This is a genomic window from Methylobacterium sp. Ger2507, from assembly GCF_055231875.1.
In genome coordinates this window covers 397,847-452,352 of sequence record NZ_JBUYVC010000001.1, presented here as the reverse complement: position 1 = coordinate 452,352, position 54,506 = coordinate 397,847, and the positions used below count along the sequence as shown (strand labels likewise).

The window sequence follows — 54,506 nt, the reverse complement described above, 5'->3', positions numbered from 1 at the left end:
GCGGCCAGCATGAAGCGGTGCGAGTTCAGCGCGACCCCGTTCAGGGCCAGCATGGAAAGCGGGTCGCCGCGCAGGGCGTAGGAAATCCGGCGCAGGGCCTCCTTGTAGGGCGTCATCGCGTCGAGACGGCGCATCAGCACATCGAACAGGCGTTCGCGGGTCGGTTCGTCGGCGAGATCGGTCGTGTCGCCCTCCAGCACCTTGCGATCGATGATGCGGGACAGGCCTCCGAGTACCGCGCCCTTAGAGGGGAACAGATCGCGGAACTCGGCCAGGCTCAGGCCGGCCTCCCGGGCGATGTCGCCGACCTCGATGTCGTTCCAGGGCTGCTCGGCCGCGAGCCGCATCAGCGCCTCGACGGCGGCCTCGCGCGGTGGACGCTTCGGCTCGGCTGGCGCCGCCGCGTCGGTGGACCGGGTCTCGGTCTCGGGCATCTCGGTCTCGGGCATCTCGGTATCGGGCATCTCGGTATCGGGCTTGGGAGAGCCGGGGCGTTTAGCCATGGTCGTACGATCCTCGTCCAATCAGACCCTGATGTAGGGTGGCGGAGCCGGATCGTCAGGTCCGTCTCAGCCAGCGAGGGCACCGGCGCGGCGCCGCGCCGCGTCCACTGCCTCGCGCATCAGGTCCGGCAGGCCACCGGGACGCATCAGCACGGCCAACGCCTCGGCGGTGGTCCCGCCCGGCGAGGTCACGTCCTGGCGCAGGGCGCCGGCCTCGCGGGGATTGGACTCGAGCAGAGCCCCGGCCCCCGAGACGGTGGACCGGGCGAGCCGCGCGGCCATGTCGGCCGGCAGGCCGGCGGCCACGCCCGCCTGCGCCATGACCTCGGCCAGGAGGAAGACGTAGGCAGGTCCGGAGCCCGACACGGCTGTCAACGCGTCGATGAGGGCCTCGTCGTCGAGCCATTCCACCAGACCGACGCTGGCGAGAAGTGCCTGCGCCTGCGCCCGCTGCTGCGCGCTGACGGCGGTGCTGGCCACGGCGCCGGTCGCGCCTCGGCCGATGCTGGCCGGCAGGTTCGGCATCGCCCGTACAATGGCGCGGGCGCCGGGCAGGCGGTCGCGCAGGTTGGTAAGGGTCTTACCCGCCAGGATCGACACCACCAGGGTGTCCGGCCCGATCAGCGGCGCGAGACCGGCGGCTGCGCCCTCCAGGCCCTGCGGCTTCATGGCGAGCACCAGCGCCTCGGAGACCGGCGGCTCGGCCGGATTCAGACCCAGCCCCCGCGCGGCGCAGAGCACTCGAATCTCCGGCGGGGCCTGCGGATCGATGATCGTGGTTCGACGCGGGTCGAGGCCGCCCGCGAGCCAGCCGGCCAGCATGGCGCCCCCCATCTTCCCGGCCCCCACGAGGGTGAGCGACCGGGGCAGTGCGGCGTCAGGCGCAGCGGTGTCGGGACGGGAATTTGCGCTCACGCCTCGCCTTCGGTCTCGAACAGCACCGCATCGAGGGCCTCGCGGGCCGACTTGCCGGCCCAGAGCACGAACTGGAAGGCTTGGTAGTAGCGCTCACAGGCGTCGACAGCGGATTTCAGCATCATGGTGCACTGACCCTGCGTGGGGGCGGCGCCCCCGGTGAGGAGCAGCGAGTGGCGGAACATCACCACGTTGTCCGTCGACCACAGGTCGAAATGCCCGACCCACAATTGCTCGTTGACCAGGGAGACCAGGGTCAGGATTTCGGTGCGGCGGCGCTCCGGGACCTTCAGGTCGAAGGCGGAGGCGACGTGCAGCGCCTCCACGTCTTCGATCCAGGTGAACGCCACATGGTAGTCGGCCCAGCGCCCGGCGACGGAAACAGACATCTCGTCGGTCTCGGCCCGGTCGAAGATCCAGTCGCGCAGCGACGCGAGGCGCTCGACGATGTCGAGGGGATGCTCGTGCCGATCGTGATCTTCGATGTGGAGTTGGGTCATGGCGGTCCAATATGTCGATCTGGGCGAAGATCGGCGAAGTCGTTGTGAAACTCACGCCAGAGGCCGGCACCGCCCGGAGCCCGATTTGCACCTGACACACCCGGTCGGGGTGCGGCAGGCGCGGATTCTGTTCGGTTCAGGGTGGTTCGGGTCGGGAGCGAATCAGGTCATGACCCACTATAGACCGGGCTGGACTCGCGTTTCAAAGCGGCCCGGGAAGCCGGTGAACAGGAAAGCGACCGTCCACCGTTCCTTCCTGTGTACAAGCGTGACGGCGACCGAAGGGGCGCGAATCAACCTGGAATCAGATGGCCTCGCTGGCTCCGGCCACCGGCTCGGCGCCGACCTTTGCCTCGAGGGCGGTAATCCGGGCGGCCAGGGCGTCGTTCTGGCTGCGCAGTGCCGAGACGAGGTCGCGCAGGACGTCGAGTTCCTCTCGCGACGCGATGTCCATGTCGCGGATCAGGCGCTCGACCTGGGCCTTGAACACCGTCTCCGCCTCGCGGCGCACGCCCTGGGCGGCTCCGGCGGCGTCGGTCATCAGGCGGGCGAAATCGTCGAACAGCCGGTTCGAGCCTTGCATCGTCGTCTCCCGAAGCTTTGAGGTCACCATCCGTCCGTGACGGCCACGAGACCGGCGCCTGTGGGCACCGACATAAGAATCGGCGGGTCTCCCGGCAATGAGTTTCCCGGCACTGCCGGTTCGGGCCCCGACGAGGCCCGACGCCCGGTTTGGGCGGCCGGGCGCTCCGAAACAGCCATTTACAAATCCCCGCCGCGCCGGGCCTTCGGGGGCGGTGCGCGGCGGTGCATACTCGCGAGCCGACAAATCCGCCCGGGTGCGGAGACCGCCGCGACGCTCGGGACCCTGACGCCGATGACCACGACCCAGCCGCATATCCTCCTCGTGGAGGATGACCGCGAGATCAGCGCCCTGGTGGCGCGCTACCTGCGGGCCAACGAGTGCCGGGTCAGTCTCGCGGGCGACGGGGCCGCCATGGACAAGGTGCTGGCCGATGCCCGCGTCGACCTCGTCGTGCTCGACCTGATGCTCCCCGGCGAGGACGGCCTGAGCCTGTGCCGCCGCCTGCGGGCCGCCTCCCGCATTCCGATCCTGATGCTCACCGCCAAGGCCGAGGAGATCGATCGGATCATCGGGCTCGAGATCGGCGCCGACGACTATCTCGGCAAGCCGTTCAATCCGCGCGAACTCCTGGCGCGCATCCGCGCCATCCTGCGGCGCGGCTCCGCGGCGGAGGCGGAAACCGAGGAGGGCGTGCGGCGCCTGCACTTCCTCGGCTGGACCCTCGACATCTCCCTGCGCCAACTCCTCAGCCCCGAGGAGGCCCGCATCGCCATCACGGGCGCGGAGTTCGACCTGCTTCACGCCCTCTGTCTGCGCCCCGGCAGGGTGCTGTCCCGCGACCAGCTTCTCGACCTGACGCAGGGTCGCGCGGCCGGCCCCTTCGAGCGCAGCATCGACGTCCTGATCAGCCGCATCCGTCAGAAGATCGAGCCGGATCCGCGCAACCCGGAGATCATCCGCACCATCCGCTCCGGCGGCTACCTCTTCACGCCCGAGGTGACGCGCACATGAGGGCGCCCTGGACCCGCCTGCGCACTCTGGTGCCGTCGAGCGTCGCCGGACAGATCGCCCTGCTCATCGTCGCCGCCGTGGTTCTGGCGCACGCGATGGCGACGCTGGCGTTCTTCACCCTGCGCGAGCCCTGGCGGCCCGACGATCATCCCGGCGTGGCCGCAACCCGCCTCGCGACGGTCGCCCGTCTCCTCGACGGCGCCGCCCCTGCCGACCGCCCGGCGCTGCTGGCCAACGCGGCCCGGATGTTGCCGACCCTCCGTATCGAGCCCTGGGATGGCACCGGCCCGGAGACCGGTCGTTCCGAAGCGACGGGCGGCGACCGTCTTGGTGACCGTCTTGGCGACCGTCTTGGTGACCGGCCTGGCGACCGCCTTGGCGACCATTCCATGGTCCAGCGCCTGCGCGACGGCTTCGGCCGCCCCCTCGGCATCACCGACCTGTGGGCTGATCGGCGTCCGGCCGATGCGCCGGCGGGCGTCCGCGTCGGCCTCGTCACGCCCGCCGGTGCCCGCCTCTCCGCCCTGGTGCCGGACGACGACCGGCCGCCGATGCGGCAGGGGGCCATCATCTTCACCTTCGTGTTCCTGGCCGTCGCCGTCTCGCTGATCTCGCTGTGGGCGACGCGGGCACTCACGGCTCCCCTGGCCCGCCTCGCCGAGGCGGCGGACGCCTTCGGCACCCGCATGAACCTTGTGGACCTGCCCGAGAACGGCCCGCGCGAGGTCGTCACGCTGTCCCGCGCCCTCGATCGGATGCGGGCTCGCGTGCGACGCCTCGTCGACGACCGGACCCAGATGCTCGCTGCCATCAGCCACGATCTCCGCACGCCGATCACCCGCCTGCGCCTGCGTGCCGAGTTCATCGAGGACGACCACGCCCGGAGCATGACCCTGCGCGACCTCGACCAGATGAATGGGCTGGTGGAGGCGGCCCTCTCCTTCGTGCGCGACGGACAGAGCCCCGGCGGAGGGGCGCGCATCCTGGTCGACCTCGCCTCCATCGTGCAGACCGTCGCCGACGAGTTCGCGGATATCGGCGCCGATGTCCGGGTCGACGAGACCCGTCACGTGCTGGTCCAGGGGCGCCCGGACGAGCTTCAGCGCGCGATCGTGAACCTCGTGGACAACGCGGTGAAGTATGGCGGCGCGGCGCGGCTCACGGTGACGCAGACCGAGCGGGGCATCGCCGTCGACATCAGCGACGACGGTCCGGGCATCCCGGAATCCGAGCGGGACGCCATGCTCCAGCCCTTCGTCCGCGGCGACCGGGCCCGCAACCTCGACACCGCCAGCGGCTTCGGCCTCGGGCTGTCGATCGTTCTCGCCATCGTGGATTCGCACGAAGGGCGCTTCACCCTGCGCAACCGGACCCCGCGCGGCCTGACCGCCCGGATCGAGCTGCCGCGCGCCGCCGCGGCCTCCCCTTCGAACTCCCCGGCAGAGGCCGCCCACCGCGCCGCCGCCGAATGAGTACCGCCCGCCGGCCGTGAGGGCGCGAAAAAGGCCCGAACCACGCGGGCCGGGCCTTCGAACGGGACTCGTCGGAAAGTCGGGCGCTCGCGCGCCCGATCATGCCAAGTCGTCAGGCGATCAGCAGCGCGGGCCGCCGGAGGTCTGGCCGTATTGCTGGACCGGAAAGTTCTGCTGGTTGGCGTTGCCTTCGGCGGCCGAGCTCTCGGCGCAGCGGCCGGTCGCCGGGACATCGTAGGAGCGGATGGAGCCCGTCGTGATGTCGTCGTAGCGCGACGCGGGCACCTCGCCATAGGCCGGGGCGGCGCGGTCGAACGCGAAGCTTCCGGTCGCCGGAGCCGCGATGGCAAGAACCGAAGCGACAACGAGGGCGGAAAGACGGGTTTTCATCTGGCCAGATCACTCCTACGTGAGACGAAGACTTTCGTTGTTCTCGTCTCGACTGCGATGAGAGTGATATAGGGATCGTCTTGGCAGGTTGACGTGTCGCTTCGCACCTGGCGTCCGGCGGGGGTCGCACGGTCCATCTCGGCGCGCGAGCGGGTTCGTGCAGGCGCCCTCAGAACTCCATGTCGAGTTCCTCGATCTCGTCGGGCTCGCGCGCCGCCGCCTCGGCCCATTCCTCCATCAGGGGCCACATGAGGATGGTGTCGCGATAGGCGGCGGTCCGGCCCGAGAGGGGGACATCGTAAGTGCGGAAGCGCGTGCAGACGGGGGCGAACATCGCGTCGGCGAGGCTGGGGGTCGCACCGAACAGGAACGGGCCCTCGTAGCGGTCGAGGCACTCGTCCACGATGGTGATGACGCGCTCGATATCGCCCCGGGCGCCATTGAAGATCCTGAAGTTGGGATGGCGGCCCTTCAGGTTCATCGGAAGCGCCGAGCGCAGGTTGATGAAGCCGCCATGCATCTCGCCCGAGATCGAGCGGCAATGGGCACGCGCCACGTCGTTCCTTGGCAGGAACCCGGCCTCGGGCCGGATCTCGTTGAGATACTGCGCGATCGCGAGGGTATCCCAGACGATGATTTCGCCATGGACGAGGCGGGGAACCAGGAAGGAGGGCGACAGGTGCAGAAGCTCGGCGCGGGTCGAGGCGTCGTTTCCGGAAAGCAACTCCGTCTCGAAGTCGATCCCGGCCATCCGGCAGACCAACCAGCCGCGCAGCGACCACGACGAATAATTCCGGCTCGAAATGGTCAGCGTGGCCGCAGGCATCGTCGTGTCCCCCCTGATGTTTCCTCGCCGACACGTGATCCAAGACTCGTGCCGCCGCGATCCACCGACAGGCACGATGGTTCCGGTCGTGCCGCGGCGTCGCTGGCCGTCAGCGGAGCCTTTTCCCAACGTGTAGGTTGTCCTTTCACAGTCACGACCGGCGGCGACCTCATGTTCACCTGTTATTCCGAAGCGACGCGCGACACTTCTCCGGTGATGCATACGCACAACAACCGCAGGATATCACACGTTAAGGCCGTTGCGTCCGGGGCCGGGGTGCCGCAGCCTAGCGCCCCATCGTCGGCGGCTCTTCCGCCGCGCCCGCTTGCCGCGGACGTTCTGCGATTCGACCGTTCGCGTAGGAGTTCGGGCTGCATGCTGTATCGTGCCTTTGATGCCCAGTCGGATCTGGCTGAGCAGACGCGCGCCTGGGGACGTCTCGTCCACGACGCCGTCTCGCCCTGGACCGCCGCCGGCTACAAGGAGCCGCTGACCTGGTGGTCGGCCGGTGCCCGGATGATGATGCGGGCCGGCCTCACCTTCGCGCGACCCGCCTACGGGATCGACAGCGTGACAGTAGGCAACCGCGAGGTGCCGGTGACCGAAGAGGTCGCGTTCGCCACCCCGTTCGGAACCCTGCTGCGCTTCAAGAAGGACGTGGAAACCGAGCAGCCGCGCGTGCTCGTGGTGGCGCCCCTGTCCGGGCATTTCGCGACGCTGCTGCGCGGTACGGTCCGCACCCTGCTGCCCGATCACGACGTCTACATCACCGACTGGCACAACGCCCGCGACGTGCCGCTCTCCGCCGGTGCCTTCGGGTTCGACGATTACGTCGACCATCTGGTGCAGTTCCTCGGGGCGATTGGTGAGGGGGCCCACCTCGTCGCCGTGTGCCAGCCGGCGGTGCAGGCGCTGGCCGCCGCTGCGGTGATGGCCCACACGAAGGACGTGGCGCAGCCGCGCAGCATGACGCTGATGGCCGGCCCAGTCGATTGTCGGATCTCGCCGACCTCGGTAAACCACCTCGCGACCTCGAAGCCGATCGCGTGGTTCGAGAAGAACCTCATCGCCACGGTTCCCGATCGTCACAAGGGCGCCGGACGGCGGGTCTATCCCGGCTTCATGCAGGTCTCGGCCTTCGTGTCCATGAACGCCAAGCGCCACATGCAGGGGCACGCGGACCTGTTCTGGCACCTCGCCAACGGGGAAACCGAAAAGGCGCGCCAGATCGAGGGCTTCTACGACGAATATTTCGCCGTGCTCGATCTCGCGGCCGAGTTCTACATCGAGACGGTCAAGACCGTGTTCCAGGATTATACCCTGGCCAAGAACGAGCTGACCTATCGGGGCAATCCGATCGACATGGGCGCCATCCGCAGAACCGCGCTGATGACGGTCGAGGGCGAGCGCGACGACATCTGCGCAGTGGGCCAGACCATGGCGGCGCACGACCTGTGCACCAGCCTGCCGCACCACATGAAGAGCCACCATCTCCAGGCCGGCGTCGGGCATTACGGTGTTTTCTCGGGCCGCAAGTGGGAGAGCCAGACCTACCCGCTGGTGCGCAACTTCATCCAGTCGCACAACTAACTGAGCCCAAGGCATCCCGGATCGCGCCGGAATCTGTCCGGCAGACGTGCTGGCTCGCGGTTTCCGTCATGCGCGCCGGACCGCGGCCGTATCGCACGGGATGAGCCGATCGACCGACCTGTCCCGGGGCGTTTCATCGATTCTTCTCCGTGATCGGAGGTTAGTGCCGGCACATCGCCCGAACACAATGTATCGGAAGACGATGGCAAGTTTCCTCCCTTATCAGCGGAACTCTGGTCGTCGCATCGGTGGGACCGGGTTCCGGATGAGACGCGCCCATGCTGACACGAATGCTGACGTTTGTTCTGCTGGCCTCGTTCACCCTGCCGGCAGAGGCCAAGACTTACGCGCTTCCTGCCAAAAGCCCGGCCATAACGCTGACGATTCCTGATAATTGGAACGTCACTGCAGAGCAAAACGAGATCAATTCTGTCGCCTCGGACGGCTACCTGGTCGTCAACGTGGCTTATGGCGACCGATCGGATCTTGAAAACCTGATCAAGGAAACCAGGGCCTACCTGAAGAAGGGCAAGGTCGACCTGAGCGTCAAGCCGGTTGCGGTCACCCTGGATGTCGGCGGCACCCCGGCCCAGGTCCAGCGCTACACCACCACCGCCGGTTCCGAGAAAACCATCGTGGATTTCGTCACCGTCGAAGCGAGCCGCGACCGCGTCGTGCTGATCACCATCTGGGGCACAAAGGACGAGCGGACGGCGAATGAGGCCACTCTGCCGGCGGTCATGAACAGCATCAAGCTCCCGGCCGATTCCGGTTCAGCCCCGTCGAGCTTCTGGTCGGGCGGCGCCGCGCCGATGGCCGAGGCCCCGAGGACGGTGGACCATTCAACGAATACTGCGAGTGAGGTTTTGTGCGGCGTGCCGAAGGCCCCGACACCCCTGCGCGTGCCCCGGAACCTGTTCGTCACCGAGACTGCGCCGGGCTTCGGATCGTACACCTCTCTGACCTCGAACACGTTCCGGAAGGACGAGCGGATCTTCACCTATCTCGAGGCCACCGGCGCGACGTTGGTACCCGTCGAGGGGGACAAGCGGCGCTTCGGCTACATCGTTGACGTAGATGTCCGGAACCCGGAGGGCGATATCCTCTGGGGCAAGAAGGGCGCCATCGACAAGGATCTGGTGGTCGACGCGCGTGACCTCCTCAACGGCCAACCGAAGTTCTTCATCAACTACGATCTGGCGATCTCGGGTCTTCCGCCGGGCGCCTACATCCTCGGCTTCAGCGCCCGAGACAAGCGTTCCGACCGTTCCGTGTCCACCGAGCAGAGTTTCGTCGTGACACCTTAAGCCGGCCGAACGGGGAAGCCGGCGGTGGGCGATCCCGTTCAGGCAAGTGCGAGCACTTGGAGGCTCGCCGGAGGGTCAGGCGGCGGCCAGCGCCATGGACATCGATTCCTTCTTCATCAGCTCGCGGTAGAACCCGTCGAGATGAGTCAGCTTGTCCGGCGAGCCGTCCTGGATGATGCGGCCACCCTCGAGCACCACGATCCGGTCGAAGTCCTTCAGGGTCGAGAGCCGGTGCGCGATGGCGATCACGGTGCGGCCGTGCATCAGGTTGGCGAGGGCGTGGCGGATCGCTTCCTCGGACTCGGCGTCGAGGGCCGAAGTCGCCTCGTCGAGGAGCAGGATCGGCGAGTCCTTGAGGATGGCGCGTGCGATGGCGATGCGCTGGCGCTGGCCGCCGGAGAGCTTCACGCCGCGGTCGCCCACGATGGTGTCGAACCCTTCGGGCAGGGCCTCGATGAAGTCGGTGCAATGGGCCGCGGCAGCGGCCTTCCACACATCCTCGTCGGAGGCGTCAGGCCGGCCGTAGCGGATGTTCTCGCGCAGGGTCCGGTGGAACATCGACACGTCCTGCGGCACCACCGTGATGGCCTCGCGCAAGGATTCCTGGGTCACCCGCTGGATGTCCTGGCCGTTGATCAGGATGCGGCCGCCCTGCGCGTCGTAGAAGCGCTGCAGGAGGGAGAACAGGGTCGACTTTCCGCCGCCGGACTTGCCCACCAGGCCGACCCGCTGACCGGGTTGGATGACGAGGTCGAAGTCGGTGAAGACGCCGCGGCCGTCCGGATACGAGAAGGCGACGTGGTCGAACGTGATCTCGGCCCCATGGGTGCCGGAGAGCGGCTCCGCCTCCGGATGGTCGATCAGGTCGTGCGGCTGCAGCAGGGTGTGAAGCGCCTCCGACAGGCGCGCGGTGTGCTGGGTCGCGTCGACCAGGGCCACAGCGAGATCGCGGGTGGCGGCCAGGATGCGGATGCCCAGGGTGCAGACGAGGACGACCTGACCGTTGGTGGCCTGGCCGGCTTCCCACATGTTGATGGCCCAGTAGAGCAGGCCGAGCACCGCCAGCACCGTGAGGATCGCGTGCACGATCCGCAGCTTCTCCAGGTAGAGCAGCGAGGAGCGGCGCGAACGCATCTCCTGCCCGATGGTGCCGTCGAAGCGGGTGTATTCGCGCTTGAAGGCCGAGAAGGCCCGCACCAGAGGCATGTTGCCGACGAGATCGACCATCTCGCCGTCGACCGAGGCTGCCTTCGCGGCGAAGTCGTGGTGGAGCGGCTTGCCGGCTGCCGCCATCTTGAACATCAGCACCACCACGGCGGCGAAGATGCCGGCGAGCACCAGGGCCATCGTGAGGTTGACGGTGCCGATGTAGAGGATCGAGCCGAAGGCCGCGACGCAGGGCGGCATCACGTTGAACACGAACATGTTCTCGACCGTGAAGATCGCGTTCGAGGTCGCGGTGATGCGCGAGGCCAGGGTGCCGGGCTGGCGGTCGGCGAAGAAGGACGGCGAGTGCCCGGTCATGTGCCGGAAGAGGTCGCGGCGGATGTCGCCCGTCACGCCCACGAAGGTGAACGAGCCGACGAGGCTGGCCACGCGCCACAGCATGTTGTCGGCGGCGATGAAGGCGATCAGGACGCCCAGCGCGCCCCAGATCAGGCCGGAGGAGGGGCCTTTGCTCAGCGCGTCGACCACGCCCTTCAGCGCATAATCCGTGCTCACCGAGAAACCCACGGCGCCGAGGACGGCGCACAGGATCACGATATGCGGCAGGGCGCGTCGGCGCAGATAGCGACCGACGAAGGCGAAGGGCCGATCGGCATAAACGCAGAGGTCTTCCATCAGGGTGACCATCCCGGTGTCGAAGGTTCACCCGGCAGTGGCGTGAACCTGTTTCTATGAAGGCGTCCTTACGGACCCTGGTTTCCCGCGCATGTCGCACACGGGATCTTGAGTCCCCCTGGGTCGCAACGCAAAGCGAACCCAAGCGTTGCGGTGTCGGGCGTAGGTTCGCGCGTTATAGCGCGCGAACCTGAATGTTGCTTGAGCGGCAAGCGAAGTCCCGATCAAGCAAATTCCCATGCGCGGGTTTTCTGGCAAGCGAATTCGATGCCGTCCGCTTCGAGGAACGCGGCTTTCGGGCGTTTCCCTTAGGGTTCGGGCGCGTGTCTGGTCTCCGGCATGATCAGGGCGACGAGCGCGAAAGCGGCGAATCCCACGATCGCCAGCCCCAGGAAGGCCGTATGGCTGCCGAGCCGGTCCGCCATGATGCCGGCCAGTGAGGTCGACAAGGCCGCTCCGATCCCCATCGCCGTCCCGACCGCCCCAAGGGCGAGGTTGAAGTGTCCGGTCTTCCGGGTCGCGTCCGAGACCACCAGCGGTACCATCACGCCGAACACGGCGGCCGAGACGCCATCGAAGACCTGGATCGCCACCAACAGTTCGGGACTGTCGACGTAGGCGAAGAGCAGGCCCCGGATCGGCAGCGCTGCGAAGCCGATGAGCAGCAGGGGGCGACGGCCCCAGCGCTCTGCCGCGCGCCCGACGGCCGGGGCCGACAGGGCGAGAACCACCTGGGGCACGACGATACAGGCCGCGATCAGCGCGGTGGCGGTCTCGCTGGCCCGCAGGGTCAGCATGCTGCCTACCAGCGGCAGCATCGCCGCGTTGGCCAGGAAGAACAGGGTCATGCAGGCGCCGAAGCACAGCAGAGCGCGGTTGGTGAGCAGGGGGCGCAGGCCCGCGTCGCGCCGGGGCGCCGGGGTGCTCTCGGTCGCCCTCGTGCGCGGCGGCGGCTCGATCTCGTCGGCGCGAATCCGCGAGAGCGCGATCAGGGTCGGCACCATCAGGGCGGCGGTCAGATAGAAGACCGCGTCATTCGAGAAATAGTAGCCGCAGGCGCCCATGCCGGCGGCCGCCACCGCATTGCCGAGGGCCGAGAAGCTGGCATTCCGCCCCAGCCGCTCGCCCGCGCGGGCATGGCCGACAAGGCCGATGCTGATGGCCGCGATGGCCGGGGTGAGGATGCAACTCGCGGCCGAATGGGCCGCCATCGCCAGCAGCACCACGAGGAAGTTCGGCCACATGGCGAGCGCGAAAGCGCTCAGCGCGATGGCGACCACCGAGAAGCCGGCGGCGAAACGGCGGGAGCGCACGGCGTCGACGAAGGCCCCGCCCGGCACTTGGCCGAGGAGGCTGACAAGGCTGCCGACCGTGAGGGCGAAGCCGATATCCGACTGGGTCCATTTCGCCTGGGTGAAGTACACCGCCAGGAACGGTCCGAAGCCGGTCTGCAGGTTCGCTACGAAGAACGCGAACCCGTCGAGGCCACGCGTGCTCGTGCGCGAGATCACCTTCATGTCGGCCGGGGCCTCCGCTGCCGTCGACGTCGGACCGTCGTCCGTAAGGGCGTCGCGACGGGGGAGGGGGCGCGGCCGGAAGTCCGGACGCGACACCTCACGCGGCTTGAGCGCCCGGCGATCCTTCGGAAGCGGTACCGTCATCGATCCGGTGACTTCTCGGCCGGCTTATCCGGCGCCTTCTCGGGCGCGGGGGTCGGGACAGGTACGGGCACTGGCGCCACGACGGGTGGCGAAGCCGCTGGCGCCGCGACAGGTGCTGCAGCAGCGGGCGGCGTGGGCGGACCCTGAACGGCGTTGGCTGCGGGTTCACCCTCCGGCGGGGTGGCGGGGCTGGCCGGGCCGAGCACGACGATCGGCTCGCCGGGCTTGTATTCGGGCGAGACGCGCACCTGGTTGCGGCTCAGTTGAAGCACCGGCCGGCTGGCCTTGCCGTCGGCGGTAAAGCGCATCGCACGCCAGTCCACCGCGATCTTGCGGGAGCCGACCCCGAGGAAGCCGCCGAAATCGATGATCGCCGCGCGGGGACGTCCATCCTTGTCGAGGATGATGTCGATGATCCGGCCCATATCCTCGCCGGTGGAACTGCGCACGGCCTTCCCGAGAATGCCCTCGTAATCCTGGGTGTCGAGCACGGTCGCGGGCGTGCCGGTGACCGGCGGAGTCGGTCCCGTCGTGGCCGCGGGGGGCGACGCGGGCGTTGGTACGACGGCAGGTGGTGCCGCGACGGGGGGCGACGCGGGCGGCGGAGAGGAGGCGGGCGGCGCTGCCACGGGCGCTGCGGCCGGCGGTGGTGCCGGCGCGACGGGCGCTGGTGATCCGGTCGTGCCGGTCGTCCCGTCGCCGGAATTCGACACGGGCTCCTTGACCGGCGGTGGCGCCGGGGTTTCGGCGGCCGCGGAGGCGGCCAACAGGGTGATCGTCGCGGTGGCGATCATCCGGACAGTTCTGAACACGCGCGTTCCCCGGTTTGTGCGTCTCGCCGGCCTGACACAATGGCAGCTTGAGCGGCGGGTTCCGCCCGATGGCGGCTCCGGTCTCATTGCGCGTGGACCAAGGCGAAGTTGTGGATGGACGTTTGGCATGGATGGGTGGGCGGGAGCGGCCCTCGATCGCTCGTCGCCAACCGGGATTGGCTGCGGGCAGTCGGGAGGGTAGGGCGCAAGAACCGGACCGGTCCGTGGCGACCCCGTTCCTGCAAGCGCACTCTCGCACCGGGGGAAGCGTGGCCGCAATGCCCCGGGCGACATCCCGCCCGCCCGTGTCTTTCAAGTTGGCCTCCCGCAGGTTGGCCTCCTGCAGGTTCTCGTTTCAGAAATTCTCGTTTCAGAAATTCGCACCTCTCACATTCGCGTCGTGCAGGATTCGCGTCGTGCAGGATTCGCGTCTTGCAAGATCAGCCCGCGGGCCCGAGCGGTTGTCGCGGCGTCACCCGGCGGCGCCGTCTGGTTTTCGACAAGACCGCGTCGTAGAGAGGCCATCAGCTCAAGTGGGTGGCCCGAGGTGGTCGCCGGTGTTTCGAGGACCTGCAGCCGATGTCCCTTCCGTCCAAAGCCTGCGCCGTCGCGCTCGTTGCCGCTGCGCTCGCCGGGTGCCAAGCCCTCGGCGGAGGCGGCGGGGTGATGCCCGAGACGGAGGTCGGGCCGCCCCCCTCCATGCGCGGCACCGTGCCCGGTCCTCAGCGTGGCCGCGCCGCCCAGATCGACCCGGACGACGCCGCGCCCCAGACCTCGCCGACGCGCCGCCTCAACATCCCGAACGCCTCCGGCGCCCAGACCCGTTCGGCGGCGAACGAGGAGCGTCGCGTCCGCCGGGAGGACATCGAAGGCGAGACCAACAGCCGGTCGAGCTCGGGTGGCCTGGCGCCGCAACTGAGCCAGGGCGGCGGCGTCGGCCTCGGCGGCAAGTTCTGACCGGGCGGCTCGTCCGCCAGAAGGGGCTCGCCGGCGCCGCCCGTGACGGACGGGGGCTGCCGGTGTCCCCGAGATGCAGGGCTCCCGTGTCGGGTCGGGCGGTTCCGCCGGGCCGCGTGCGGCGCTAGATCGTCGGGACGGTGGAGGTCGCGTCCACCGGGAGCCTTCCCGCGTGTCCCCGAATTCCACCTCCCCTGCCGATCCCGCCACCGCTGCCGGACCACGCCGGCGGATGCGGGCGGTCGCGTTCCTGCGGGGACGCGGAACGCTGACCAATCCGGGGCTCGACCTCACGCGCCTGCCCATCGGCCTCGATCCCCGCGGCCTGAGCCTTCTCGACGGGATCCGGGCGGCCCTGGCCTTCGGCCTCGTCATCCTGCTGCACGAGTGGGTGGCGTGGCCGCCGCTGCTGACCGTGGCACTCGCCGCCAACCTCGCCTGCTTCGCCGATGCGGGCGGTCCGATGCGCTCCCGCCTCCTCGTGCTCACGTTGTTCTCGCTGCTCGGTGGAGTGATCTGGGGGCTGTTCGGTCTGATGCAGCCGTTGGGGCCGGGGCCGGTGGTGCCGCTCGCCGGCATCGTCATCTTTGCCTGCACCTATGCGCGGGTCTGGGGCGTGCAGGCGCAGTCCGCCGGCAACGTCCTGGTCCTGGTGCTGTGCTTCGCTCTCGATCGGCCCCTCAGCCCGGACCAAGCCCTGGTGGCGGGACTCGTCTTCAGCGCCGGCGGCCTGTGGGCGACGCTCCTGGCGCTTCTCCTGTGGCGGCTCCATCCCTACCGCCCGACCCACCGCGCCGTGGCCGAGGTCTGGCGCCGTCTGACCCGCCTCTGCGACGACCTGGAGGACCTTGCCTCGCCGGCCAGCCCCGAAACGCCCGGCACGCGGGCGATGCCGCAGGACGGCCATCGCCAGACGTCCAACATCAAAACTTCCGACATCCAGACTTCCGACATCCAGACTTCCGATATTCAAACTTCCGATCCCCACGCCTCGGACCTCCAGATCTCCGACCCCCAGATCATCGATCACCAGGCTTTCGACCGGCATGCGCGCGCCCATCGCCGGGGCGTACGCGAGGCCATCGAGCAGGCCCGCACGGTGATCGTCGATCTTGCCCGTAGTCGAGAGCGAATTTCGGATCGGACGGCCCAGGCCCTGATCCGCCTCGAAGCGGCCGAGCAGATCTTCGCGGCCCTGATCGCCGTGTCCGACCTCATCGAGAGCGAGCCCGATCCGCGCCGGCGGCGCATGGTGCGCCGGTTCCTGCGGCGCCTGCGCCCCCTCCTGGGCGTCATCGCCCGCGCCATCCGCGACGACAGCGTGGTCGATCTCGCCCGCCTGGAGCGCGCGATGGATCGCAGTACGCGGCGCCTCGCGCATGATCGCAGCCTGCACGAACTGGCCACGCGCATCCTCGATCGTGTCCGGATCGGAGCCAAGCTCTCGACGCCGGACGGCTATCGCCCCGGCGGCGCCCTGCTGGGCCGTGCCAGCCTGCCCCTGGGGACCCGCTTGCGCGAGCCCCTCGCCACCAACTTCACGCTGGCCTCGGCCAACCTGCGGCACGCCGTGCGGGCCACCGTGGTGGCGGCGCCGGCCCTGTGGGCCACGCTGGTCTGGTCGGGACCGTTCGCGCACTGGCTCACCATCACGGTGGTGCTGACCATGCAGCCCTTCTACGCCGCAACCTGGCAGCGTGCGCTGGAGCGCATCGGCGGCACCGTGCTCGGCGGCCTGATCGGCGCCGCCCTCGCGGGTGTCGCCACCACGCCGCTGGCGCTCGCCGCCCTGGTATTTCCTTTGAGCATCGTCGGCTTTGCCGCGCGCCAAGTGAGCTACGGCGTGTTCATCGCCTGTCTGACGCCGCTGGTGGTTCTCCTCGTCGAAGTGATCGAGCCGGGGCACGGCTCGTGGGAGGTGGTCGGCATGCGCGCCCTGCTCACCCTGCTCGGCGGTGCCATAGCGGTGGCGAGCGCCCTGGTGCTGTGGCCGATCTGGGAACCCGACCAAGTTCGCCTCGAATTGCGAAAGGCGGTTCGGGCCCACGCCGCCTTCGCCCGCGCGGTACTCTGCGCGGGCCCAGAGGCGGAAGCGTCCGGCCTGCGCGCCCAGGCCTCCCGTGGCGCGGGCCTCGCTCTCAACGATCTGGAGGCGGCCCTGGCGCGCGCCCTGCAGCAGCCCCGGGCGGGACGCCACCCGCAGGTGGAATCCGCCATGGTCGCCGACGCCACCCTGCGGCGGATCTCGGCTCGCCTGACCGCCCTGCGCTATGCCGTCGAAACGGCGGAGCCCGAAGCCCTGGCCGCCTGGAGCGGCTGGGTCACCGTCGCCCTGTCGAGCCTCGGTGGAGACGGGGCGATGCCACCGATGCCGACGGCTCCGCGCAGCGATGGACTGAGCCGACTCGTCGCCCAGGTCGAACTCCTGGCCGAAACCCTGAACCCCTCCACCAGGCGGGGGGCCGAGACTCCAACTCCGCAGATCCTGCCGGGACATTGACGCGGCGCTCGCTCGATCCCGGGAAGTTGTCGGGTCGGCCGTGGCGACCCGGACCCGAGCGGTACCCGGAACCGCATGTCGGCACCGGCTGAGCCGGGCTCGGCCTCTGTGGCTCGGCCTCATCGGCGCTGCGATTCGCAGCCGGACGTCCGGCCGTGCGGATCCCTGATAGGACTGTCACCGATCGGGCACACTCGACGCGCCGGAAAGCGATACTGGGTCCGCCGTACCGGTAAAAATGAACCGGGATCACAGGACGCCGGCACACTTAATGCAAAATTAACCATTTCCTTAAAGAAACATTGTTAACGCAAAACGGCGGGCGGCAGCGAATAGATCCCACTAGAGGATCTTCTGCGAAAGTATCATCAAGCAAAACCAGGATGCCGAGAGCGAACAACGAAGTCGCTCCGCATCCAAGGTGATCGTCCGCCGGATTTGCCCAACAATTCGTTTTCGGCGGGGCGCTGAAATGTATATCGTTGTGGATGAGAGACAGGCCGTTGCCGCCGAGTACGTGGCAGGTTTCGGTGCGCAGGCGGTTCCGGCCCGTAGCAGCAACGCCGACGAGTTTCTCGTCTGGCTTGCGGGCAATCCGACCGACAGCCTGAAGGGGATCGTGCTCGGCGAATGCTCCGATCGGGCCAGCCGGACCGCCGCGATCCGCAGCCTCTCCCAGGCGCCCATCATCGCCCTCAACGAGACCCGCTCCCTGGAGCAGACCCTCGATCTCTTCACCGCCGGCATCGACGACGTCGTGCGCCGCCCGGTCCATGTCCGCGAAATCCTAGCCCGGGTCGAGGCGATCCGCCGGCGCGGCATCCGGGGCGAGATCCAGGCCCCCCCTGCCCAGGACCGCAGCGGCCGCCTCAAGGTGTTCGCCGACGGACGTGATCCTGAGATCGACGGCGCCAGCCTGATCCTGCCGCGCCGCGAGCGCCACATCCTGGAATATTTCGCCAGCCATCGCGGCCGCCAACTCAGCCGGACGCAGATTTTCAACGCCGTCTATGCCGACCACGGCAGTGACGTCGAGGAGAGCGTGGTCGAGGGCCACATCAGCAAGCTGCGCAAGAAGCTGCGGATGCGCCTCGGCTACGATCCGATCGAGGCCAAGCGGCTCGCCGGGTACACCTTCATCGGCTGATCCGGACGGCCGGTCCGAGGCCGACGCCGGAGACGCCGTTCTGAAACCAGAAAGGCCACGCCCCCTCGCGGAGGCGTGGCCTTTCTGCGTTGGAGCGCCCCCGGAACCTCCCCGGGGGCGCTGTCGACCTTACCGGAAGAGCGAGAGGATGCCCTGGCTGGAGGAGTTGGCGATGCTGAGGGACTGCACCGCCAGCTGCTGCTGGGTCTGCAGGGCCTTGAGCTTGGTCGACTCTTCCTCGATGTCGGCATCGACCAGGATGCCGATGGTGCGATCGTTGGCCTTCATCAGGGTGTCGACGAAGGTCTTCTGGCCGTCGATCTGGGTCTTGTTGGCGCCGAGCTTGGTGCCCGAATCCGTGACCTTGGCGATGGCCTTGTCGATCTGCGTGATGATCGCGCTGAGGGCGGTATCGCCCGAGGTGCCGACCATCTGCGAGATGTCGACGTTGGAGACCGACACGCTGGTGGCGTTGTCGATCGAGTCGAGGATGCCGCGCGCCACCGTGGTGCCGGCATCGGTGCCGTAGCCGACCCGCACGAGGGAGGCCGAGACCAGATCCGTACCCGTGGTCGTGCCCGCGGTGAGGCCGAAGCCTGCCACATCGGCGCCGCCCAACGTGATGGTATTGGCGGTGCCGGCGCTGTTGAGGCTTCCCTTTTCGGGGGTCGCGACCGTGAACTTGGTCGCGGCGAACGTCACAGTGGCCTTGCTGCCCTGATCGGCCAGTTGCTTGTTGATCATCGCGGCAACGTCGGCGCCGTTGACGGCGGTGTTGGCGCCCGAGGTCGCCGCAGCGCCGAGAGCGGTGAAGCTCGCGGCGTTCAGGGTAACGGTCTTGGCCCCGTAGCCGTCATTGATGGTGAGCACCTTCGTGTTCGTGCCGCTCAGGTCGAAAGCGGTGTAGGCGCCGCCGGTCACGCTGGGAGCCGCGAGGTCCGTCGCGGCCGCGAGACCGTAGCCGACGTCCACCAGAGCCTTGCCGCCGGTGACGGTGCCGGCCTCGATGGTCATCTTCGTGGCACCGCCGGTCGCGGTAGAGGTGAAGGTCAGGCGGCCCTGCGTATCGAGGTCAGCCTTGACCTTGCCGGCGAGATTAGCCGAAGCGGCGATCTGGTTATTGAGCGCGCTGAGGAATTCCTCCGTGGTGACTTTCGTCAGGTCCGCCGCTGCCGAAGCGAGGGTCTCCTTGTTGAGCTTGATCGTATCGTTCACGCCGCCGATGGTGATCTTGATCGCAGACTCGGCGGTGCCGCTGAAGTCGGCGGTCCCGCCCCGCACGAAGGCCGCGGTACCGGTCAGCGAGTTCGCCGCGGACACGACGGCCTTCGTCGCCGTGGTGGTCACGCTGGTGCTGTTGGCGTCGAACAGCTTGATGTTGTTGACGTCGACGTTGACCTTCGAGAAGTTGATCGCGCCGCTCGGATCGCGCGAGAAGCCCGCGACGACGTTCTGGATCGGCTGATAGGCGGTGTTCGAGGTGGCCGAGTTGACCGAGAGCCAGTTCTGGCCGCTCGAGTTCGACGAGTCGGCCGTGGCCTTCATCTTGTTCTGGATCGCGGTGATCTCGGTCTGGACCTTGGAGCGGTCGACGCCGGGCTGCAGCGCGGTCTGCAGCTTGGCGCGCATGTTCTGCAGGTCGGTGATGATGCTGTTGAGGCCGTTATAGGCGGTGTCGACGGCCGACGAGCCGAGGCCGAGCGAGTCCTTCACGGCGGAGAGCGAGGCGTTGTCGGTGCGCACCGTGGTGGCGATCGACCAGTAGGCGGCGTTGTCGGAGGCGTTCGAGACCCGCTGGCCGGTCGAGACCCGGTTGCTCGTCATGTCGAGCTGGGTGTTGATGCTCTTGAGGGTCGTCAGCGCCGTCATTGCGGCGTTGTTGGTCAGCAGGCTGGTCATTGCGAGGATGTCCGGTTGACAGGAATTGCAAGGAATTCGTGTGTGTGGCCGCGCAGCAGGCCGCCAGGGCGGATAGGCTTCATCGAGTAAAGCCAGGCTACTGCTGTCTACATCCCGGATTCTCACCGGAGCGGTGGGGCGACATCATGTCTATAGGTCCACGAAACCTATCCACCGCGTTCGCATCGAGGAAGCTTTGTTCCCTCTTGGGACAGTCGCTTGCCGATAAAGCCAATATGCCCGCTCCGGATTAGCAGGAGCTTAAGGCGACCGGTCCCGGCCTGTGCCCGGATGCGCCGGGCCGGTATGCCTGGGGACAACCCGGCGCCTAACCCTCGGCCAGGAAAGTCACGCCGGCGAAATCCGCCCGCTGCCAGCGCAACTGGACTGCGACGGTGCGCAGCGCGTCGCCCGCGATCACCAGGTCGAACCGCTCGGGCAGGGAGGTCGGGCGCGGTAGGCGCAGACAGGCACCGGTCGGCGACAGGTCGCGGATGATGCAGGCCAGGAGCCGCTCCGGCCCCAGGACGATGCGCCCCTGCTGCAGGACGCGGTGGCGCTTCGGCGATGGCCCACGCGCGGGCCGGTCCCCGCGAGAGACCGCCTCCTGCCAATCCGCCATCGAGGGTCCGCTCCCTTTATCAAGTGTCGCCGGGCATAGCCTCAGGCATCCGGTCTGTCGATGTCGGGGCATTAACCGGATCGTAACTATGATTTGAGAGTGTTTTGTCTCAATCGCCGGTCTTCTCATGCGGTGGTCATGACTGCGTCACTCAAACGTCGTTCGGCATCCCCGCTTCCCCAGCGTCCGGGCTATCGCCGCCCGTCCGCCGGAGCGGAGATCCGGCGCCGGTCCCGCGCCGCCGCGATCGAGCGGGCCGCGGTCGCGGTCTGCCTCGGGCTGGCCGTCGTCTCGGGAAGCTTCGCGGCCTATGCCATCACCGGCGCCTCGAACATCTACTCGGTGCAGCCGTTCCTCCCGGCGGGCGGTGGCGGCTTCCTCTTCAAGCGGGGCGCCGCCCCGGTGCGCGAGGCCGCCCTCGACCTCGATCCGACCACCACGGGTGCGTTGCCCGATCCCGTCCCGCTGCCCGCGGCACCGGAGCGGGCGGAATCATCGCCGAGCGCGCGCGGCGGATACGTCCTGCGCCGGGTCGCCGACGGGGCCGCTCTGGTCGAGGGTCCCGAGGGCCTGCGGCAGGTGGTGCCCGGGGCGGTCCTGCCGGGCGCCGGCCGCATCCTGTCCATCCGCGCCACCGGCGCCGGCTGGGTCGTGATCACCTCGGAGACGATCATCGGGCCGACACCGCTGTGAGGCACCGCCGATCCGGATTTCGTCGCCGCGTCGTGGAGGCACCAGCCTGCCGCAAGGAACCCGGTCCAGAGCGATCCGGCCCACAGCGGGGAGAGTCCGCCCGGATCTCCCTCGGCCCAGACACCGCCGGCCCCACCAGCGATCGCGCCCCGTCATGACCAGCACCTTCACCAGCTATTCGCTGCTCGCGCGTGACCTCGACGCGACCCTGGCGCGCAAGGCCAAGCAGCCCGACGTCGCCCGGGAGACGGCCTACTACAAGGCCAAGATCGCCGACGTGAAATCCATCGACGACTTTCTCGGCGACCGGCGCCTCTATGCCTACGCGATGAAGGCCTACGGCCTCGAAGACATGACCTACGCGAAGGCCTTCATGCGCAAGGTCCTGACCGAGGGCGTCACCGATCGCACGGCCTTCGCCAATCGCCTCGCCGACGACCGCTACGTCGCCTTCGCCAAGGCTTTCGACTTCAAGACCTACGGCGCCTTCACGACGACGCTCGCCGCCGCGACCACGGACACCACCGCCGCCTATCTGCGCCAGAGCCTCGAAACCGACGCGGGCAGCGAGGACGCCGGCGTCCGCCTCGCGCTCTACTTCGCCCGCATCGCCCCGACGGTGTCTTCGGGCTACGGCGTGCTCGGCGATCCGGCCCTGTCGCAGGTGGTCAAGACGGTGCTGGGCCTACCGGACGCATCGTCGTCCGAAGCCATCGCCCGGCAGGCCGCGATCATTGAGAAGCGGGTCGACCTCACCAGCTTCAAGGACCCGGTCACGCTGCAGCGCTTCGTGCAGCGCTTCACCGCGATCTGGGATGCGCAGAACAACGCCACCTCGGCCCCGATCCTCAATCTGTTCGCCGATTCGAGCGCGCAAGGCCTCGACGCGAGCCTGCTCCTCAGCCTGCAACGCATCCGCCTCGGGAGCTGACGCGCCATGCAGAACGCACTCTACGTGGCGCTCTCGGCCCAGGTCGCCCTGGACAAGCGCCTGAACGCCGTCGCCAACAACGTCGCCAACCTCTCCACCAGCGGCTACCGGGCGGAGGACACCAAGTTCACCGCCCTCCTGGCCCAGGCGAGCAAGGGCGCGGTGGCCTTCGCGTCGTCGGGCGACACCTATATCTCCCAGCGCGCCGGGCCGACGATCAAGACCGACAGTCCCCTCGACGTCGCGGTGCAGGGCGAGGCCTGGTTCGCGGTGCGCGGCGCCAACGGCACCGTCTACACCCGCGACGGCCGCATGACGATGGACCCGCTGGGCCAGCTGCGCAGCCTCACCGGGCAGCCGATGCTCGATCCGGGCGGTGCCCCGATCCTGCTCGATCCCCAGGCCGGCCCGCCCACGATCGGGCGCGACGGCAGCGTGTCCCAGGGCATCAATCAGGTCGGCGCCCTCGGGCTCTTCACCCTCGACCCGAAGGGCACCCTCACCCGCGCCGAGCCGAACGGCGTCACCTCCAACCTGCCGGCCCGTCCGGTCCAGGATTTCACCCGGATCGGCATGGTGCAGGGCTACGTTGAGGGCGCCAATGTCAATCCGGTCCTGGAGATGACGAAGCTCATCACCATCCAGCGCGCCTTCGAGAGCGCCGCGAACCTGTCGAGCGAGACCGAGACCACCTTTTCGGGGGCGATCCGCTCCTTGAGCCCGCAGGGCTGAGCCGATGACCGATGTCCTCGACCGCCTCGGCGCGGCCCTGGCGACAGGCCGCGAGGCCCTGCCGCTCGTGCGCGTCGGCGGCCCGATCCAGGAGGTCACCGCCAGCGCCGCCCGCGTCGCCGGCGTCGCGCCGTTCATGACCCTCGGCGACCGCATGGGCTTCTTGGCCAACGGACGCGAACAGATCGGCGAGGTCGTGCGCGTCGATGCGGCCGGGGTCACCGTGAAGCCGTTCGACAGCCGGATCGAGGCCGGGATCGGCACCTTGGCCTATCGCCTCGGCGACCCGACCCTGCGGCCCGATCCGGGCTGGAAGGGGCGGGTGATCGACGCCCTCGGGCGCCCCATCGACGGGCTCGGCGATCTCGTGCCGGGCGCCCGCGCCGTGCCGCTGGAGGCTGCCCCGCCACCCGCCATGGAACGGGCGCGGGTCACGACACCCCTGCGCACCGGCGTCCGCGCCATCGACCTGTTCACCCCCCTCTGCCTCGGCCAGCGCATCGGCATCTTCGCGGGCTCCGGCGTCGGCAAATCGACCCTGCTGGCGATGCTGGCCGGCGCCACGGGCTTCGACAGCGTCGTCGTCGCCCTGGTGGGCGAACGCGGTCGCGAGGTGCGGGAGTTCCTGGAGGGCGCGATGGCACCGAACCGGGCCCGGGCCGTCATCGTGGTCTCCACCGGCGACGAGAGCCCGATGATGCGGCGTCAGGCACCCAAGATGGCCATGGCCATCGCCGAATCCTTCCGTGATGCCGGCGAATCCGTCCTGCTCATCGTCGATTCGGTCACCCGCTACGCCCATGCGGCCCGCGACGTGGCGCTGGCGGCCGGCGAGCCGGCGGTGGCGCGCGGCTATCCGCCGAGCGTGTTCTCCGACCTGCCGCGTCTCCTGGAGCGCGCCGGTCCCGGCCTCGACGGTGCCGGCAGCATCACCGGCGTGTTCTCGGTCCTGGTCGACGGCGACGACCACAACGATCCGGTCGCCGATTCCATCCGCGGCACCCTCGACGGTCACGTGGTGCTGGACCGGGCCATCGCCGAGCAGGGCCGCTACCCGGCGATGCATCTCCTCGGCTCGATTTCGCGCCTCGCATCCGAGGTCTGGACGCCCGAGCAGCGCGAACTGGTGCGCCGCCTCAAGGCCATGATGGCGCGGTTCGAAGAGACCCGCGACCTGCGCCTGATGGGTGGCTACCGCGCCGGCGAGGATGCCGAGCTCGACCAGGCCATCCTCCTGGTCCCCCGCATCTACGAAGCGTTGCGCCAGGAGCCCGGCATGGCGGCGAGCCAGGACGCGTTCCTGGAACTCGCCCAATCCCTGCGGACGTGAGGCGGATCATGATTTCCGGTCCGAATTCAACCCCGCGCGCGCCCGGCGCCGCAGGGTCCAGCCCCGCGCAAGCCTGTCTTCCTTTAGTGCCCGCCAGCCGTCGCGCCGTGCCGCGATCCCCATCCTTGAGGTGACGTCATGAGTCTCATCAGCGTTTTGCGCACCGGCGTCTCCGGCATGAACGCCCAGTCGAATCGCATTTCCACGGTCGCCGAGAACGTCCAGAATTCGAGCACCACCGGCTACAAGCGCTCGGCCGCCGAGTTCTCGTCCCTGCTGATCGAGGGCGCCTCGACGGCGAACTACACCTCCGGCGCGGTCGAGACCACGATCCGCCGCTCGATCGGCGCCGAAGGCCCGATCGCCTTCACGAGTTCGAAGACCGACCTCGCCATCGGGGGCAAGGGTTTCTTCGTGGTCCAGGACGAGAGCCAGTCGCCCTACCTGACCCGGGCCGGCAACTTCGTGGTCGACGGTCCGAGCGGCAACCTCGTCAATTCGGGGGGTTTCACCCTGCTGGGCTATCCCATCGTCGAGGGCAAGGAACTGAGCCCGGCCCTCAACAGCACCGATGGCCTGGTCCCGGTCAACATGGCGAGCCTCGGCCTGCGGGCGGCGCCCTCCGACGGGGCCGCCATCACCGGCAATCTCTCGGCCGATACGCCGGACAAGACCGGGGTCGTGTCGAAGGACAACTATTCCAAGAAGACGTCGCTCGTCACCTACGACAACCTCGGCAAGAGCGTGACCCTCGACGTTTACCTCAAGAAGTCGCCTGCGAGCGCGGCGGTTGCCGCTGACCCGACCGCCGTGCCGCCGGTCGCCGCTGCGCCGGCCGTTCCGGCTGACACCTGGACTGCCGTCGTCTACGGGCCGGACAACCTCCCCCTCGTCCCGCCGGCCGCCTTCACCTTTGGACCCAACGGCAAGCTGAGCAGCCCTGTCGAGCTCGATGTGCCGGTCCCGGGCGGCAAGACCGTCACCCTCGACCTGAGCAGCACGACGCAGCTCGCCGGAGCCTACGACCTCAAGGGTACCGCCAACGGCCGGGCGCCCTCCGCCGTGACCGGGACCGAGTTCGGCTCGGACGGTGTCGTCTACGCGACCTATGCCGACGGCACCCGGGTCGGGGCCTTCAAGATCCCGCTCGCCGATGTGAAGAGCCCCGACAACCTGAATCCCCGCGCCGGCAACGTCTTCCAGACCACCCTCGAATCCGGCGACATCCAGATCGGCTTCGCCGGTCTCGGCGGCCTCGGCACCGTCAAGGCGAGCGCACTGGAGCAATCCAACGTCGACGTCAGCACCGAGCTGACCACGATGATCGAGTCGCAGACGGTCTACACCGCCAATTCCAAGGTGTTCATGACCGGCAACGAGCTGCTCGAGACCCTGATGAACCTCAAGCGCTGACGGAATGCCGCGCCGCGCCGGCGCGGTTGCTCACGTCCCCACCGCCGCGCCCTCCCGGTGCGGCGGCCGATACCCTCCACGACCCGCCCGCTTGCCAGGAAACACCCGATGGGCCTCGCCCTCGCCCTCAATTCAGCTCGAACCTCGCTGGTCGCGACCTCGACGCAGATCGCGGTCGCCGCGCGCAACACCGCGGGGGCGAGCGACCCGTTCTACACCCGCAAGATCGCCAATCTGGTGGCGGCCGGCGGGGGCAGCGCAGTCTCCATCCAGCGCGCCACCGATTCCGCCCTGTTCGATCGCAAGCTCGCCGGAACCTCTTCGGTCGCGGCGAGCGAGGCGGTCCTCGACGGTTTGACCACCCTGCAGAGTTCCGTCGGCGACACCGACGACGGTCTCTCGCCCGCCGCGCGCCTCGGCGCGCTCAACGCGGCACTTCAGGCCGCCGCCAACAAGCCGGACGATGCGGCGCTCGCCCGCAACGCGGTCGACCGGGCGCGCGATCTCGCCACGAGCCTCAACACCGGTTCCGCTGCCGTCCAGACCGTGCAGGGGCAGGCCGATGCGGGGATGGCCGACTCGGTCTCGCGCATCAACGATCTGCTGACCCAGTTCGAGGCGGCCAACCGCATCGTCACCCGGGGGACGGCCAACGGGACCGACGTCACCGACGCCCTCGACGACCGTGACCGCATCCTGGCCGGCCTGTCGCAGGAGATCGGGATCTCCACCGTCGTGCGGGCGGGCAACGACGTCGCGATCTACACCGACAGCGGCGTTCCCCTGTTCGAGCGCAGTGCACGCCGCGTCTCGTTCGTGCCCACCGCTCCCTTCTCGGCCGGCTCCACGGGCTCCCCCGTCATGGTCGACGGCGTGCCGGTGACGGGCGCCAATTCGCCGATGCCGTTGCGTTCGGGCCGCCTCGCCGGGCTCGCCGAACTGCGTGATGGCGTCGCCACCCGCTACCAGACCCAGCTCGACGGCATAGCCGACGCACTGGTCGACGCCTTCGCCGAGACCGGGACCTTCGCGGTCGGACAGTCGACTGGTCAGGTCAGCGGCACCAGCGCGCTCGCCGACACGGGCGCGTTCCGGCCCGGTGCGGCGCCGGGACTTGCCGGTACGGCCGATTTCAGCGGCGCCAACGAGGTCGCGTTCGCGCTCCGCCTCGCCGATGGCTCCGCGGCGAACATCGTGATCAACAAGGCCTCGATCGGCTCCGCCGCCGCGGACCCGGCCCGCGTGACCCCGGCCGAATTTCTCGCCGCGATCAACGGCCAGATCGCGGCCGACAGCGCGAACACGCCGCTCGCCGGCAAGGTCAGCGCCTCCCTCGACGGCTTCGGACGCCTGACCTTCATCACCACGGCGACCTCGGGCGCCGCCGCGCAGCTCACCGTCGCGAATATCGACGCGAGCCCTGGCCGGTCACTGGTCGATGTCGGCTTCGGCATCGTCGCGGGTGCGCCGCCGCGGGAAGCGGGCCTGTTCACCGGCGGGGCCGGTCCAGGCCAGCCGGGCGGCGCCGCCAGCATCCGGATCAACGCCGCCGTCGACCCGCAGCCGGGTGGCGACGTCACCCGTCTGCGGGATGGCGGCATCGCCGGCGCGGCGTACCGGTCGAGCCCGGCGCCCGCCACCGATACGGCCTATCCCGACCGCCTGCGCGCCCTGGCCGCCCTCGTCGGGGCCGACCGCACGTTCGATCCGGCCACCGACCTGAACAGCCGCGCCAGCCTGCAGGACTTCGCCAATGCCTCGGTCGGCTGGCTTGCGAGCCAGCGCCAGGCCGCGACCTCCGAGTCGAACTACCAGTCGACCCTGCTGGCCCGGGCCTCGGATGCCTACTCGAACGCCACCGGCGTCAATGCCGACGACGAGACGGCGATGACCCTCGACCTCGAACGGTCCTACACGGCCTCGGCCAAGCTGCTGACGCTGGTGAACGACCTCCTGAAAACCCTGATGGATGCGGTGCGATAGACCCGATGCGGACCAACGCCCTCTCCACCCTGAGCTTCTGGAACACGCCGCGCATCGGGGTCGCCCGCATGCAGGCCGACATGGCGAAGGCCAACCAGGAAATGGTCACCGGCCGTTTCGCCGATGTCGGCCTCGCCCTCGGCAGCCGGACCGGCCTCGCCGTCGGCCTGCGCCAGACCTCGGCCGAACTCACCGCCCTGCGCGAGGGCAACGCCGCCGCGACCCTGCGCCTGGGGACGACCCAAGCCGTTCTGAAGCAGATGCAGGGCGGGGCCGACGCCACCCTGACGGCGCTGATCGGCACGCCCCAGGTCCAGCGCGTCTCGGTGCTGAAGGACATGGCGGCCAACCAGCTCGTCTCCCTGACGGCGCTCCTCAACACCGCCGCGGGCGGCCAGTTCGTCTTCGGCGGTACGCGGGCCGGCGAAGCACCGGTGACGGCCTATGCCACCACGCCGGCTTCCCCGGCGAAATCCGCCGTCGATGCCGCCTTCCGGGCGGCGTTCGGCATCGGTCAGGACGACCCGAGCGCCGCCGCGATCACCCCGGCCGCCATGGCGAGCTTCCTCGACGGGCCGGTCTTCCGCGACCTGTTCGACGCCGCGGGCTGGAGCGCCACCTGGTCCAAGGCGGGCACCGCGCCCCTGACCAGCCGGATCTCCCTCAGCGAGACCACGCAGACCTCGGTCAGCGCCAACGCGCCGGCTCTGCGCAAGCTCGCGATGGCCTACGTCATGGCCTCCAGTCTCGGCGCTGAGAATCTCTCGGCGGAGGCACAGGGCGTCCTGACCGAGCGGGTCGCGGGGCTCCTCGGCGAAGCCAGCCGGGGGCTCGTGACGCTGCAGGCCGATCTCGGCCGGTCGCAGGGGGCGATCACCGAGGCCAACACCCGCCTCGACGCCCAGAAAACCCTGCTGCAGTCCCAGATCGGGCAGATGGAGGGGGTCGACCAGGCCGAGGCCAAGACCCGGGTCGATCGCCTCTCGACCCAGGTGCAGATCTCCTACGCCCTGACCGCGCAGCTGCGGCAGCTCAACCTCGTCAACTATCTCTGAACGCCTCGACGCTAGGGCGACAGTCCGGCGGGGGGGAGCGCCCTCCGCCCGGGTTGTCCCACCCCACACGATGCACCGGCCCGGACCAGCGCCACGGCGCGGCGGGCCGCGGACCCACGGGACAGGATCGACATGTACCAGTTTTCCTATGCCGAGATCATGGAGGAAGCCCCCGCGATCGCCCGCGAGCGGGAGCGCGCCGCCTTCGATCGGGCGATCGACCTCCTGCGCATCGCCGACCGGCCCGACGCGCAGCAGACCGACCGCGCCTCGGCCGCCGGCTTCCTGCAGAGCCTGTGGGGCGTGCTGATCGAGGACTTGTCCAGCGAGGATAACGGCCTGGCGCCGGACCTGCGCGCCGATCTCGTCTCGATCGGCCTGTGGAGCATGCACGAGGCCAACGCGGTGATCGCCGCGCCCGAGCGGACCCTGTCGTCGCTGATCGCGGTCAACACCGCGATCCGGGACGGCCTGCGGTGAGCCGGGCCATGCGCCTGTCCCTGCGCGCCGGCGAGCGCGTCTACGTGAACGGTGCAGTGCTGCGCGTCGACCGGAAGGTCTCCCTGGAGCTTCTGAACGACGCCACCTTCCTGCTCGAGACCCACGTGCTCCAGGCCGAGGCCGCCACCACGCCCCTGCGCCAGCTCTACTTCGCGGTCCAGACGATCCTGATGGAGCCGGCCAACGCGGATGACGCCCGCACCCTGTGCCGCAGCCTGCAGGCCGGCATTCTCGCCACCGTCACCGATCCGGATATCGCGGAGGGCGTCGTCGGCGCCGGCCAGCTGGTCGAGACCGGCCGGTTGATCGAGGCGCTGAAGCTGATCCGCGGCCTCTACCCGGCGGAGGCCGCCCTGATGGCGCCAGCGCCGCAGGCGGGCGCGGTCATCCCGGAGCTGACGATCTCGTCCATCGAATCCCCCGTCCATCCGGCCTGATCCGGCCATCACACCAGGAGGCCCGCCGATGAGCGTCGCCAGCGTCACCAGCCCGGCCACATCTCAGACGGCCACCACCGCCGCCGCCGCCAAGTCGGCGACGGGCATCGCCGCCTCGATGAACGCCGACACCTTCCTCACCCTGCTGATGACGCAGCTGAAGAACCAGGACCCGACCAAGCCGATGGATTCCACGGCCTATGTCAGCGAACTGGCCACCTTCTCGCAGGTGGAGCAGGCGACGAAGACCAACACCAAGCTCGATTCGCTGCTTTCCTCCAGCTTCCTGTCGCAGGCCGACCAGATCATCGGCCGCACCATCACCTCCGCCGACGGAAGCGCCAGCGGCGAAGTCCAGTCGGTGAAGATCACCAGCGAGGGCGCGCTCGCCCGCCTCACCAACGGCCAGGACGTGCTGCTCACCGAAGGCATCTCGCTGTCGCGCTGACGGCGTTCGGGTTAGAGACGGCCCGACGTAGCAACTCTCAGGACAAGGCCGCTCACCGGATGAACGAGGTCGACGCCCTCGAACTCGTGCGCGCCGCGATCTGGACCGTGATCGTCGCGGCCGGCCCGGCGATCGGCGCCGCGATGCTGATCGGCATCCTGGTGGCGCTGCTGCAGGCACTGACGCAGATCCAGGAGGTGACGCTCACCTTCGTGCCCAAGATCGTGGTGATCCTGCTGGTGCTTCTCGTCACCAGCTCGTTCATCGGCGCGCAGATCTACACCTTCGCCGAAGCCACCTACGGGCGCATCGTCACGGGGTTCTAGGCGAAGGCCGCGAGCCCGATCCCGGCCTCGTCCAGGCGAGCCCGGACCGCCCGCGCCATCGTCACCGCATGCGGGCTGTCGCCGTGGACGCAGACGGAGTCGATCCGCGTCGGCAGCAGCGTGCCGTCGGCCGTGAGGAGGCCGCCCGCCTGGACCATCGCCAGCACCCTCTCGGCCGCCACGGCCGCCTCCGCGATCAGGGCGCCGGGCCGGTCGCGCGGGATCAGTTGGCCGTCCTCGGTATAGCCGCGGTCGGCGAAGATTTCGGCATGCACCGAGAGGCCCGCCGCCTCGCCGGCCGCGACCTGGGCGGTGCGGGCGATGGCCAGGAGCCCGAGGGCAGGATCGACGGCCCGGACCGCGCGCGCGATGGCGTCGGCCACATCCCGCTCCGCCGCCGCCCGGTTGGCCAGCGCTCCGTGCGCCTTGACGTAGGTCAGGCGATGCCCGGCCAGGGCCGCCAGCGCCTGGGCTGCGCCGATCTGGTAGGCGACCTGCCGCTCGATCTCGGACGCGCTGAACGGCATCGGCCGCCGCCCGAAGCCGGCGAGATCGGGAAAGCCTGGATGTGCGCCCACGGCGACGCCGCGCGCCCGCGCCCCGGCGAAGGTCTCGGCCATGATCCCGGGGTCGCCCGCGTGGAACCCGCAGGCGACATTGGCCGAGGTGACGAGGTCGAGCATGGCCGCGTCGTCGCCGCAGCGATAGGCTCCAAAACCCTCTCCGAGATCGGCGTTCAAATCGATGGTCGGCATCCGGCGTCTCCTCGGCGGGGGCGATCCTAGCCCACCACGCCATCGATGAGGTTGGTGCCGAGCAGAAATTCCGAGGGGAACTCGGTGCGCACCAGGGGCGTGCGCACGATGGCCGGCTCCAGCGCCGCGCGCTCGGCCCGCCGCGCCGCCACCGCCTCGGATACGCCGACGGCGGCAAAGCGCAGGCGCGTGCCCGCCTGCGCCTGGGCGAGGCGACCGAGATCGGCGCCGATCACCGTGGCGATCTTCGGATAGCCCCCCGTGGGCTGGCGGTCGGCCATCAGCACCAGCGGCGCGCCCGAGCCCGGCACCTGGATGGCCCCCATGGCGATCCCGTCGGAGACGATGTCGTGGGTCCGGGCCGGAAGGGCGGGGCCTTCGAGAAAGCACGCCATGCGGTCGCCGCGCGGGCCGATCCGCCAGGGCCCGGCCAGGAAGGCCGCGAGGGTGGTGGCCTCAAAATGGTCGTCCTGCGGCCCAAGGATGACGCGGATCACCTTAGGGGGCCGGTCCAGCCAGGGGACCGCGAGAAGTGCCGGCTCGCCGATCCCCGCACGCGGATGCGTCACCCCCAAGGTGTCGCCGGCCTGGAGCGCTCGGCCGTGCAGGCCGCCGAGGCCCGACCGGGTGTGGGTCGCGGTCGAGCCCAGAACCGGCGCCACGGCGATGTCGCCCGCCACCGCGAGGCTGCTCCAGGCCCCGGCTCGCCCCGCCCGCAGGGTCAGGCGCGCCTCCGGCCGCAGGGTCAGGGCAACGGAACCGGGGAGGGGGCGTCCGTCGAGGTCGATGCGCAGGTCGCCCCCCGCCAGGGCGATGTCGACCGGCCCTCCCTCGACCGTGAGCGACAGCCCGCCCAGCGAGACCTCGATGGCGGTGGCGCCGAGGGGATTGTCGAGGGCGCGGTTGGCCGTGGCGTGGGCGAGCGGGTCCATCGGTCCGGCCGGCGTGATGCCGTAGCGCAGGGCGCCGTGGCGTCCGGCATCCTGGAGCGTGACCCCCGCGCCCGCGCCGAGGATGCACAGCCTGGCTTCCGCCATCATCCGTCCGCCCGCGCGATGATCTCGCCCCGGGCCGCCCGCGCGTCGAGGGCCGCGAAGGTGGCGACGTCGATCGCCTCGAAGCGCAGGGTGTCGCCGGGCTCGACCAGGAAGCTCCGTGGGCGGGCCTCGGAGAAGAGACGTTCGGGGGTGCGGCCGAGGACGTACCAGCCCGTAGGCATCGGGAGGGTCGCCACCGCCGCGAGGCCGCCGCCGATCAGGATCGCGCTGGCGGGATGGGGTGGACGCGGATGGCTTCGGCGCGGGATCGCCAGGGCCTCCGGCAGGCCGCCGAGATAGGCGAAGCCGGGCGCGAAGCCGTACATGTAAACCCGGTACCTGCCCCCGGTGTGCAGGTCGGCCACCTCGGCCGCCGGCCGCCCGACCCAGTCCGCGACCGCCTCGATATCCTCCGCGAGGGCCGGGTCGTAGCAGCAGGGCAGCGTCCAACCGCGGCCGATGCGCGGCGCCGCGCCGGCCGGTTCGAGCAACGTCGTCACCCGCGCCAGGAGGGTGTCGCGGTCGAGCACCAACGGATCGTAGTGGATCATCAGCGAGCGATAGGTCGGCACCGTCTCGCGCAGTCCGGGGATCGAATCCGCGTTCCGGGCCGCCTCCAGCGCCGCGTCCAGGGCGAGCACCCGGGCATTCAGCTCCGGGTCGACCCGCGCTCCGAACTCGACCACCAGGGCCGTCTCGCCGGCATCGCGGAACCGGACGGGGTCTGCTCCTGCTTCGGCCTGCGACACGGCGTGATCCCGATCCGCTTCAGGGGAGAATCCTGGTGTCTACGCCGGGTTTCACCGGCCCGATTTCTTCTGGCGCTGATAGGTCCGGATCGCCTGGGCGCAATCCGGCGAGAGCTTGCGGATGTTCTCTCGGAAACAGGCCTCGACCTCCGGTCCGCCGGGCGGATGCATACTGCAATGCTCGAGGTAGTCTCCCGTGCAGGAGAGCTTCAGCAACTCGCGGATCGGCGTCGCTTGGGCAAGGGCGCCGCTCGGCAAGAGGACGGCGCCGCTCGGCAAGAGGACGGCGCTGCTCGGCAAGAGGATGGCGCCGAGCAGAAGGAGCGTGGAGCTGATCTTGGGCATGGGTCGATGGAAACTTTCGAAGACGCGACGCGGATGTTGCTGGCCTGGGTTGAAGTCCCGAGCCTCAGCAACGCCCGCGCCGTCTTTAGCACGAGGTTGTCTTCGGAACGGAATCGTCGGCCTCCAGGCTGTCCTCGACCACATGCGTCTCCCCGTCGGGACCATGCGGTCGATCGATGGGTCGGACGCTTGCACGGAGGGGTGTCCGATCCGACCGCGTTCGCCTTCCCCAGGACGATCCGCCCTCGCCCCGTCCTTTCTGAGGGAAGCCGCAGATCCCGTTCCTGACGGTGGCAGCCCTGATGCGATCCTCGCGCAAGCTTGCGCAGCGAAAAGCCCGTATCGGTTCACGGGGGTTGAGTATCCGCCATGGCGGCAAGCGCCACGATTGCAGGAGAGCGCCGGTCCCAGCGGGACATCGGCTTCGCGGCGGGCATCGTCGCCATCCTGGCGATCCTGTTCCTGCCGGTGCCGGCGATCCTGCTCGATGTCGGGCTCGCCTTCTCGATCGCCCTGTCGGTGCTGATCCTGATGGTGGCGCTGTGGATCAAGAAGCCGCTCGAGTTCTCGGCCTTTCCGACCGTCCTTCTCATTGCCACCCTGCTGCGGCTGGCGCTCGGCATCGCCACCACCCGGCTGATCCTGGCCAACGGCCAGCACGGCGTGGCGGCGGCCGGTCACGTCATCCAGGGCTTCTCACAGTTCGTGATGAGCGGCGACTTCGTTATCGGCATCGTGGTCTTCCTGATCCTGATCACGGTGAACTTCCTCGTCATCACCAAGGGCGCGACCCGCATCGCGGAAGTCGGCGCGCGCTTCACGCTCGACGCGATCCCCGGCAAGCAGATGGCGATCGACGCCGATCTCAATGCCGGGCTCATCGACGACAAGGAAGCCCAGCACCGCCGCCGCGAACTGGAGGAGGAGAGCGCCTTCTTCGGCTCCATGGACGGCGCCTCGAAGTTCGTGCGCGGCGAGGCCATCGCCTCCCTCATCACCATCGCCGTCAACGTCTTCGGCGGCATCATCATCGGCACCACCCGTCACGGCATGCCGCTGGGCCAGGCGGCCGACGTCTTCACCAAGCTCTCGGTCGGCGACGGCCTCGTCTCGCAGATCCCGGCCCTGATCGTTTCGCTGGCCGCCGGCCTGCTGGTCTCCAAGGGCGGCACGCGCGGCACGGCCGAGCAGGCGGTGCTCGGCCAGCTCGGCGCCTATCCCCGCGCCCTGTGGGTCGCCTCGGCGCTGATGTCGATGTTCGCCCTGGTGCCGGGCCTGCCGTTCCTGCCCTTCATGGTCCTGTCCGGGCTGATGGCCTTCACCGCCTACGCCATTCCGCGCCGGCTCGCCGCCCAGCAGGCTCTGGTCGATGCCAAGACCGCCGATGAAGAGGAGAAGAAGCAGATCGCGGTCCGCGAATCCGTCAAGGAATCGCTGAAGACCCCGGAGATCGAGCTGTGCCTCGGACGCCAGATCTCGGCTCAGATTCAGGGCGGGCAATCCGAGCTGTCGCACCGGGTCGCCAAGATGCGCCGCAAGTTCGCACGCCAGTACGGCTTCGTGGTGCCGGACATCAAGCTGACCGACAGCCTCGCTGTGCCGCCGAAATCCTACCAGATCCTGATCCACGGCACCGTGGTGGCGACCCAGGAGCTGCGGCCCGGTGAACTGCTCGTGGTGGTGGGCGACGGGCCGGTGCCGGACGTGCCGAGCGACGAGGTACGGGAACCCGCCTTCGGCATGAAGGCGCGCTGGGTGCTCGACGCCTATGCGGGCGAGGTCCGGCGCGGCGGCTTCGAACCCATCGACGGTTCGTCCGTGCTGCTGACCCATCTGTCCGAAGTCATCCGCAACAACCTGCCGACGCTGCTGTCCTACAAGGACATGCGCAACCTGCTCGACCGCCTCGACCCCGAGTACAAGCGCCTGCTCGACGAGATCTGCCCGTCGCAGATCTCCTATTCGGGCCTGCAGGCGGTGCTCAAGTTGCTGCTCTCCGAGCGGGTGTCGATCCGCAACCTGCACCTCATCCTGGAGGCGGTGGCCGAGATCACGCCCCATGCCCGCCGGGCCGAGCAGATCGCCGAGCATGTCCGCATGCGTATCGCCCAGCAGATCTGCGGCGACCTGGCCGAGAACGGCGTTCTGGCGGTGCTGCGCCTGGGGAGCGCCTGGGACCTTTCCTTCCACCAGAGCCTGAAGCGCGACGGGAAGGGCGAGGTCATCGAGTTCGACATCGACCCGCGCTTGGTGGAGCAGTTCGGCACCGAGGCCTCCGAAGCCATCCGCAAGCAGATGCGCGAGACCCGCAACTTCGCTCTCGTCACCGCGCCGGACGCCCGCCCCTACGTGCGCATGATCATCGAGCGGCTCTATCCGACGCTGGCCGTGCTCTCGCACCTGGAGATCGCCCGCGGCGTCGAGATCCGCTCCCTCGGGACGATCTCGTGACGGTGCTGTCGGCCGCGAGTCTGTTCGCGCCCGAGAGTTTCCTGGGCGTGTTCCTGATCTTCTGCCGCGTCGGCGCCTGCCTCCTGGTCGTCCCGGGCTTCTCCAGCCCCCGCGTTCCGGCGCAGGTCCGCCTCCTGATCTCGCTCGCGGTCTCGCTCGCCCTGACTCCGCTGCTGCTGCCGCTGTTCCAGGGCAAGCTCTCCGCGCAGGATCCCGGCGCGACCTTCGGCTGGATCGTCACCGAGAGCCTGACCGGCCTCGTCCTCGGCTTCCTCGGTCGGATCTACTACGTGGTCCTCGAGACCGTGGTGAACGCCGCCGCCACCATGGTGGGCTTCGGCGGCATGCCGGGCTCCGTTGCCGAGGGCATGGACCCGGTGCCGGCCGTCGAGGCGATGATCATGATGGCGGCGGCCGCCCTGCTGTTCGCCGCCGACCTGCATTGGGAGCTGTTTCGCGGCCTGATCGATTCCTACGGCCGTATCCCGCCCGGCGAGGGTATCGGCTCGCAGGTCGCCCTGGTGCGCATCGTCGATCAGGTGACCACGGCCTTCGTCCTCGGCCTGCGCATCACCGCGCCGTTCCTCGTCTACGCGGTGGCGGTGAATCTCGCGGCCGGATTCATCAACAAGCTCGTGCCGCAGATCCCGGTCTACTTCATCGCCACGCCGTTCATCATGGCAGGGGGGCTGATGCTGCTGTACCTGATCAGCAACGAATTCCTGATGCAGTTCGTGATGGGCTACTTCGACTACCTGCGCCGGGGCTGAGACCATGACCACCCGCCTTCGCCTCGTCCGCGCCCAGCGCCTGCTCAAGGTCCAGGAGCAGATGCGGAGCCTCGCCGAGCGCGATCTCGCCGACGCCCGCGCGAAGGCCGCCGGGATCGAGGCCGACCGGGCCGCCCTGCTGACGACACTCGCCGGCGAGACCATGCAGGGCCTGTTCCTGGACGCCGCGTCCCGTCGCCTGCGCGGTCTCGCCTGCGAGGCGACCGAAATCGCCGCGACCTCGACGCGACTGTCTGAAATACTGCGCGCCCGGGGCCTCGCCGAAAAGCGCACCGCGCGGCAGGCCGAAAGCCTCGCGAAGCTCCGCACCCAAGAGCGCGAGCAGCACGCTCTGCAGGAGCAACTCGACCTCATGGTCGCCCGCGCCGGCCACGCCCCGGACTGATCGCCGCCACGACGCAAGCCTGCCGAAAGCCACGGCGTCTAAGCCCCTGAACGATCGGCCCCTCGAACCCGACCGGCGCCCGCCATGAGCATCTCTCCACCGACCGACATCGTCCTCGACGTGGCCCGCGCCGCCGATCCGGGCCGCGTGCAGGAGGCAGCCGCCAAGCTGTCGGCTCCGGGAGCCGATCCTGCGGCCTTCGGTGATGCTTACCGCATGGCCGGCGTCTCGGTGCACATGCCCCTCGATGCACGCGGGACGCTGACCGCCCTGCAGACCGACAACGCGGTCTCGGGAGCCGGCAAGGCGGGCGATCCCTACAAGCAGTTCGAAGCGTTCGTTCTGCGCCAGTTCGTCGAGACCATGATGCCGTCGAAGTCCAACGCCGTTTTCGGCAAGGGCAATGCCGGCGGGATCTGGAAATCGATGCTGGCGGATCAGGTCGGTACGCAGGTGGCCAAGGCCGGCGGCCTCGGTATCGCGAAGATGCTTGAGGCGGCCCGTCCGCTGCACCCGGCGGCCCCCTCCAATGCTTTGTCCAACAAGACCTCCGAGATCTGAACGACCATGCTGCTCGCATCCCTGAAGCGCCTCGAAGCGACCGTCGCGGCCGAGACCGAAGCGCTCCTGGCGCATCGCCCGATCGATCAGGAGGCGGTGAACCGGCGCAAGAGCCAGAGCCTGCTCGAACTTACACGCCTGACGCGCGGCCTTGATCCTGCCGAGCTCGAGCCGCCGCTGTTGGATCAGCTCCTGCGCCTGCGCGGGGTCCTGGAGCGCAACCAGGACGTCGTGGGACTGCATCTGCGTGCCGTCGAGGAGATCTCCGGCATCGTCGCGGACACCCTCCGCGATGCCGAATCCGATGGCACCTATTCCGGCCACGTCCGACGCTGAGGCCTGCACCCCGTCATGCGCATCCTCGTCACCGGCCTGTGGATCTGCGGCCTCACCATCCTGTCCTGCTACGGCGCCGTGACCTGGGGTGCCGGGCTGTTCGCCAAGAAGGCCGAGCCGTATCTTGAAGGACTTCAGTATCAAAAACTAGCACCCATCAATGTTCCGATGGTGGTCGACGGTAAGGTGCAGGGATACATCATTGCCGTCTTGGTGTTCACCGCCGATGCGCGCCTGATGCATACGCTTTCGGTGCCACCAAATGCCTTCGTGATCGATGAAACATTCCGGCAAATCTACACAGACCCGGCGATCGATTTCAAACGGCTGTCCCGTTACAACGTCACCCAGCGCCTTGCCGAGATCCGTAAACAGGTCAATCTCCGTCTCGGATCGGATGTGGTGAAGGACGTGCTGGTGGAGGAGTTCAACTTCGTCGCCAAGCGCGAGGTCCGCTCGTAGCGGCGGCCGCTCAGTCCTCCGATAGCAGGCGGCCGAAGGCGGCCTCCTCCAGCAACGCCGTGAGCCGCTGGTCGGCGTCGGCATCGGCCGCCAGGGCGAGGCCACCGCAGACCGCGCCGGCGCCCGCGAAGGCATAGCCAAGCATGCTCGTCGGCTGGAGCCCGCCGGACGCGGCCGTGACGAAGCCCCTGAGGGCGCCGGGATGGGCGTTGCAGCCGTTGCGGAGGGTGAGGCCGGCGCTGCGCCCGGTGATCGCCACCGGAGACAGGGAGAGGCGATGCCGGCCGGACTGCGCCATCGCGCGGCGCGGACCCGCCAGGGCCACCAGGATTCCGGGCGACAGGTGGGCCGCGGCCTCGAAGGCGAGGGGACCGCCGGGGCCGGTGAAACGGTCCAGCACCACGAGTCCGGAGAGGTCGTCGAGCACCAGGAAGACCCGGCGGTGGGCGATGTCCGGCCCGTACCCCTGGGTGGCGAGGCGATGGACGGTGGCGCCGATCAGGCGCTCGGCCCCGAGGTAAAGCGTTGATCCGGCTGTGGTTTCGCGGTGCTGAAGGGTCGCCGTGTTGTGGCCGGCGGCCGAGAGCAGGTGGTGGCGGGCGGCCCCGGTCTCGACCTGGGACGAGCCGCCGGCCTCCACGATCCAGCGCACGCCCTCGCAGGCATAGGTGAAGGAACCGGCGTCGCGATGGCCCGGGCCGGGCCCCTGGCCCTGGCTGGCGAAGGTGCAGGCGAAGTGGCCCCAGCCCCGGCCGGGGGCGTCGTGGCGCTGCGCGATCAGGCCCGCGATCGGGTCGATCCGGCCCGTCGCGGGCTCGGAAACGACGCGCGGTATACCAGGACGGTCGCGTCGAGGTCGCGGGGTTTCCGACCAGCGTTCGGCGACGAGTGCGCGTCCGGCTTCCGCGCCGAGGCGACCGATCCAGCCGGCCGCATCCTCGCCGTGCGGCGCGTCCCCGAACGGCGGCAGCCGACCGCTCGGATCGAGCAGTCCGGCGAGGCTCGGCAGGCCGGCCGCCACGGCCCGGTCGAGGCGGTCCTTCAGGGCCGATTCGGCGGCGTCGTCGGAGTCGAGGGCGAGGCCGAGGGCGCGCAGCAGGGTCAGGAGTTCGAGGCGCTGGTGCAGCGACGGGTCGGAGAACCGGCCCGATGCATCGAGGAGCGGGGCGAGGCCGGTGTCGAGGGCGGCGCGGGCCAGGGACAGCCAGTGGCCGGCGAGGGGCAGCAGCGGCAGGGCGCGGGCGACGAGCCACAGCGTCGCCGCCGCCTGGATCTGGTGGATCGAGCGACCGAAGGTGTTCTGCCCGGTGATCTCCGCCAGCGCGAAGCCGTGGCGCACCACCTCGCCGGTGAGCGTGAGGGCGGCCGGGCCGCCGGGCTTGCCGGCCCGCGCCAGCAGGCGCACGAAGGTCTCGGTTCGCGCGGCCAGCGCCGCCGGATGCAGGGCGAGGCCGTCGGTGGGCGCGCCCCAGGGGTTGGCCCGCGACCAGGACAGGGCGAGCGCCAGGGCGGCACCGCCGCCGCCGGGCGCCTCGGCGAGGGCGCCGAGCCAGGCCAGCGACTGGTACTCGAGGCGCCAGGGCACCGAGCGGAACGGGTCCTCGCGCCAGTCCGGCGCCTCCGGCACGGTCCAGGCCGGATGGCCGGCGAGGCGCAGCGCCCGGTCGAGGCCGAGGGCGCGATGGCCCTCGCCGCGCTGGATCGCGCGGGCGCGGGCGAGCACCGGGGGCAGGGCCGCCACCGCCTCGGGCTGCGGGCACCAGCCCGCGAAGGCGGCGCCGGGCAGCGACAGGCGCTCGGCCAGACGGGCGAGAAAGTCGGTCGGGCCGAGAAGGTCGTCGGCGCCCAGGCTCTCCAGCCGCAGGCGATCCTCCAGCGCCACCTCCGGCGGGGCGAGGAGTTCCACCGCCGGCCCGTCCGCCTCCCAGGTGGCGAAGCCGACCGAAACCCGCGCCGCCCCGGCGGGGGGCTGCAGCTCCAGGGTGAAGCGCCGGGCCTGCTGGTGGGCGGAGAGGTCGATCAGCGCCCCGAGCCCCGGCACCGAGATCGTTCCGGGATAGGGCGGCGCCAGATCCGCGCCCTGGCGGTCGCGGTAGACGATGCGCGCCAGGGCGGCGTGGGCGCCGGGATGCGGCGTGTAGAGCTGGCCGCGCAAAACGAGGCCGCCGCCCGGCACCAGGGCGTGGTCGATCCAGGCCGGCTCCGGCCCGAGCCGGTGCCGCACCCGGGGGATCAGGGCCGGCGAGGGCGCCAGCTGCGGCCCCTGGGCGAGGCTGGCCTCCGAGACCGTGAAGGGCGCGCTGTTGCGCCAGGAGCGGAGGGTGACGGTGAGGCGGGTGGCCGGGGCCGGGACCCGGAAGGCGAGGTGGATGCGCCCGGCCCGCGCGCCCTGCATCTCCGGCGGCAGGGTGGCGGGGCCGGCGATCCAGGTGCCGTGCGGATCGAGCAGCGTCCGGTCGAGCCCGGGCACGTGGTCGAAATCGAGGCTCGACCCGTCCTCGGCCAGGAAATCGATCCCCACCAGGGCGAAGTCGAGGGCCGAGCCGGCGGTCTCCTCCGGCGCCCAGCCGAGCTGGAAGCCGAGATGGCACCACGCCTCCGGCACCAGCCCCCCGAAGGGCAGCACCACCCGCGACCAGCGGTTCTTGGCCGGAACCCAGTGCGCGTTCTCCTCCGGCCCGACGCTCGCCCCGCCGGCATAGCGGGCCGCGTCGGGCAGCAGGACCCGAAGGCCGGGCACGCGCGCCTCGCTCACGGGGCGGACCGGACGGAGACGGGGGGAGGGGACATCGGCACAGTGGGGCGTGGGGTGCGGAACAGAGGGGGCCGATTTGTTGTTCTGTGGCGCCCCGGTGACGGTGCGATAGGGCCACTGAGGGGGTGGGGCCACGCTGTGTCAAGCAGGGTGACCTGCAAGAGAGATCGCCGTCCCCATCGGGTCAGATTTTCAGCGCAAGCGATTGTCCGACGCCGTGACGCTGTGCGGTGTTTCGGGCGGGATGATGCGATGGGATCAAGGCAAGCACCTGCCCTGAGGTGAAGTGAGGGGTTTAGCGGGCCACAACTCATCAAAGCTGCGAGGCTGTACGATCACAAGGCAGGCGTAATCCGGTGCGTATCCGCCCGCTGTGGCATTGAATGAATCAGCATCTGGTAGGCGGAACAAACGGTCGTTTTCTCTACTCGTCTGGGCCTTGCGTCTCCCACATGGCCTCGGCTTCGATGATCGCCATCGGGTCTGTTGTCCTAGCCGGATGTTTGCCGCGGCGAAGAGCGAGCCACTACGCCTTGAACCGCTTGCGCAGGGCGTCGTTCGCGCGGGTCTGCCAACCCGGCCCACTCGCCCGCATCGCCTCGACCAAATCTCCGTCCAGGCGCAATGTGACCTGTCGCTTAGGGCTGTCGGAAGGCGGCCGGCCGCGACCCCGCTTGAGCAACTCGACGCCGTCGCCGGGCACGGCCCGGCTCATCATCTCGTCAGTCAGCTCCGGAATCTCATCGTACTCTTCGGCGGTGATCTCGTGAGAGTCCACCCTGGCGAGGTCGGTTGCCCCAATCCCCCTAACGGAGGAGCGAAGCGTATTTCTTTTGCTCGCGATCATTGGCCTTCCTCATCGAAAAAACATGGCGATCCTCGCCGCGCGGCGTCCAGCACACCACCACCATCCGGCCGATCAGCAGGCCGACCGTGACGAGGCGTTCCTCGCCGTATTCCTGTCGGTCGTCGAGGACGGTGACGAGGGAGCTGGCAAACACCTCGGATGCCAGCGCGAAATCGCGGCCGCGCTCGGTCAACGCCTTATCTCTTTTCGCGGGGTGGAAGGTCTCCACCATTGCTTATGTGTAACCACATAAATTCTCGCGTCAACGATTATTTGGAGTTACGCAAATATTACCGCTCGTTGGCTACGACGCCAAGGGTCGCTTGCTGCCCCGGCGTGAACCGAGCTGCCCTAGCGGGCGGCGGATGAGCGATTGCGTGCACCCGTCGGGAATACGTTTGGGTTCGATCAAACGACCGTAAACCTGACGCTCAAACCCGTTAGGAAAAGCTGATTGGAAATCATAAGTTTGGTTCTGAACGCAACACGGTCGGGCCGGTACGGGGCTGTCCGCAAAGACTAGCTCGCTCTCGCTAGCGTGGCTCTCCATGCCGACCTGCACAAGCGTGACGGCAGCGAGATATCTGCCGTCACGCTCGCGGGACGTTTATTCGACTGATTGGTGTCGTGCCGAGTTTAAACTACAAATGTACCTGCATGTTCCGGAGCGTAGAAAGCAATACCTTCAAATTTGTAGTCATGATTGGTAGCGATCACTTGATCGCGCTCGCCTTCAGAGGCGGTGAAGAAGTGTCCACCAGTCTTCGTGTTGAAAAAGCGGTACACTTCCTCCGTTGCAGCGCCTTGATCGACCGCAAAGTCGTAGAAGCCCACGCCTTCCAGTTTGTAGTCACGGTTGGTGGCGATCACTTCGTCACGCTCGCCCTCCGAAGTCGTGAAGAAGTGACCACCGGTTTTGGTGTTGAAAAAGCGGTATACCTCCTCCGTCGCCGCACCTTGGTCCGTGGCAAATCCACCAAAGCCAATTCCTTCGGGCCGCAGATCAGGACGGGTAGCTAGCACCTGTGCATCTTCCGCGTCAGAGATCGTGAAGAAATGCCCGCCGGTCTTCGTGTTGAAGAAGCGGTGCACACCCTCAGACGTATACGTACCGACTTCGGTGTTGCCCGCATGCCCATTGACGTTGAACGCTGCTGTATCGAACGTCTTATAAAGACCTGTGCTTCCGAAAGACGGCGCACCATTCGTATACGAAGCGCTTGAGCCGCTCACGGTATTACCATTAAAGCTAAAACTATCGACATATAGGTTCCGGTCAGCACCCATACCGTTAGAAATATCATTCAGAAATGTAACCGAAACCTGTTGGGCATTACTGAAGTCGCCCGTAAAACTAAAGTCCTGGTATAATCCTGCTGTATGCGATGATGTAGAAGTAAGCGTATCGCTATATGCCACTCCGTTTATCTTTACAACGAACTCAGCGTCAGCTTTATACTCGAACCGGTCTTCCGAAATGCGGAACGTAAACGTGTCTGCCATGGGGATGCGATCCTTAGTGTTGCTAGGCCGAAGAACCTATCGCTACGGCTCATCGATCCGAAATTTTTACGAGCTTATCAAAGATCCACGGGGGTAAACCGAGTAAAAAATACTTAGGATCGATGTTATCAAATCAAAAATCTTCTTCTAGGCGAGGATTTGCCTGCTCTTTTGTAACAACTTGTTGATCGTCAAGCGCGGGCGCGGAGTATGGGCAATCGGTTTCATTCGGTTATTTGTCGAGAAAGGTGTGTCCCTCGCGCAGCTCTCGCAATGTCTCTCATCGTTGTGCGTAGGCTTGTCCGTCTTGAGCAAGCACGACGTCGTTAATACAAGAATGTTTTCTTATTGCTTCCGGATCAAACCGATTTAGACGGTCCGCGGGTTAATGTCAGAAAACCGACCGTTTTCCCAACGGCTCGCAGGTTTGAGACCGTGCGCGCAACACAGCAGCTCGATTCTGTCGGGAAAGTGTGTCGCGAAATTGATTGCTGAGAAAACGGGTTTTGCAATGCTTTCACTGGCTCCGCAGCAACAGCCGGATCTCCGGTAGGGCGGTCGGTCCTTGGGAGGGATCGTATGCCCTCCCGGCGAACAGGTTCTGCGTCTCTCAGACGTCGACGGCGGGAAAGCGTTTTCTTCGCTCCGTGTTGCGCCGCGATCGTGGATCAATGCCGCTTGGCTGAAAGGGAAATAGCCGCGCAACGCAGCCGCCTCCGAGAGGGTGGTCGATTCCGTGTCGAAGCTTGGTTGCTGTCGCCCGCGAGGCCTCTCTTCCGAAGCTACCGCAGGCTCTTAGAGTCTGACGGCCGGGTGGCCCGAGCCGAGGCTTTGAGCCTTGAGAAAATCGCCCGTCCACCCCCGCCAGCCTCGGACAAGATAGCCGCCCTAATGCTCCGGTCATGAACGATCGGGACCGGAGCCAGCCGTGACGGGCGTCTATCTTTTCGATTTGGCCTCGCAGCAGGCGCGTTACCTCGGGGTGCGGCAGGCGACCATCGCCAGCAACGTCGCCAACGCCAACACGCCCGACTACAAGGCGCGGGACGTGGTGCCGTTCTCCGAGGTGATGGCGCGCACCGCCGCGTCCGGCATGGCCATGACGCAGAGCGCCCACGTCACCACGGGCGAGGGCCGCATCCCGACGAAGCCGGTCGCGGCCGCCGAGGCCTGGGACGCCCTGTCGACGGGCAGCTCCGTCAGCCTGGAGCAGGAGATGCTCAAGGCCGGCGAGGTCAGCGGCCAGCACAACCTCAACATGGGCATCGTGAAGGCCTTCGACCGGATGCTCAAGGCGGCGGTCCGGGGCAGCTGATGATCGACCCGCTCGCCGCCTCCACCCGTCTCGCCACCGCCGGCATGGAGGCGCAGTCCCTGCGCCTGCGCATCGCCGCCGAGAACGTGGCCAACGCTCAGTCCACGGGCGACGCCCCGGGATCAGACCCCTATGCGCGCAAGACCGTGACCTTCCGCTCCGCCCTGGACCGGGCGGCCGGCGGCCCCACGGTCGCCCTGCGCAAGATCGGCACCGACGACGCGCCCTTCCGCATTGAGCGCGACCCCGGCAACCCGGCCGCCGATGCCGAGGGCAACGTCAAGATGCCCAACGTCAACGTCCTGATGGAGATGGCTGACATCCGCGAGGCCAACCGCTCCTTCGAAGCCAACGTGCAGGTGATCAAGCAGGCTCGCGCCATGGTCGCCAGCGTCATCGACCTCCTGAGGACCTGAACCCCCGCGATGATCGAAGCCCTCACCTCGCTCGCCGCCTTCGACCGGGCCGCCGGCCTCACCCGCACCGAGGCCGCGCTGCCCCTGGCGCGGACCAGCTTCCCGGTGATGCCGGCGACCACCCCGGCCGCCCCCGGCACCGATTTCGCCGACGTCATGGCCCAGCTCGCCGGGGGCCTGCGCACCTCGCTGCGCACCGGCGAGGCCACCGCCATCTCGGGCATCCAGGGCAAGGCCTCGACGCAGCAGGTGGTCGAGGCGGTGATGTCGGCCGAGCAGAGCCTGCAGACCGCCATCGCGGTCCGGGACAAGGTGGTCGCCGCCTATCTCGAACTCAGCCGCATGCCCATCTGAGGCTCTGCTGATCTGAAGCTCTCCCGATCTGATCGTTTCAAAACCCTGCCGCACCGACCCGACGGAACCGTGAACCCATGAGAGCGCTCGCCATCGCGGCCACGGGCATGAATGCCCAGCAGATGAACCTCGAGGTCATCGCCAACAACATCGCCAACCTGAACACCACCGGGTTCAAGGGCGCGCGGGCCGAGTTCACCGACCTGCTCTACCAGGCCGAGCGCCAGCAGGGCGTGCCCAACCAGGCCGGCCAGGAGCCGGTGCCGGAGGGCGCCATGCTGGGCCTCGGCGTACGCACCGCCGCCATCCGCAACCTGCACCGGCAGGGGCCGCTCGCCAACACCGCCAACCAGCTCGACCTCGCGGTCAACGGCCGGGGCTACTTCCAGATCACCAACCCCAACGGCGAGATCAACTACACCCGCGCCGGCGCGTTCAACCGCAACAATGCCGGCCAGATCGTGACCCTGGAGGGCTATGCCCTCGACCCGGCGATCCTCATCCCCAACGGGGCGGTCGACGTGGTGATCAACCAGTCGGGCCAGGTCTTCGCCAAGGTCGACGGGCAGGTGCAGCCGCAGAACCTCGGCCAGATCACGCTCGCCAACTTCGCCAACGATGCCGGCCTGGAGCCCCTGGGCAACGGCCTCTACCGCGAGACCGGCGCCTCCGGCGCGCCGGTCACCGGCGTGCCCGGCGATCCGAGCTTCGGCAAGCTGCAGCAGGGCTACCTCGAAAGCTCGAACGTCGATCCCGTCAAGGAGATCACCAACATGATCACGGCCCAGCGCGCCTTCGAAATGAACTCGAAGGTGATCCAGGCCGCCGACGAGATGGCCGGCACGGTCTCCAAGGGCATCCGCTAGGCGCCCTCCGGCGCCTGCACCACCGACCTTCACACCGACGCCGCGGCGTCGGGGGGCTCCGGCCTCCCGGCGCGGCCGGCGGCCGCCCCACCGGGCCAGCTTTCAAGGGCGCGACCACGTCATGGGTTTTCTCAAGCGCACCGGGCGCCGCGCGGCCCTCGCCGCCGGGCTGGGTCTCCTCGCCAGCTCGGCTTCGGCCACGGACCTGATGCTGCCGGTCCCCACGGTGACGATCTATCCCGGCGACACCATCAAGGAGACGATGCTGCGGATGCAGGCCTACCCCGAGAACTTCCGGGCCCGCACCGCCGTGGTCGACGCGCCGCTGGCGATCACCGGCCGCATCGCCAAGCGGATGCTGCTGCCCGGCGAGCCGGTGCCGGTCAACGCCGTCGACGACCCGCGCCTCGTGAGCCGGGGCACGCCGACCCAGATCGTGTTCGAGGAGCACGGCCTGCTCATCACCGCCGTCGGCGCGCCGCTCCAGAACGGCGGCCTCGGCGACGTCATCCGGGTGCGCAACACCGACACCAACCGCATCGTGCTCGGCACCGTGATGGCCGACGGCCGAATCCGGACCGGGGACCGCTGATGCGCCGCGTTCTGGCGCTGATCGCGGCGATGCTCCTGGTCCTGCCCGCGCCCGCCACCGCGGCGGGGACCCGGATCAAGGACATCGCCACCCTGAAGGGCGTGCGCGACAACCAGCTCGTGGGCTACGGCCTCGTCACCGGCCTGCAGGGCACCGGCGACACCCTGCGCAACGCCCAGTTCACCGAGCAGTCGCTGCAATCGATGCTCGACCGCATGGGCATCAACGTGCGCGACGCCCGCCTGCGCACCCGCAACGTCGCCGCCGTGATGGTGACCGCCGACCTGCCGCCCTACACCGGCACCGGCTCGCGCATCGACGTCACCGTGACCTCGCTCGGCGACGCCACCTCGCTCAAGGGCGGCACCCTGCTGATGACGCCCCTGATGGGCGGCGACAGCCTGACCTACGCCGCCGCGCAGGGGCCGCTGGCGGTCTCGGGCTTCAGCGTCGGCGGCCAGGCCGAGACGGTGACGCAGGGCGTGCCGACCGCCGGCCGCATCCCCAACGGCGCCCTGATCGAGCGCGAGGTGCCGGGCACCTTTCGCGATCTGCCCGAACTGGTGTTCGAGCTGAAGAACCCCGATTTCAAGACCGCCACCATGGTGGCCGACGCCATCAACGCCTACGCGCTCGCCCGCTTCCACCGCCGGGTGGCCGCGCCGCGCGACCAGCGCGCCATCGCCCTGCAGCGCCCGAGCAACATCGCCCAGACCCGCTTCGTGGCCGAGATCGGCGACCTCACCGTCAATCCCGACACCCCGGCCCGCGTCGTCGTCGACCAGCGCACCGGCACGGTGGTGATCGGCCGCAACGTCCAGATCTCCACGGTGGCGGTGACCCACGGCAACCTCACCGTGCGGGTCACCGAGGCGCCCGAGGTCTCGCAGCCCGCCCCCTTCTCCAACGGACAGACCGCCGTGGTGCCGCGCACCGAGGTGGCGGTCAACGAGCAGCCGGGCCGGATGGCGATCATCGGCGGCTCGGATCTCCAGACCCTGGTGCGCGGACTCAACAATGTCGGGCTCAAGCCCAGCGACATCATCTCGATCCTCCAGGCGGTGAAGACCTCCGGAGCCCTCCAGGCGGAGCTGGTGGTGCAATGAGCGCCGGCAACACCCTGTCGCCGGTGGGCGAGCCGGCCCGGCTCGTGGTGCCGGCCCGGACCCCGATGGGACCACCCGGCGGATTGGTCCCGATGGCCCTGCGCCTGCTCGTGTGCCTCGGCGCCCTGGCGCTCGCCTCGTTCGGGCTCGGCCCGGCCCGGGCGCTGGAGGGCGCCAAGCCCGCCATCTCGGGCCTGAACCCCGGCCCGTTCAAGCCGGCGCAGCCGAAGCCTTCTGTCGCGATCAAGCCGGTCGAGGCCCGGATCGTCGACACCCGGATCATCGAGACGACCGGGGCGATCGACCCGAAGGCCGAAGGCGCCAAACCCGCCGAGCCGTCGAAGCCCATCGAGTCCGCCCAGGTCGCCGAGGTCAAGGCGCCCGAGGCCGCGCCGGAGCCGGTACGGCCCGCACCCAAGCCGCCGGCCTATTGTGCCAGCATCGCGGATGCCGCCGCCGATGCCCGCTTCGCCTGGCAGAAGGAGCAGCTCGCGGTGCTCGAGAAGCAGGTCGAGGAACGCATCGCCCAGCTCGAGGCCAAGCGCGCCGAGTACGAGGCCTGGCTCACCCGGCGCAACGCCTTCCTGGCCAAGGCCGACGAGGGCGTGGTGGCGATCTACACCAAGATGCGGGCGGATGCCGCCGCGCTCCAGCTCGCCAACATGCCGGACGAGTCGGCCGCCGCGATCCTGACCAAGCTCAACGCCCGCACCGCCAGCGCCATCCTGAGCGAGATGGAGGCGGCCCGTGCCGCGCAGCTGGCCCGCATGATGACCGAGATGGGCAAGAAGGCCCGCGAGAGCGAGAAATCCTGATGTCCCGCAACACCCTTCGGGCCGGTCTGGCCCTGGCGCTCCTGGCGCCGGCTCTCGGCGCCTGCAACACGCCGATGGACCGGATGGGACAGCCGCCGCTGCTGACCCCGATCGGCACCGGCCTGCAGCCGCCGCGCGAGGCGCTGCCCACCACCTACGGCTCCCTCGGGCGGCGCACCTACCACTCGACCTGGGCGCCGGGCAGCGCCGAGATGTTCCAGGATCCCCGCGCCCGCAATGTCGGCGACGTCATCACGGTCTCGATCCTCATCGACGACAAGGCGCAGTTCGGCAATTCGAGCGACCGCTCGCGCAGTCAGAAGTCCGGCCTCGGCTTCGATTTCGGCTACGGCGTCTCGGCCCTCAAGGACACGGCCACCGCCGATACCGGCATCCGCTCCTCGACCGAGACCAAGGGCGCGGGCAACATCGACCGCTCCGAGGTGCTGCGCCTGCAGGTCGCCGCCGTGGTCACCGAGCAGATGCCCAACGGCAACGTGGTCATCAGCGGCTCGCAGGAGGTGCGGGTCAACAACGAGGTCCGCGTGCTCACCGTGGCGGGCATCGTCCGGCCGCGTGACATCTCGCGCAAGAACACCATCGAGTACGACAAGATCGCCGAGGCGCGCATCTCCTACGGTGGCCGCGGCCGCATCACCGACGTGCAGGCGCCGACCTTCGGCCAGCAGGTCTTCGAGACCCTGGCGCCGTTCTGAGGCGCCGTTCGACGAACCGGAAGGCGGGACCCGAGCCATGGCGGCCAAGGCGGACGACAAGACCGACGCGAAGGCGGGGGGCGGCAAGGGCTGGATCGCGGCCCTCGCGCTCACCAGCCTCGTCGCCATCGGCACCGGCGGCGGTCTCGGCATGTACCTCCTCTCCACCGTCGAGAAGGCGGTGGACGTGAAGAAGAAGGACGAGGAGGACAAGGCGGTCAAGGTGTTGAAATACACCGGCGACGTGGCGCTGCGCAGCGTCGGTTCGGTGGTGACGAGCCTCGCCGACACCACGGAGGCCTGGATCCGGCTCGAATCCTCGGTGGTGTTCAAGACCGGCGCCGTGCCGAACCCCGACCTCGCCCTGGCGGAGATCCGCTCCGATATCGTCGCCTATCTGCGCACCGTCACGACCAAGCAGATCGAGGGCCCCAGCGGCCTCCTGCACCTGCGCGAGGACCTCAACGAGCGCGTGGCGCTTCGCACCAAGGGACAGGTGCGCGAACTGATCGTCGAGACGCTGGTGGTGCAGTAGGGCGCCCCATGGCTGCGATATCCTCCATCCCCGGCCGGTGGTCTCTCCCCAGCCGCCACGGCCTTCCCGGAACGCGCGGGTTGCGCGGGTCCCTCTTCTTTCAGGAGAGGGGGGCCCGCGGTGCCTCACGCCCATCCGCGGCTGACCGCCATCATCCGATTTCCGATCGCGGTCCGCTTCTTCGGAGGTGCGGGAATTCAGTCGCCCCCGTCCTGCCGGACGCGCCGAGGCGCAATCCGCGACGCGACCGGTCGGAAGCCCCAAGACTTTTGTCCTCATGAAATCGGTCCGCATGAAACCGCTCATCACGGCAGGCCTCGTCCTCGCTGCCGGCCTCGTCCTGGCCGAGCCGGCACTCGCCCAGTCCGCCACGGGGCTGCCGGCGCTCGATGCGCTGCTCCCGGCCGGCAACGGCGCGGCGAGCGGGCGCATCCTGCAACTCGTGGCCCTGCTCACCGTGCTGTCGCTGGCCCCGGGCCTCCTCGTGATGGTGACGAGCTTCACGCGCTTCGCCATCGCGTTCTCGTTCCTGCGCTCGGGCCTCGGCCTCCAGAGCACGCCGGCCAACATCTTCCTGGTCAGCCTGTCGCTGTTCATGACGTTCTACGTGATGGCGCCGACCTTCGACCGGGCCTGGAACGAGGGCCTGAAGCCGCTCACCGAGAACCGCATCTCCGAGGAGGAGGCGATCCCGAAGCTGGTCGAGCCGTTCCGCGAGTTCATGACCCAGCATGTCCGGCCGAAGGATCTTCAGACCTTCACCGATCTGGCCAGCCGCAACATCCCCCGCGCCGAGGGCGGCGAGAAGGTTGACCTGCGTATCCTGATCCCGGCCTTCATGATCTCGGAACTGCGCCGCGGCTTCGAGATCGGCTTCCTGATCGCGCTGCCGTTCCTCGTCATCGACATGATCGTGTCGACCATCATCATGTCGATGGGCATGATGATGCTGCCGCCGACCGTGATCTCGCTGCCGTTCAAGGTGCTGTTCTTCATCCTGATCGACGGCTGGAACATGCTGGTCGGAGGCCTGGTCCGGTCGTTCTTCTAGGATCTGTCCGGGTCATTCCGAACCAGCCGGACTCTGGTGTCTTTCGTCGTTTGTCGGGTCGGGACATCCGGTTTCCACGAATCCCTGACAAATTCGAGGGCGTGGCTCGCAGCCCCTCGGCCCCGTGGCGGAGGTGGTATCGACCGGCCCTGCCGGCGGCCTCAGAGGATTACGGCAGCCGACGCGCCGCCTTCATCGATGAAGCGTTGACACAGCACCGCCAGAAGCCAGACCGCGTGTTTCAGGTCTCGGATTCCGGCTCGTAGCGCCTTTGCCGGCGCAAGGCGCGTGCGACGGACCTGCTGGGCCAGCCACTGGGTGTGCACCAGGCGGATCTGCACCGGCATGCGCCGCAGGCCCAGGCGCTGCGCGATGGCGGTTCGATGGTGCCCTCCGACGATGCGGACGAGTTCGCCATCGGCCGCGATGGCGACGCTGACCTCGCGTTCCTTCAGCTCGGCCCGGCCGCTCCGTACGCTGGTGCTGGCGAAGGCGCCGGCGATCTCACGCGACACGTGCTGGCGTGGCAGAAATCCGTGCTGCTCGATGCTCTGTCGCAGAGTCCGGTAATGTTGGAAATAATCCCGGATCAGTTCCGGCGTCGCGAGACGGACGCCATTGTGGATCTGGGGGCGCCCGAGCGCCGCGACCGCGAGAAGCTGCTGGTACGCGACCGTCTGATGCAGGCGGTCTTCCGGCTGAAAGATCGCCTCCATCTCCAGGTGGACTTCGGAGGGTTCCAGAGGCACGAGGGCCGAGGTCCACTCGGCTCCGTCGAGGAACCAGTGCGACAGGCGAACGTGGTCGCGACCGTCCGAGACAACGTCGATCAGGCGACGCTTGAGCCGGGCCGGATCGATCTCGGCGATCAGATCCTCGCCGAAGCCGCGCTCGATGTACTCGAAGCGGGCCGCCCGGACGCTTCGCCGTTCCGAGACGCGGCGGAATACGGTGTCAAACCAGCGATCCGCCAGCAGACCGGGTCGGATCAGCGGGGAAACCAGCTGCGCGGCCTGACGGGCCGGGGGCATCGCCGGCGTGGCCGCCGCCTGCGCGTGACTGGGGGCGCCGACATAGACGGCAGGTGCTGGACGAGGTCTCGATCTGCCAGGGATCGTTTCTGTCTCGACACATCCGAGATCGCGCAGAGCCGGCTTGATCATCTTGCCTATACCTGACGAAAGCGGCGGGCGCCGAATATCGATGGCGCACATCCCGCTGAACGTCGGCTGTATTCAGACCATATTGTGAGAAAATCTCAGCCTATGATTTGGTTTATGCCGACCAATGATATGCAAAGCCCCCTCTTTGCACATGAAATCATGCGTTTTCAAATCGTATTCCAGTCGTCAAAGTTCGGTTCTGATCGCCACATAACCTTGCGATTTGTGTCGGCGATGCAGAGGTTAGCCGGGCATGGAGTCGGATGTCTATGACAAAGATATCGATGACCTGACGGGGATGAAGCGCAGCGCCGTCGATGTGCGTGAGCGCACCGCATTCCGGACCGATGGCCGGTCCGGGTCGGGTTCGGACGGTCCCGATGGCGCTGCGACGCGATCTCCGCGACGCAATCTCCGCGCAAGGCTGGCGAGCGACAGGACGCTATCGGATCGCGGATCCGAAGCGGAGCAGCCCACCGAATGTCCGGTCTTCAGCACGCCGAACGGCTCTGGAACAACATCCTCGCGCTCGGCGGACGGCGCATCGCCGCCCTGTCGCTGATCGGCGTGGTGGTGTTCCTCGCCGTCGGCCTCGGCGCCTATTACCTGAGCCGCCCGGCCCAGGAGCCGCTCTATACGGGCCTCAGCCGCGAGGATGTCGGCCGCATCGGCAGCGTCCTGAAAGACGCCAACATTCCCTTCGACGTCAGCGCCGACGGCGCCGCGGTGCTCGTCGCCTACGGGCACACCGCCCAGGCCCGCATGCTGCTGGCCGAGAAGGGCCTGCCGCAGAGCGCCAAATCCGGCTACGAGCTGTTCAACGATCTCGGCTCCCTTGGCATGACCTCGTTCATGCAGGAGGTGACCCGGGTGCGCGCCCTCGAGGGCGAGATCGCCCGCACCATCCAGGGCATGAAGGGCGTGAAGGCCGCCCGCGTCCATATCGTGCTGCCCGACCGGGGCTCGTTCCGCCGCGACCAGCAGCCCCCCTCGGCCTCCGTCGTGGTGCGCACCGAACCGGCCGACGACGTCAGCGGCGCCCAGTCGATCCGCCACCTCGTCGCCTCCGCGGTGCCCGGCATGAAGCCCGACCGCGTCACCGTGATCGGCTCGGACGGATCGCTGCTGCTCTCGGGCGACGACGCCAACGCCGTCCCCACCGGCAAGATGGCGACCCTGGAGAAAACCATCGGTCACGAGGTGCAGGACAATATCCGCCGGACGCTGACCCCCTATCTCGGTGTCGGTAACTTCGAGGTCAGCGTCGCGGCGCGCCTGAACACCGACAAGACGGTGCAGAACGAGACTATCTTCAACCCCGACCAGCGCGTCGAGCGCTCCACCCGCGCCGTGCGCGAGACCGAGAACTCGCAGAACCGCAACGCCGCGCAGCGCCCGACCACCGCGCAGGCGAACCTGCCGGACCAGCGCGCCCGCTCGGACGGCAACGACTCGGCCAGCAACGAGACCCAGAAGCGCGAGGACCTCACCAACTACGAGATCTCCTCGAAGACGATCCAGACGGTGAGCGACGGCTACAACATCAAGCACATCTCGGTGGCGGTGCTGGTCAACCGCGCCCGCCTCACGGCACTGGCCGGGCCGGATGCCAGCAAGGCCGCCATCGACGCCCAGGTCGCCGAGATCGAGCAGCTCGTCGGCTCGGCCGCCGGCTTCAACAAGGAGCGCGGCGACAACGTGAAGGTCGCGGCCGTCGGCTTCGTCAATGACGGGCAGCCGCTGGAGCCGGTGGCGCCCCTGAGCCTCACCGACGTGCTGATGCGCCAGTCGGCGACCCTGATCAACGCCGGCACCATCCTGCTCGTGGCCGGCCTGCTGATCTGGTTCGGGCTGCGCCCGGCCATGCGGGCGATCCTGGAGATCCCCGCCGCACAGCAGGAGGAGGCGCGGGCGCTCGCCGCCGCCGCCGAGATCCAGGCCCTGGCGGATGCCGCGCCGAACGCCGCGCTGGCGGGACCCGGCGCCCAGCCGGCCACGGGTTCGGCCGCCGTGGCGAGCCTCGCGGCTCCCGCCTCGAACCCGGTCGGCGCCATGATCGAAGACCTCGCCGACAAGCTGAACCGCTCGCCGCAGAAGAGACTCGAGCAGATGATCGAAGCCGACGAGGCCCAGGCCGCCGAGATCCTGAAGCGCTGGCTCCTGCGTGAGGCCGCGTGATGGCCGCCGCGATCGCCCGCTTCCTGCCCGACT

General features: G+C 68.7%; 55 protein-coding genes and 1 pseudogene (2 of these 56 running past the window's edge). 36 read left to right on the top strand and 20 right to left on the bottom strand.

The genetic code is table 11. The annotated features are described in order from the left end of the window. The 4 genes from ACV7NL_RS02140 to ACV7NL_RS02125 all read right to left on the bottom strand — a co-directional run. Positions 1-434, bottom strand: the 5' portion of a protein-coding gene (locus ACV7NL_RS02140) for a TetR/AcrR family transcriptional regulator (RefSeq protein WP_244477014.1). Its footprint begins 340 nt before the window's first position; the window shows 434 of its 774 coding nt (coding positions 1-434); it begins with the start codon at positions 432-434; the stop codon falls past the left edge of the window. Between the two features lie 135 nt (positions 435-569). After that, positions 570-1,418, bottom strand: coding sequence for a pyrroline-5-carboxylate reductase (proC, locus tag ACV7NL_RS02135; RefSeq protein ID WP_056484959.1), 849 nt, complete (start codon positions 1,416-1,418; stop codon positions 570-572). Continuing rightward, on the bottom strand, positions 1,415-1,918 hold the full coding sequence (locus ACV7NL_RS02130; RefSeq protein WP_055957499.1) for a type III secretion system chaperone family protein: 504 nt from the start codon (positions 1,916-1,918) through the stop codon (positions 1,415-1,417). Before ACV7NL_RS02130 ends, proC begins: the two co-directional genes overlap by 4 nt. Before the next feature lie 304 nt (positions 1,919-2,222). Beyond that, a complete protein-coding gene (locus tag ACV7NL_RS02125; protein ID WP_056484957.1) occupies positions 2,223-2,501 on the bottom strand; it encodes an accessory factor UbiK family protein in 279 nt (92 codons plus the stop codon). A gap of 294 nt (positions 2,502-2,795) precedes the next feature. Between ACV7NL_RS02125 and ACV7NL_RS02120 the strand changes: the two genes are divergently transcribed. Both ACV7NL_RS02120 and ACV7NL_RS02115 read left to right on the top strand, forming a co-directional pair. Then, positions 2,796-3,515 carry a response regulator gene (locus ACV7NL_RS02120; protein ID WP_056484955.1) on the top strand — a complete coding sequence of 240 codons (720 nt, stop codon included), beginning with the start codon at positions 2,796-2,798 and terminating at the stop codon, positions 3,513-3,515. Further along, entirely contained in the window at positions 3,512-4,987 is a 1,476-nt protein-coding gene (locus ACV7NL_RS02115) for an ATP-binding protein (RefSeq protein ID WP_463354789.1), read from the top strand. Before ACV7NL_RS02120 ends, ACV7NL_RS02115 begins: the two co-directional genes overlap by 4 nt. Positions 4,988-5,107: 120 nt before the next feature. On the opposite strand, the gene ACV7NL_RS02110 is transcribed toward ACV7NL_RS02115, so the two are convergent. Both ACV7NL_RS02110 and ACV7NL_RS02105 read right to left on the bottom strand, forming a co-directional pair. Further along, a complete protein-coding gene (locus tag ACV7NL_RS02110) occupies positions 5,108-5,377 on the bottom strand; it encodes a hypothetical protein (RefSeq protein ID WP_056484950.1) in 270 nt (89 codons plus the stop codon). 169 nt (positions 5,378-5,546) lie between these two features. After that, complete coding sequence (locus ACV7NL_RS02105) at positions 5,547-6,203, bottom strand: glutathione S-transferase family protein (protein WP_463354788.1); 657 nt, start codon at positions 6,201-6,203, stop codon at positions 5,547-5,549. A 375-nt stretch (positions 6,204-6,578) separates the two neighbouring features. Between ACV7NL_RS02105 and ACV7NL_RS02100 the strand changes: the two genes are divergently transcribed. Together ACV7NL_RS02100 and ACV7NL_RS02095 are read left to right on the top strand one after the other, a co-directional pair. Beyond that, complete coding sequence (locus ACV7NL_RS02100; RefSeq protein ID WP_056181504.1) at positions 6,579-7,793, top strand: polyhydroxyalkanoate depolymerase; 1,215 nt, start codon at positions 6,579-6,581, stop codon at positions 7,791-7,793. A 278-nt stretch (positions 7,794-8,071) separates the two neighbouring features. Further along, positions 8,072-9,100: a hypothetical protein gene (locus ACV7NL_RS02095; protein WP_463354787.1), complete on the top strand. Its 1,029-nt coding sequence runs from the start codon at positions 8,072-8,074 to the stop codon at positions 9,098-9,100. A gap of 75 nt (positions 9,101-9,175) precedes the next feature. On the opposite strand, the gene ACV7NL_RS02090 is transcribed toward ACV7NL_RS02095, so the two are convergent. The 3 genes from ACV7NL_RS02090 to ACV7NL_RS02080 form a co-directional block, all read right to left on the bottom strand. Further along, positions 9,176-10,942 carry an ABC transporter ATP-binding protein gene (locus tag ACV7NL_RS02090; RefSeq protein WP_463357038.1) on the bottom strand — a complete coding sequence of 589 codons (1,767 nt, stop codon included), beginning with the start codon at positions 10,940-10,942 and terminating at the stop codon, positions 9,176-9,178. A 308-nt stretch (positions 10,943-11,250) separates the two neighbouring features. Next, a complete protein-coding gene (locus ACV7NL_RS02085) occupies positions 11,251-12,603 on the bottom strand; it encodes an MFS transporter (protein WP_463354786.1) in 1,353 nt (450 codons plus the stop codon). Next, entirely contained in the window at positions 12,600-13,415 is an 816-nt protein-coding gene (locus tag ACV7NL_RS02080) for a PRC-barrel domain-containing protein (RefSeq protein WP_463354785.1), read from the bottom strand. The genes ACV7NL_RS02085 and ACV7NL_RS02080 overlap by 4 nt, the downstream gene beginning before the upstream one ends. A gap of 579 nt (positions 13,416-13,994) precedes the next feature. Between ACV7NL_RS02080 and ACV7NL_RS02075 the strand changes: the two genes are divergently transcribed. From ACV7NL_RS02075 to ACV7NL_RS02065, 3 genes are all read left to right on the top strand, one after another. Beyond that, the gene (locus tag ACV7NL_RS02075) at positions 13,995-14,372 is read left to right on the top strand and encodes a hypothetical protein (RefSeq protein ID WP_056181490.1); all 378 of its coding nucleotides are present in this window, start codon (positions 13,995-13,997) and stop codon (positions 14,370-14,372) included. 232 nt (positions 14,373-14,604) lie between these two features. Beyond that, positions 14,605-16,872 carry an FUSC family protein gene (locus ACV7NL_RS02070; protein WP_463357037.1) on the top strand — a complete coding sequence of 756 codons (2,268 nt, stop codon included), beginning with the start codon at positions 14,605-14,607 and terminating at the stop codon, positions 16,870-16,872. 472 nt (positions 16,873-17,344) lie between these two features. After that, complete coding sequence (locus ACV7NL_RS02065) at positions 17,345-18,019, top strand: response regulator transcription factor (RefSeq protein ID WP_056181484.1); 675 nt, start codon at positions 17,345-17,347, stop codon at positions 18,017-18,019. A 129-nt stretch (positions 18,020-18,148) separates the two neighbouring features. On the opposite strand, the gene ACV7NL_RS02060 is transcribed toward ACV7NL_RS02065, so the two are convergent. Beyond that, complete coding sequence (locus tag ACV7NL_RS02060; protein ID WP_463354784.1) at positions 18,149-19,918, bottom strand: flagellin N-terminal helical domain-containing protein; 1,770 nt, start codon at positions 19,916-19,918, stop codon at positions 18,149-18,151. Positions 19,919-20,246: 328 nt separating this feature from the next. Further along, positions 20,247-20,540, bottom strand: a complete 294-nt coding sequence (locus ACV7NL_RS02055) for a PilZ domain-containing protein (RefSeq protein WP_463354783.1) — start codon at positions 20,538-20,540, stop codon at positions 20,247-20,249. A gap of 138 nt (positions 20,541-20,678) precedes the next feature. On the opposite strand from ACV7NL_RS02055, the gene ACV7NL_RS02050 reads away from it, so the two are divergent. The 11 genes from ACV7NL_RS02050 (at position 20,679) to ACV7NL_RS02000 (ending at position 30,389) form a co-directional block, all read left to right on the top strand. Continuing rightward, complete coding sequence (locus ACV7NL_RS02050; RefSeq protein ID WP_463354782.1) at positions 20,679-21,233, top strand: hypothetical protein; 555 nt, start codon at positions 20,679-20,681, stop codon at positions 21,231-21,233. A 154-nt stretch (positions 21,234-21,387) separates the two neighbouring features. Continuing rightward, positions 21,388-22,164 carry a DUF1217 domain-containing protein gene (locus tag ACV7NL_RS02045; RefSeq protein WP_056181469.1) on the top strand — a complete coding sequence of 259 codons (777 nt, stop codon included), beginning with the start codon at positions 21,388-21,390 and terminating at the stop codon, positions 22,162-22,164. Between the two features lie 6 nt (positions 22,165-22,170). Beyond that, positions 22,171-22,896, top strand: coding sequence for a flagellar basal-body rod protein FlgF (gene flgF, locus ACV7NL_RS02040; protein WP_463354781.1), 726 nt, complete (start codon positions 22,171-22,173; stop codon positions 22,894-22,896). Positions 22,897-22,900: 4 nt separating this feature from the next. Next, positions 22,901-24,226, top strand: a complete 1,326-nt coding sequence (fliI, locus tag ACV7NL_RS02035) for a flagellar protein export ATPase FliI (protein ID WP_463354780.1) — start codon at positions 22,901-22,903, stop codon at positions 24,224-24,226. Between the two features lie 138 nt (positions 24,227-24,364). After that, complete coding sequence (locus ACV7NL_RS02030) at positions 24,365-25,639, top strand: flagellar hook protein FlgE (RefSeq protein WP_463354779.1); 1,275 nt, start codon at positions 24,365-24,367, stop codon at positions 25,637-25,639. A gap of 108 nt (positions 25,640-25,747) precedes the next feature. Next, positions 25,748-27,622 carry a flagellar hook-associated protein FlgK gene (flgK, locus tag ACV7NL_RS02025; RefSeq protein ID WP_463354778.1) on the top strand — a complete coding sequence of 625 codons (1,875 nt, stop codon included), beginning with the start codon at positions 25,748-25,750 and terminating at the stop codon, positions 27,620-27,622. Positions 27,623-27,627: 5 nt separating this feature from the next. Further along, positions 27,628-28,677: a flagellar hook-associated family protein gene (locus tag ACV7NL_RS02020; RefSeq protein WP_463354777.1), complete on the top strand. Its 1,050-nt coding sequence runs from the start codon at positions 27,628-27,630 to the stop codon at positions 28,675-28,677. Between the two features lie 132 nt (positions 28,678-28,809). Further along, positions 28,810-29,157: a flagellar biosynthesis regulator FlaF gene (flaF, locus tag ACV7NL_RS02015; protein WP_056181452.1), complete on the top strand. Its 348-nt coding sequence runs from the start codon at positions 28,810-28,812 to the stop codon at positions 29,155-29,157. 8 nt (positions 29,158-29,165) lie between these two features. After that, positions 29,166-29,615 carry a flagellar biosynthesis repressor FlbT gene (gene flbT / locus ACV7NL_RS02010; RefSeq protein WP_056484915.1) on the top strand — a complete coding sequence of 150 codons (450 nt, stop codon included), beginning with the start codon at positions 29,166-29,168 and terminating at the stop codon, positions 29,613-29,615. A 28-nt stretch (positions 29,616-29,643) separates the two neighbouring features. Continuing rightward, positions 29,644-30,063: a flagellar hook assembly protein FlgD gene (flgD, locus tag ACV7NL_RS02005; RefSeq protein WP_056181446.1), complete on the top strand. Its 420-nt coding sequence runs from the start codon at positions 29,644-29,646 to the stop codon at positions 30,061-30,063. 59 nt (positions 30,064-30,122) lie between these two features. Beyond that, positions 30,123-30,389, top strand: coding sequence for a flagellar biosynthetic protein FliQ (locus tag ACV7NL_RS02000; RefSeq protein ID WP_056181443.1), 267 nt, complete (start codon positions 30,123-30,125; stop codon positions 30,387-30,389). Here the strand turns inward: ACV7NL_RS02000 and ACV7NL_RS01995 are convergent. Genes ACV7NL_RS01995 through ACV7NL_RS01980 form a run of 4 tightly spaced genes read right to left on the bottom strand, consistent with a single transcriptional unit; the run spans position 30,386 to position 33,275 of the window. Further along, positions 30,386-31,144, bottom strand: coding sequence for a LamB/YcsF family protein (locus ACV7NL_RS01995; RefSeq protein WP_056181440.1), 759 nt, complete (start codon positions 31,142-31,144; stop codon positions 30,386-30,388). The genes ACV7NL_RS02000 and ACV7NL_RS01995 overlap by 4 nt on opposite strands. Positions 31,145-31,170: 26 nt before the next feature. Continuing rightward, positions 31,171-32,181: a 5-oxoprolinase subunit C family protein gene (locus ACV7NL_RS01990; protein ID WP_056484913.1), complete on the bottom strand. Its 1,011-nt coding sequence runs from the start codon at positions 32,179-32,181 to the stop codon at positions 31,171-31,173. Then, positions 32,181-32,930, bottom strand: coding sequence for a 5-oxoprolinase subunit B family protein (locus ACV7NL_RS01985; RefSeq protein WP_056484911.1), 750 nt, complete (start codon positions 32,928-32,930; stop codon positions 32,181-32,183). The genes ACV7NL_RS01990 and ACV7NL_RS01985 overlap by 1 nt, the downstream gene beginning before the upstream one ends. A gap of 51 nt (positions 32,931-32,981) precedes the next feature. Further along, a complete protein-coding gene (locus ACV7NL_RS01980; RefSeq protein ID WP_244476966.1) occupies positions 32,982-33,275 on the bottom strand; it encodes a hypothetical protein in 294 nt (97 codons plus the stop codon). A 369-nt stretch (positions 33,276-33,644) separates the two neighbouring features. Here ACV7NL_RS01980 and flhA point away from each other — a divergent pair, with 369 nt between their 5' ends. The 6 genes from flhA to ACV7NL_RS01950 all read left to right on the top strand — a co-directional run bounded on the left by flhA (position 33,645) and on the right by ACV7NL_RS01950 (position 38,261). Further along, a complete protein-coding gene (gene flhA, locus ACV7NL_RS01975; RefSeq protein ID WP_056181430.1) occupies positions 33,645-35,726 on the top strand; it encodes a flagellar biosynthesis protein FlhA in 2,082 nt (693 codons plus the stop codon). Further along, complete coding sequence (fliR, locus tag ACV7NL_RS01970; protein WP_244476965.1) at positions 35,723-36,496, top strand: flagellar biosynthesis protein FliR; 774 nt, start codon at positions 35,723-35,725, stop codon at positions 36,494-36,496. The genes flhA and fliR overlap by 4 nt, the downstream gene beginning before the upstream one ends. 4 nt (positions 36,497-36,500) lie before the next feature. After that, a complete protein-coding gene (locus ACV7NL_RS01965; protein ID WP_463354776.1) occupies positions 36,501-36,902 on the top strand; it encodes a hypothetical protein in 402 nt (133 codons plus the stop codon). Between the two features lie 84 nt (positions 36,903-36,986). Further along, positions 36,987-37,463, top strand: a complete 477-nt coding sequence (locus ACV7NL_RS01960; RefSeq protein ID WP_056181421.1) for a rod-binding protein — start codon at positions 36,987-36,989, stop codon at positions 37,461-37,463. A gap of 6 nt (positions 37,464-37,469) precedes the next feature. Beyond that, on the top strand, positions 37,470-37,799 hold the full coding sequence (locus ACV7NL_RS01955) for a hypothetical protein (protein WP_056181418.1): 330 nt from the start codon (positions 37,470-37,472) through the stop codon (positions 37,797-37,799). A 15-nt stretch (positions 37,800-37,814) separates the two neighbouring features. Further along, complete coding sequence (locus tag ACV7NL_RS01950; protein ID WP_056181417.1) at positions 37,815-38,261, top strand: hypothetical protein; 447 nt, start codon at positions 37,815-37,817, stop codon at positions 38,259-38,261. Between the two features lie 10 nt (positions 38,262-38,271). Here ACV7NL_RS01950 and ACV7NL_RS01945 read toward each other — a convergent pair whose 3' ends face one another. From ACV7NL_RS01945 to ACV7NL_RS01930, 4 genes are all read right to left on the bottom strand, one after another. Continuing rightward, on the bottom strand, positions 38,272-41,016 hold the full coding sequence (locus ACV7NL_RS01945) for a heparinase II/III domain-containing protein (RefSeq protein WP_463354775.1): 2,745 nt from the start codon (positions 41,014-41,016) through the stop codon (positions 38,272-38,274). 526 nt (positions 41,017-41,542) lie between these two features. Beyond that, on the bottom strand, positions 41,543-41,794 hold the full coding sequence (locus tag ACV7NL_RS01940) for a BrnA antitoxin family protein (protein ID WP_056181414.1): 252 nt from the start codon (positions 41,792-41,794) through the stop codon (positions 41,543-41,545). Positions 41,795-41,822: 28 nt separating this feature from the next. Beyond that, positions 41,823-42,095: a BrnT family toxin gene (locus ACV7NL_RS01935; protein ID WP_056181408.1), complete on the bottom strand. Its 273-nt coding sequence runs from the start codon at positions 42,093-42,095 to the stop codon at positions 41,823-41,825. A gap of 404 nt (positions 42,096-42,499) precedes the next feature. Further along, positions 42,500-43,366, bottom strand: coding sequence for a carbohydrate-binding domain-containing protein (locus tag ACV7NL_RS01930; RefSeq protein ID WP_082507756.1), 867 nt, complete (start codon positions 43,364-43,366; stop codon positions 42,500-42,502). A gap of 928 nt (positions 43,367-44,294) precedes the next feature. Between ACV7NL_RS01930 and flgB the strand changes: the two genes are divergently transcribed. The 10 genes and pseudogenes from flgB to fliP all read left to right on the top strand — a co-directional run bounded on the left by flgB (position 44,295) and on the right by fliP (position 51,132). After that, positions 44,295-44,681, top strand: a complete 387-nt coding sequence (gene flgB, locus ACV7NL_RS01925; RefSeq protein ID WP_056181401.1) for a flagellar basal body rod protein FlgB — start codon at positions 44,295-44,297, stop codon at positions 44,679-44,681. Beyond that, positions 44,681-45,097, top strand: coding sequence for a flagellar basal body rod protein FlgC (flgC, locus tag ACV7NL_RS01920; RefSeq protein WP_463354774.1), 417 nt, complete (start codon positions 44,681-44,683; stop codon positions 45,095-45,097). The genes flgB and flgC overlap by 1 nt, the downstream gene beginning before the upstream one ends. 9 nt (positions 45,098-45,106) lie before the next feature. Continuing rightward, a complete protein-coding gene (locus ACV7NL_RS01915) occupies positions 45,107-45,451 on the top strand; it encodes a flagellar hook-basal body complex protein FliE (RefSeq protein ID WP_056484898.1) in 345 nt (114 codons plus the stop codon). A 77-nt stretch (positions 45,452-45,528) separates the two neighbouring features. Continuing rightward, positions 45,529-46,317: a flagellar basal-body rod protein FlgG gene (gene flgG, locus ACV7NL_RS01910; RefSeq protein WP_247634833.1), complete on the top strand. Its 789-nt coding sequence runs from the start codon at positions 45,529-45,531 to the stop codon at positions 46,315-46,317. A gap of 121 nt (positions 46,318-46,438) precedes the next feature. Then, entirely contained in the window at positions 46,439-46,909 is a 471-nt protein-coding gene (gene flgA / locus ACV7NL_RS01905; RefSeq protein ID WP_463354773.1) for a flagellar basal body P-ring formation chaperone FlgA, read from the top strand. Next, positions 46,909-48,015 carry a flagellar basal body P-ring protein FlgI gene (gene flgI, locus ACV7NL_RS01900; protein WP_056484894.1) on the top strand — a complete coding sequence of 369 codons (1,107 nt, stop codon included), beginning with the start codon at positions 46,909-46,911 and terminating at the stop codon, positions 48,013-48,015. The genes flgA and flgI overlap by 1 nt, the downstream gene beginning before the upstream one ends. Before the next feature lie 422 nt (positions 48,016-48,437). Next, positions 48,438-48,830, top strand: a pseudogene (locus tag ACV7NL_RS01895) (MotE family protein); the annotation flags it as partial. Beyond that, positions 48,830-49,546 (top strand): flagellar basal body L-ring protein FlgH, encoded by a 717-nt coding sequence (flgH, locus tag ACV7NL_RS01890; protein ID WP_056181384.1) that lies wholly within the window; start codon positions 48,830-48,832, stop codon positions 49,544-49,546. The pseudogene ACV7NL_RS01895 and the gene flgH, both read left to right, overlap by 1 nt. A gap of 37 nt (positions 49,547-49,583) precedes the next feature. Continuing rightward, on the top strand, positions 49,584-50,081 hold the full coding sequence (locus ACV7NL_RS01885; protein ID WP_056181381.1) for a flagellar basal body-associated FliL family protein: 498 nt from the start codon (positions 49,584-49,586) through the stop codon (positions 50,079-50,081). 277 nt (positions 50,082-50,358) lie between these two features. Beyond that, positions 50,359-51,132, top strand: a complete 774-nt coding sequence (fliP, locus tag ACV7NL_RS01880) for a flagellar type III secretion system pore protein FliP (RefSeq protein WP_056484891.1) — start codon at positions 50,359-50,361, stop codon at positions 51,130-51,132. Between the two features lie 161 nt (positions 51,133-51,293). Here the strand turns inward: fliP and ACV7NL_RS01875 are convergent, their stop codons facing one another. Further along, on the bottom strand, positions 51,294-52,163 hold the full coding sequence (locus ACV7NL_RS01875) for a ParB N-terminal domain-containing protein (RefSeq protein ID WP_056484889.1): 870 nt from the start codon (positions 52,161-52,163) through the stop codon (positions 51,294-51,296). A 612-nt stretch (positions 52,164-52,775) separates the two neighbouring features. Here ACV7NL_RS01875 and fliF point away from each other — a divergent pair. Both fliF and ACV7NL_RS01865 read left to right on the top strand, forming a co-directional pair. Beyond that, positions 52,776-54,473 (top strand): flagellar basal-body MS-ring/collar protein FliF, encoded by a 1,698-nt coding sequence (fliF, locus tag ACV7NL_RS01870; protein WP_056484887.1) that lies wholly within the window; start codon positions 52,776-52,778, stop codon positions 54,471-54,473. After that, positions 54,473-54,506 carry the start of a hypothetical protein gene (locus tag ACV7NL_RS01865; RefSeq protein ID WP_463354772.1) on the top strand. 641 nt of this gene lie beyond the right edge of the window, so the window shows 34 of its 675 coding nt (coding positions 1-34); the start codon lies at positions 54,473-54,475; the stop codon falls past the right edge of the window. The genes fliF and ACV7NL_RS01865 overlap by 1 nt, the downstream gene beginning before the upstream one ends.

Bases quoted from the DNA above. Each gene is read 5' to 3' on its own strand.
- ACV7NL_RS02125 (WP_056484957.1), bottom strand. From the start codon at position 2,501: ATGCAAGGCTCGAACCGGCTGTTCGACGATTTCGCCCGCCTGATGACC.
- flgC (WP_463354774.1), top strand. From the start codon at position 44,681: ATGATCGACCCGCTCGCCGCCTCCACCCGTCTCGCCACCGCCGGCATG.
- ACV7NL_RS01955 (WP_056181418.1), top strand. From the start codon at position 37,470: ATGCTGCTCGCATCCCTGAAGCGCCTCGAAGCGACCGTCGCGGCCGAG.
- ACV7NL_RS02115 (WP_463354789.1), top strand. From the start codon at position 3,512: ATGAGGGCGCCCTGGACCCGCCTGCGCACTCTGGTGCCGTCGAGCGTC.
- flgA (WP_463354773.1), top strand. From the start codon at position 46,439: ATGGGTTTTCTCAAGCGCACCGGGCGCCGCGCGGCCCTCGCCGCCGGG.
- ACV7NL_RS01965 (WP_463354776.1), top strand. From the start codon at position 36,501: ATGACCACCCGCCTTCGCCTCGTCCGCGCCCAGCGCCTGCTCAAGGTC.
- ACV7NL_RS02090 (WP_463357038.1), bottom strand. From the start codon at position 10,942: ATGGAAGACCTCTGCGTTTATGCCGATCGGCCCTTCGCCTTCGTCGGT.
- fliF (WP_056484887.1), top strand. From the start codon at position 52,776: ATGTCCGGTCTTCAGCACGCCGAACGGCTCTGGAACAACATCCTCGCG.
- ACV7NL_RS01950 (WP_056181417.1), top strand. From the start codon at position 37,815: ATGCGCATCCTCGTCACCGGCCTGTGGATCTGCGGCCTCACCATCCTG.
- flgI (WP_056484894.1), top strand. From the start codon at position 46,909: ATGCGCCGCGTTCTGGCGCTGATCGCGGCGATGCTCCTGGTCCTGCCC.
- ACV7NL_RS01990 (WP_056484913.1), bottom strand. From the start codon at position 32,181: ATGGCGGAAGCCAGGCTGTGCATCCTCGGCGCGGGCGCGGGGGTCACG.
- ACV7NL_RS02020 (WP_463354777.1), top strand. From the start codon at position 27,628: ATGCGGACCAACGCCCTCTCCACCCTGAGCTTCTGGAACACGCCGCGC.
- ACV7NL_RS02060 (WP_463354784.1), bottom strand. From the start codon at position 19,918: ATGACCAGCCTGCTGACCAACAACGCCGCAATGACGGCGCTGACGACC.
- ACV7NL_RS01915 (WP_056484898.1), top strand. From the start codon at position 45,107: ATGATCGAAGCCCTCACCTCGCTCGCCGCCTTCGACCGGGCCGCCGGC.
- flgK (WP_463354778.1), top strand. From the start codon at position 25,748: ATGGGCCTCGCCCTCGCCCTCAATTCAGCTCGAACCTCGCTGGTCGCG.
- fliI (WP_463354780.1), top strand. From the start codon at position 22,901: ATGACCGATGTCCTCGACCGCCTCGGCGCGGCCCTGGCGACAGGCCGC.
- ACV7NL_RS02070 (WP_463357037.1), top strand. From the start codon at position 14,605: ATGCGGGCGGTCGCGTTCCTGCGGGGACGCGGAACGCTGACCAATCCG.
- ACV7NL_RS02045 (WP_056181469.1), top strand. From the start codon at position 21,388: ATGACCAGCACCTTCACCAGCTATTCGCTGCTCGCGCGTGACCTCGAC.
- flgF (WP_463354781.1), top strand. From the start codon at position 22,171: ATGCAGAACGCACTCTACGTGGCGCTCTCGGCCCAGGTCGCCCTGGAC.
- ACV7NL_RS01935 (WP_056181408.1), bottom strand. From the start codon at position 42,095: ATGGTGGAGACCTTCCACCCCGCGAAAAGAGATAAGGCGTTGACCGAG.
- ACV7NL_RS02110 (WP_056484950.1), bottom strand. From the start codon at position 5,377: ATGAAAACCCGTCTTTCCGCCCTCGTTGTCGCTTCGGTTCTTGCCATC.
- ACV7NL_RS01995 (WP_056181440.1), bottom strand. From the start codon at position 31,144: ATGCCGACCATCGATTTGAACGCCGATCTCGGAGAGGGTTTTGGAGCC.
- ACV7NL_RS02055 (WP_463354783.1), bottom strand. From the start codon at position 20,540: ATGGCGGATTGGCAGGAGGCGGTCTCTCGCGGGGACCGGCCCGCGCGT.
- ACV7NL_RS02120 (WP_056484955.1), top strand. From the start codon at position 2,796: ATGACCACGACCCAGCCGCATATCCTCCTCGTGGAGGATGACCGCGAG.
- ACV7NL_RS01960 (WP_056181421.1), top strand. From the start codon at position 36,987: ATGAGCATCTCTCCACCGACCGACATCGTCCTCGACGTGGCCCGCGCC.
- ACV7NL_RS01980 (WP_244476966.1), bottom strand. From the start codon at position 33,275: ATGCCCAAGATCAGCTCCACGCTCCTTCTGCTCGGCGCCATCCTCTTG.
- ACV7NL_RS01885 (WP_056181381.1), top strand. From the start codon at position 49,584: ATGGCGGCCAAGGCGGACGACAAGACCGACGCGAAGGCGGGGGGCGGC.
- flaF (WP_056181452.1), top strand. From the start codon at position 28,810: ATGTACCAGTTTTCCTATGCCGAGATCATGGAGGAAGCCCCCGCGATC.
- ACV7NL_RS02105 (WP_463354788.1), bottom strand. From the start codon at position 6,203: ATGCCTGCGGCCACGCTGACCATTTCGAGCCGGAATTATTCGTCGTGG.
- flgH (WP_056181384.1), top strand. From the start codon at position 48,830: ATGTCCCGCAACACCCTTCGGGCCGGTCTGGCCCTGGCGCTCCTGGCG.
- ACV7NL_RS02030 (WP_463354779.1), top strand. From the start codon at position 24,365: ATGAGTCTCATCAGCGTTTTGCGCACCGGCGTCTCCGGCATGAACGCC.
- ACV7NL_RS02075 (WP_056181490.1), top strand. From the start codon at position 13,995: ATGTCCCTTCCGTCCAAAGCCTGCGCCGTCGCGCTCGTTGCCGCTGCG.
- ACV7NL_RS02095 (WP_463354787.1), top strand. From the start codon at position 8,072: ATGCTGACACGAATGCTGACGTTTGTTCTGCTGGCCTCGTTCACCCTG.
- ACV7NL_RS02000 (WP_056181443.1), top strand. From the start codon at position 30,123: ATGAACGAGGTCGACGCCCTCGAACTCGTGCGCGCCGCGATCTGGACC.
- ACV7NL_RS02100 (WP_056181504.1), top strand. From the start codon at position 6,579: ATGCTGTATCGTGCCTTTGATGCCCAGTCGGATCTGGCTGAGCAGACG.
- flbT (WP_056484915.1), top strand. From the start codon at position 29,166: ATGCGCCTGTCCCTGCGCGCCGGCGAGCGCGTCTACGTGAACGGTGCA.
- ACV7NL_RS01930 (WP_082507756.1), bottom strand. From the start codon at position 43,366: ATGGCAGACACGTTTACGTTCCGCATTTCGGAAGACCGGTTCGAGTAT.
- flgG (WP_247634833.1), top strand. From the start codon at position 45,529: ATGAGAGCGCTCGCCATCGCGGCCACGGGCATGAATGCCCAGCAGATG.
- ACV7NL_RS02130 (WP_055957499.1), bottom strand. From the start codon at position 1,918: ATGACCCAACTCCACATCGAAGATCACGATCGGCACGAGCATCCCCTC.
- flhA (WP_056181430.1), top strand. From the start codon at position 33,645: ATGGCGGCAAGCGCCACGATTGCAGGAGAGCGCCGGTCCCAGCGGGAC.
- ACV7NL_RS02050 (WP_463354782.1), top strand. From the start codon at position 20,679: ATGACTGCGTCACTCAAACGTCGTTCGGCATCCCCGCTTCCCCAGCGT.
- ACV7NL_RS02085 (WP_463354786.1), bottom strand. From the start codon at position 12,603: ATGACGGTACCGCTTCCGAAGGATCGCCGGGCGCTCAAGCCGCGTGAG.
- ACV7NL_RS02065 (WP_056181484.1), top strand. From the start codon at position 17,345: ATGTATATCGTTGTGGATGAGAGACAGGCCGTTGCCGCCGAGTACGTG.
- ACV7NL_RS01875 (WP_056484889.1), bottom strand. From the start codon at position 52,163: ATGCCCCCGGCCCGTCAGGCCGCGCAGCTGGTTTCCCCGCTGATCCGA.
- flgD (WP_056181446.1), top strand. From the start codon at position 29,644: ATGAGCGTCGCCAGCGTCACCAGCCCGGCCACATCTCAGACGGCCACC.
- fliP (WP_056484891.1), top strand. From the start codon at position 50,359: ATGAAATCGGTCCGCATGAAACCGCTCATCACGGCAGGCCTCGTCCTC.